The organism is Synechococcus sp. CS-1326 (genome assembly GCF_025128115.1).
Lineage (GTDB): Bacteria > Cyanobacteriota > Cyanobacteriia > PCC-6307 > Cyanobiaceae > Regnicoccus.
In genome coordinates this window covers 56085-109962 of the sequence record NZ_JAHLYV010000015.1, presented here as the reverse complement: position 1 = coordinate 109962, position 53878 = coordinate 56085, and the positions used below count along the sequence as shown (strand labels likewise).

At 66.7% G+C, this 53878-nt stretch carries 58 protein-coding genes, 3 tRNA genes, 1 other RNA gene and 1 pseudogene (1 of these 63 running past the window's edge); 34 read left to right on the top strand and 29 right to left on the bottom strand.

Translation table 11 applies throughout. From position 1 onward, the window contains the following. The 3 genes from KQ307_RS05550 to KQ307_RS05540 all read left to right on the top strand — a co-directional run. Nucleotides 1–45, top strand: partial view of a hypothetical protein gene (locus KQ307_RS05550; RefSeq protein ID WP_259727237.1) — the final stretch only. 702 nt of this gene lie to the left of the window's left edge; 45 of the gene's 747 nt are visible here — the last part of the coding sequence; the start codon falls outside the window, past its left edge; the stop codon is at nt 43–45. 789 nt (nt 46–834) lie between these two features. After that, the gene (locus KQ307_RS05545; RefSeq protein ID WP_259727236.1) at nt 835–1143 is read left to right on the top strand and encodes a nucleotidyltransferase family protein; all 309 of its coding nucleotides are present in this window, start codon (nt 835–837) and stop codon (nt 1141–1143) included. Beyond that, a complete protein-coding gene (locus KQ307_RS05540) occupies nt 1133–1486 on the top strand; it encodes a DUF86 domain-containing protein (protein WP_259727235.1) in 354 nt (117 codons plus the stop codon). The genes KQ307_RS05545 and KQ307_RS05540 overlap by 11 nt, the downstream gene beginning before the upstream one ends. 161 nt (nt 1487–1647) lie before the next feature. Here KQ307_RS05540 and KQ307_RS05535 read toward each other — a convergent pair whose 3' ends face one another. Then, the gene (locus KQ307_RS05535; RefSeq protein WP_259727234.1) at nt 1648–5670 is read right to left on the bottom strand and encodes a magnesium chelatase subunit H; all 4023 of its coding nucleotides are present in this window, start codon (nt 5668–5670) and stop codon (nt 1648–1650) included. Nucleotides 5671–5816: 146 nt separating this feature from the next. On the opposite strand from KQ307_RS05535, the gene dapB reads away from it, so the two are divergent. The 5 genes from dapB to KQ307_RS05510 all read left to right on the top strand — a co-directional run bounded on the left by dapB (nt 5817) and on the right by KQ307_RS05510 (nt 9240). Further along, a complete protein-coding gene (gene dapB, locus KQ307_RS05530; protein WP_259727233.1) occupies nt 5817–6698 on the top strand; it encodes a 4-hydroxy-tetrahydrodipicolinate reductase in 882 nt (293 codons plus the stop codon). A gap of 29 nt (nt 6699–6727) precedes the next feature. After that, a complete protein-coding gene (locus tag KQ307_RS05525) occupies nt 6728–7372 on the top strand; it encodes a hypothetical protein (RefSeq protein WP_259727232.1) in 645 nt (214 codons plus the stop codon). A gap of 70 nt (nt 7373–7442) precedes the next feature. Then, the gene (locus tag KQ307_RS05520) at nt 7443–7709 is read left to right on the top strand and encodes a high light inducible protein (RefSeq protein ID WP_259702996.1); all 267 of its coding nucleotides are present in this window, start codon (nt 7443–7445) and stop codon (nt 7707–7709) included. Nucleotides 7710–7828: 119 nt separating this feature from the next. Next, complete coding sequence (locus KQ307_RS05515) at nt 7829–9001, top strand: FAD-dependent monooxygenase (RefSeq protein ID WP_259727231.1); 1173 nt, start codon at nt 7829–7831, stop codon at nt 8999–9001. A 26-nt stretch (nt 9002–9027) separates the two neighbouring features. Next, nucleotides 9028–9240 carry a DUF2949 domain-containing protein gene (locus KQ307_RS05510; RefSeq protein ID WP_259702995.1) on the top strand — a complete coding sequence of 71 codons (213 nt, stop codon included), beginning with the start codon at nt 9028–9030 and terminating at the stop codon, nt 9238–9240. Between the two features lie 4 nt (nt 9241–9244). Here KQ307_RS05510 and KQ307_RS05505 read toward each other — a convergent pair whose 3' ends face one another. Next, nucleotides 9245–9802: an adenine phosphoribosyltransferase gene (locus tag KQ307_RS05505; RefSeq protein ID WP_259727230.1), complete on the bottom strand. Its 558-nt coding sequence runs from the start codon at nt 9800–9802 to the stop codon at nt 9245–9247. A 51-nt stretch (nt 9803–9853) separates the two neighbouring features. Here KQ307_RS05505 and KQ307_RS05500 point away from each other — a divergent pair, with 51 nt between their 5' ends. The 4 genes from KQ307_RS05500 to KQ307_RS05485 all read left to right on the top strand — a co-directional run bounded on the left by KQ307_RS05500 (nt 9854) and on the right by KQ307_RS05485 (nt 11860). After that, on the top strand, nt 9854–10399 hold the full coding sequence (locus KQ307_RS05500; protein ID WP_259702993.1) for a DUF3038 domain-containing protein: 546 nt from the start codon (nt 9854–9856) through the stop codon (nt 10397–10399). Next, complete coding sequence (locus KQ307_RS05495; RefSeq protein ID WP_259727229.1) at nt 10396–11031, top strand: DUF4335 domain-containing protein; 636 nt, start codon at nt 10396–10398, stop codon at nt 11029–11031. The genes KQ307_RS05500 and KQ307_RS05495 overlap by 4 nt, the downstream gene beginning before the upstream one ends. 94 nt (nt 11032–11125) lie before the next feature. Further along, nucleotides 11126–11371 (top strand): hypothetical protein, encoded by a 246-nt coding sequence (locus KQ307_RS05490; protein WP_259702991.1) that lies wholly within the window; start codon nt 11126–11128, stop codon nt 11369–11371. Between the two features lie 42 nt (nt 11372–11413). Then, nucleotides 11414–11860 carry a hypothetical protein gene (locus tag KQ307_RS05485; protein ID WP_259702990.1) on the top strand — a complete coding sequence of 149 codons (447 nt, stop codon included), beginning with the start codon at nt 11414–11416 and terminating at the stop codon, nt 11858–11860. A 4-nt stretch (nt 11861–11864) separates the two neighbouring features. On the opposite strand, the gene KQ307_RS05480 is transcribed toward KQ307_RS05485, so the two are convergent. Then, entirely contained in the window at nt 11865–12374 is a 510-nt protein-coding gene (locus KQ307_RS05480; protein ID WP_259727228.1) for an EF-hand domain-containing protein, read from the bottom strand. Nucleotides 12375–12573: 199 nt separating this feature from the next. Here KQ307_RS05480 and KQ307_RS05475 point away from each other — a divergent pair, with 199 nt between their 5' ends. The 4 genes from KQ307_RS05475 to KQ307_RS05460 are packed head-to-tail and all read left to right on the top strand — an operon-like array spanning nt 12574 to nt 16027. Further along, nucleotides 12574–13299 carry a response regulator gene (locus KQ307_RS05475; protein WP_259702988.1) on the top strand — a complete coding sequence of 242 codons (726 nt, stop codon included), beginning with the start codon at nt 12574–12576 and terminating at the stop codon, nt 13297–13299. Between the two features lie 3 nt (nt 13300–13302). Further along, nucleotides 13303–14730 carry an ATP-binding protein gene (locus KQ307_RS05470; protein WP_259727227.1) on the top strand — a complete coding sequence of 476 codons (1428 nt, stop codon included), beginning with the start codon at nt 13303–13305 and terminating at the stop codon, nt 14728–14730. Then, nucleotides 14731–15675, top strand: a complete 945-nt coding sequence (gene ppk2 / locus KQ307_RS05465) for a polyphosphate kinase 2 (protein WP_259702986.1) — start codon at nt 14731–14733, stop codon at nt 15673–15675. It begins immediately after the preceding gene. Between the two features lie 22 nt (nt 15676–15697). Further along, nucleotides 15698–16027, top strand: a complete 330-nt coding sequence (locus KQ307_RS05460; protein WP_259702985.1) for a hypothetical protein — start codon at nt 15698–15700, stop codon at nt 16025–16027. A 163-nt stretch (nt 16028–16190) separates the two neighbouring features. Here KQ307_RS05460 and KQ307_RS05455 read toward each other — a convergent pair whose 3' ends face one another. From KQ307_RS05455 to KQ307_RS05440, 4 genes are all read right to left on the bottom strand, one after another. Beyond that, the gene (locus tag KQ307_RS05455; RefSeq protein WP_259727226.1) at nt 16191–16658 is read right to left on the bottom strand and encodes a hypothetical protein; all 468 of its coding nucleotides are present in this window, start codon (nt 16656–16658) and stop codon (nt 16191–16193) included. A gap of 364 nt (nt 16659–17022) precedes the next feature. Then, nucleotides 17023–17244 carry a hypothetical protein gene (locus tag KQ307_RS05450; RefSeq protein WP_259702983.1) on the bottom strand — a complete coding sequence of 74 codons (222 nt, stop codon included), beginning with the start codon at nt 17242–17244 and terminating at the stop codon, nt 17023–17025. A gap of 90 nt (nt 17245–17334) precedes the next feature. Further along, on the bottom strand, nt 17335–17595 hold the full coding sequence (locus KQ307_RS05445; RefSeq protein WP_259702982.1) for a DUF6737 family protein: 261 nt from the start codon (nt 17593–17595) through the stop codon (nt 17335–17337). Between the two features lie 36 nt (nt 17596–17631). Further along, a complete protein-coding gene (locus KQ307_RS05440; RefSeq protein ID WP_259702981.1) occupies nt 17632–17874 on the bottom strand; it encodes a hypothetical protein in 243 nt (80 codons plus the stop codon). Nucleotides 17875–17979: 105 nt separating this feature from the next. On the opposite strand from KQ307_RS05440, the gene KQ307_RS05435 reads away from it, so the two are divergent. Beyond that, complete coding sequence (locus KQ307_RS05435) at nt 17980–19173, top strand: glycosyltransferase (RefSeq protein ID WP_259702980.1); 1194 nt, start codon at nt 17980–17982, stop codon at nt 19171–19173. 284 nt (nt 19174–19457) lie between these two features. Continuing rightward, on the top strand, nt 19458–20126 hold the full coding sequence (locus tag KQ307_RS05430; protein WP_399241883.1) for a sugar transferase: 669 nt from the start codon (nt 19458–19460) through the stop codon (nt 20124–20126). On the opposite strand, the gene cbiB is transcribed toward KQ307_RS05430, so the two are convergent. The 6 genes from cbiB to KQ307_RS05400 form a co-directional block, all read right to left on the bottom strand. Continuing rightward, a complete protein-coding gene (gene cbiB, locus KQ307_RS05425) occupies nt 20120–21121 on the bottom strand; it encodes an adenosylcobinamide-phosphate synthase CbiB (protein ID WP_259727245.1) in 1002 nt (333 codons plus the stop codon). The genes KQ307_RS05430 and cbiB overlap by 7 nt on opposite strands. Before the next feature lie 41 nt (nt 21122–21162). Next, the gene (locus KQ307_RS05420) at nt 21163–22275 is read right to left on the bottom strand and encodes a hypothetical protein (RefSeq protein ID WP_259727225.1); all 1113 of its coding nucleotides are present in this window, start codon (nt 22273–22275) and stop codon (nt 21163–21165) included. A gap of 16 nt (nt 22276–22291) precedes the next feature. After that, a complete protein-coding gene (gene ilvC / locus KQ307_RS05415) occupies nt 22292–23287 on the bottom strand; it encodes a ketol-acid reductoisomerase (RefSeq protein ID WP_259702977.1) in 996 nt (331 codons plus the stop codon). A 91-nt stretch (nt 23288–23378) separates the two neighbouring features. Further along, the gene (locus tag KQ307_RS05410) at nt 23379–23987 is read right to left on the bottom strand and encodes an ATP-dependent Clp protease proteolytic subunit (protein ID WP_259702976.1); all 609 of its coding nucleotides are present in this window, start codon (nt 23985–23987) and stop codon (nt 23379–23381) included. A gap of 47 nt (nt 23988–24034) precedes the next feature. After that, on the bottom strand, nt 24035–24709 hold the full coding sequence (locus tag KQ307_RS05405) for an ATP-dependent Clp protease proteolytic subunit (RefSeq protein ID WP_259702975.1): 675 nt from the start codon (nt 24707–24709) through the stop codon (nt 24035–24037). Nucleotides 24710–24740: 31 nt separating this feature from the next. Next, on the bottom strand, nt 24741–25853 hold the full coding sequence (locus KQ307_RS05400) for a PIN/TRAM domain-containing protein (RefSeq protein ID WP_259702974.1): 1113 nt from the start codon (nt 25851–25853) through the stop codon (nt 24741–24743). A 126-nt stretch (nt 25854–25979) separates the two neighbouring features. Between KQ307_RS05400 and hemW the strand changes: the two genes are divergently transcribed. Then, the gene (hemW, locus tag KQ307_RS05395; RefSeq protein WP_259727224.1) at nt 25980–27236 is read left to right on the top strand and encodes a radical SAM family heme chaperone HemW; all 1257 of its coding nucleotides are present in this window, start codon (nt 25980–25982) and stop codon (nt 27234–27236) included. Here the strand turns inward: hemW and panB are convergent. Then, a complete protein-coding gene (gene panB / locus KQ307_RS05390) occupies nt 27121–27930 on the bottom strand; it encodes a 3-methyl-2-oxobutanoate hydroxymethyltransferase (protein WP_259727244.1) in 810 nt (269 codons plus the stop codon). The two genes, hemW and panB, sit on opposite strands and share 116 nt — an antisense overlap. Before the next feature lie 44 nt (nt 27931–27974). Here panB and ffs point away from each other — a divergent pair. Continuing rightward, nucleotides 27975–28071, top strand: an RNA gene (ffs, locus tag KQ307_RS05385) — signal recognition particle sRNA small type. A 90-nt stretch (nt 28072–28161) separates the two neighbouring features. On the opposite strand, the gene ftsZ is transcribed toward ffs, so the two are convergent. The 5 genes from ftsZ to miaB all read right to left on the bottom strand — a co-directional run bounded on the left by ftsZ (nt 28162) and on the right by miaB (nt 33323). After that, nucleotides 28162–29370 carry a cell division protein FtsZ gene (gene ftsZ, locus KQ307_RS05380; RefSeq protein ID WP_259727223.1) on the bottom strand — a complete coding sequence of 403 codons (1209 nt, stop codon included), beginning with the start codon at nt 29368–29370 and terminating at the stop codon, nt 28162–28164. A 156-nt stretch (nt 29371–29526) separates the two neighbouring features. Further along, nucleotides 29527–30378 (bottom strand): cell division protein FtsQ/DivIB, encoded by an 852-nt coding sequence (locus KQ307_RS05375; protein WP_259727222.1) that lies wholly within the window; start codon nt 30376–30378, stop codon nt 29527–29529. Then, on the bottom strand, nt 30375–30785 hold the full coding sequence (locus tag KQ307_RS05370; RefSeq protein ID WP_259702949.1) for a hypothetical protein: 411 nt from the start codon (nt 30783–30785) through the stop codon (nt 30375–30377). The genes KQ307_RS05375 and KQ307_RS05370 overlap by 4 nt, the downstream gene beginning before the upstream one ends. Further along, nucleotides 30782–31888, bottom strand: a complete 1107-nt coding sequence (locus KQ307_RS05365) for a D-alanine--D-alanine ligase family protein (RefSeq protein WP_259727221.1) — start codon at nt 31886–31888, stop codon at nt 30782–30784. Before KQ307_RS05365 ends, KQ307_RS05370 begins: the two co-directional genes overlap by 4 nt. A gap of 70 nt (nt 31889–31958) precedes the next feature. Beyond that, nucleotides 31959–33323 carry a tRNA (N6-isopentenyl adenosine(37)-C2)-methylthiotransferase MiaB gene (gene miaB, locus KQ307_RS05360; RefSeq protein WP_259727220.1) on the bottom strand — a complete coding sequence of 455 codons (1365 nt, stop codon included), beginning with the start codon at nt 33321–33323 and terminating at the stop codon, nt 31959–31961. 34 nt (nt 33324–33357) lie between these two features. Between miaB and KQ307_RS05355 the strand changes: the two genes are divergently transcribed. Together KQ307_RS05355 and KQ307_RS05350 are read left to right on the top strand one after the other, a co-directional pair. Beyond that, nucleotides 33358–34464, top strand: coding sequence for a dipeptide epimerase (locus KQ307_RS05355; RefSeq protein WP_259702970.1), 1107 nt, complete (start codon nt 33358–33360; stop codon nt 34462–34464). Next, a pseudogene (locus KQ307_RS05350) lies at nt 34458–35423 on the top strand (DUF1611 domain-containing protein); the annotation flags it as partial. The gene KQ307_RS05355 and the pseudogene KQ307_RS05350, both read left to right, overlap by 7 nt. A gap of 89 nt (nt 35424–35512) precedes the next feature. Here KQ307_RS05350 and KQ307_RS05345 read toward each other — a convergent pair. Further along, nucleotides 35513–35585, bottom strand: a tRNA-His gene (locus tag KQ307_RS05345). A gap of 42 nt (nt 35586–35627) precedes the next feature. Between KQ307_RS05345 and KQ307_RS05340 the strand changes: the two genes are divergently transcribed. The 3 genes from KQ307_RS05340 to KQ307_RS05330 are packed head-to-tail and all read left to right on the top strand — an operon-like array spanning nt 35628 to nt 38853. Further along, entirely contained in the window at nt 35628–36080 is a 453-nt protein-coding gene (locus KQ307_RS05340; RefSeq protein ID WP_259702946.1) for a DUF4359 domain-containing protein, read from the top strand. Nucleotides 36081–36082: 2 nt separating this feature from the next. Then, on the top strand, nt 36083–37372 hold the full coding sequence (locus tag KQ307_RS05335) for an amidohydrolase family protein (RefSeq protein WP_259727219.1): 1290 nt from the start codon (nt 36083–36085) through the stop codon (nt 37370–37372). Next, on the top strand, nt 37369–38853 hold the full coding sequence (locus KQ307_RS05330; protein WP_259727218.1) for an FAD-binding oxidoreductase: 1485 nt from the start codon (nt 37369–37371) through the stop codon (nt 38851–38853). Before KQ307_RS05335 ends, KQ307_RS05330 begins: the two co-directional genes overlap by 4 nt. Here KQ307_RS05330 and KQ307_RS05325 read toward each other — a convergent pair. The 5 genes from KQ307_RS05325 to murA form a co-directional block, all read right to left on the bottom strand. Then, nucleotides 38834–39391, bottom strand: coding sequence for a pentapeptide repeat-containing protein (locus KQ307_RS05325; protein WP_259727217.1), 558 nt, complete (start codon nt 39389–39391; stop codon nt 38834–38836). The two genes, KQ307_RS05330 and KQ307_RS05325, sit on opposite strands and share 20 nt — an antisense overlap. A 24-nt stretch (nt 39392–39415) precedes the next feature. Continuing rightward, on the bottom strand, nt 39416–40678 hold the full coding sequence (locus KQ307_RS05320) for a folylpolyglutamate synthase/dihydrofolate synthase family protein (RefSeq protein WP_259727216.1): 1263 nt from the start codon (nt 40676–40678) through the stop codon (nt 39416–39418). 2 nt (nt 40679–40680) lie between these two features. Then, nucleotides 40681–41865 carry an aspartate aminotransferase family protein gene (locus KQ307_RS05315; RefSeq protein WP_259727243.1) on the bottom strand — a complete coding sequence of 395 codons (1185 nt, stop codon included), beginning with the start codon at nt 41863–41865 and terminating at the stop codon, nt 40681–40683. Nucleotides 41866–41930: 65 nt separating this feature from the next. Continuing rightward, a tRNA-Leu gene (locus KQ307_RS05310) sits at nt 41931–42012 on the bottom strand. 28 nt (nt 42013–42040) lie between these two features. Further along, nucleotides 42041–43339 (bottom strand): UDP-N-acetylglucosamine 1-carboxyvinyltransferase, encoded by a 1299-nt coding sequence (gene murA, locus KQ307_RS05305; protein ID WP_259727242.1) that lies wholly within the window; start codon nt 43337–43339, stop codon nt 42041–42043. 200 nt (nt 43340–43539) lie between these two features. Here murA and KQ307_RS05300 point away from each other — a divergent pair. From KQ307_RS05300 to trpC, 5 genes are all read left to right on the top strand, one after another. Next, nucleotides 43540–43623: transfer RNA gene (locus KQ307_RS05300), tRNA-Leu, on the top strand. A 92-nt stretch (nt 43624–43715) separates the two neighbouring features. Further along, nucleotides 43716–43964 carry a hypothetical protein gene (locus KQ307_RS05295; protein ID WP_259702940.1) on the top strand — a complete coding sequence of 83 codons (249 nt, stop codon included), beginning with the start codon at nt 43716–43718 and terminating at the stop codon, nt 43962–43964. Between the two features lie 4 nt (nt 43965–43968). Then, nucleotides 43969–44811, top strand: a complete 843-nt coding sequence (locus KQ307_RS05290; protein ID WP_259727215.1) for an RNA methyltransferase — start codon at nt 43969–43971, stop codon at nt 44809–44811. Beyond that, the gene (locus KQ307_RS05285; protein WP_259702938.1) at nt 44808–46235 is read left to right on the top strand and encodes a dihydrolipoyl dehydrogenase; all 1428 of its coding nucleotides are present in this window, start codon (nt 44808–44810) and stop codon (nt 46233–46235) included. Before KQ307_RS05290 ends, KQ307_RS05285 begins: the two co-directional genes overlap by 4 nt. Nucleotides 46236–46299: 64 nt before the next feature. After that, the gene (gene trpC, locus KQ307_RS05280; protein ID WP_259727214.1) at nt 46300–47184 is read left to right on the top strand and encodes an indole-3-glycerol phosphate synthase TrpC; all 885 of its coding nucleotides are present in this window, start codon (nt 46300–46302) and stop codon (nt 47182–47184) included. A gap of 89 nt (nt 47185–47273) precedes the next feature. Here trpC and rpsD read toward each other — a convergent pair whose 3' ends face one another. Further along, a complete protein-coding gene (rpsD, locus tag KQ307_RS05275; RefSeq protein WP_259702936.1) occupies nt 47274–47882 on the bottom strand; it encodes a 30S ribosomal protein S4 in 609 nt (202 codons plus the stop codon). A gap of 78 nt (nt 47883–47960) precedes the next feature. Here rpsD and yidD point away from each other — a divergent pair, with 78 nt between their 5' ends. The 3 genes from yidD (at nt 47961) to KQ307_RS05260 (ending at nt 50122) form a co-directional block, all read left to right on the top strand. Next, nucleotides 47961–48227: a membrane protein insertion efficiency factor YidD gene (gene yidD / locus KQ307_RS05270; protein ID WP_259702935.1), complete on the top strand. Its 267-nt coding sequence runs from the start codon at nt 47961–47963 to the stop codon at nt 48225–48227. 3 nt (nt 48228–48230) lie between these two features. After that, on the top strand, nt 48231–48518 hold the full coding sequence (locus KQ307_RS05265; protein WP_259727213.1) for a glutaredoxin family protein: 288 nt from the start codon (nt 48231–48233) through the stop codon (nt 48516–48518). Nucleotides 48519–48583: 65 nt separating this feature from the next. Next, nucleotides 48584–50122, top strand: a complete 1539-nt coding sequence (locus KQ307_RS05260) for a UDP-N-acetylmuramoyl-L-alanyl-D-glutamate--2,6-diaminopimelate ligase (RefSeq protein ID WP_259727212.1) — start codon at nt 48584–48586, stop codon at nt 50120–50122. Here KQ307_RS05260 and KQ307_RS05255 read toward each other — a convergent pair. Then, a complete protein-coding gene (locus KQ307_RS05255; RefSeq protein ID WP_259727211.1) occupies nt 50082–50525 on the bottom strand; it encodes a hypothetical protein in 444 nt (147 codons plus the stop codon). The two genes, KQ307_RS05260 and KQ307_RS05255, sit on opposite strands and share 41 nt — an antisense overlap. A 246-nt stretch (nt 50526–50771) precedes the next feature. On the opposite strand from KQ307_RS05255, the gene aqpZ reads away from it, so the two are divergent. Continuing rightward, nucleotides 50772–51515, top strand: a complete 744-nt coding sequence (gene aqpZ, locus KQ307_RS05250; protein WP_259727210.1) for an aquaporin Z — start codon at nt 50772–50774, stop codon at nt 51513–51515. 21 nt (nt 51516–51536) lie between these two features. Here aqpZ and KQ307_RS05245 read toward each other — a convergent pair whose 3' ends face one another. After that, nucleotides 51537–52718 (bottom strand): aminotransferase class V-fold PLP-dependent enzyme, encoded by a 1182-nt coding sequence (locus tag KQ307_RS05245; protein WP_259727209.1) that lies wholly within the window; start codon nt 52716–52718, stop codon nt 51537–51539. Nucleotides 52719–52737: 19 nt separating this feature from the next. Beyond that, on the bottom strand, nt 52738–53751 hold the full coding sequence (locus KQ307_RS05240) for a 2-hydroxyacid dehydrogenase (RefSeq protein WP_311133749.1): 1014 nt from the start codon (nt 53749–53751) through the stop codon (nt 52738–52740). Nucleotides 53752–53878 lie beyond the last annotated feature (127 nt).

Here is a 53878-nt window from a genome sequence, read left to right as displayed (position 1 = left end):
TTTATCGTTGCTTTCCTGGAAAAGGCGTTTAAAGCAGCTGCCTAACAAGCCCCTCGAGTGGACAGGCCACCACCAGCTCTTTGCTGCGCCTCCCTCGACTCCCTGCCTGCCACTCAAGGGCAGCGTTGGATGGACTGAAAAGCTTGGTATCAAGGACAACTAGCAAAACAAATCGAACGGTGTATGATTTGAGAGAAAATTCTAAACTGTTTTCAAATATGGCGGATATTAGTTGCCCAAATTGTAATCGAATGTTTGACAATAATAATCCAGAAAGCATGGTCACGCGTGGAGTGGCAGCTGCAGCTGGAGCCGTAGGTGGCGCTTGGTTTGGTGGAGGAGTTGGTATTGTTGCGGGTCCATTGGGTGGAATAGCCGGAACTGTTCCTGGCGCCGTAATAGGAGGCCTACTAGCCAACTTTGCTGTTGATCAGTTTCGCCGATGCATCCACTGTGGCAATGTATTTAAGACCTAACTTATTCCTGGCAAGCTAATAGCTTGGCTCTGCCTCAAAAGATATCATGACAGTTCCTGCGTATAATCATAGATTATTTCAAGCTTGTCCTCCAAATGCACCACGGCAAGCGACCACTGCCATAGGTATACCTTGGCCACATTGCTTCTCTCGCAAATATCAACTCACTGAACTAGTTTGCTGCACGAAAGCCATCCAACATCAGACTGTACCTGACTCGCCACCATTCAAGGGCTGTTTCTCCATTCAGAATAAGCTCGCAGGTGAGTGTGAGCGTTAGACGTTGCTAAGCCCTCAGTGCAGGGTCTCTTGGTGGACTCCCTGGGTTTCTGGGTACAATGGATCATGGAGGTGAGTCATGTCAGTCCAAATTGACGAGAAGCTAGAGGAGATCGCCGCTGCTTGCCAGCGATACGGGATTGAGCGTCTGTTTGTCTTTGGCTCAGCCTTGAGAGAGGACTTCAGACCTGGAGAAAGTGATATTGACCTTCTGGTTGAGTTTGGCCCATTAGAAATAACCAAGCGCTTCCATGTCTTTCTTGACGCTCGCGAGGCGTTTAGGAACATCTTCCAATCCGACGTTGACTTGGTGATGAAGGGAGCGGTGAAGAACAAAATTATTGCTGGCGAGATTGATCGAACAAAGAAGCTGGTTTATGGCGCGTGATCTATCTGCATATTTGCAGGATATCCTTGATGCATGCAACTCTATTGAAGACGTAATGAGCGGCATCTCGCTGGATGAGTACCGAAGTAAGCGTGCCGTAAGATCCGCTGTCGAGCGAGAGTTCATCATCATTGGTGAGGCACTTAGAAGGGTCAGCGCCCTCGACGAAAGGCTGTTTTGTTCAATATCTAATTCTCGTGCGATCGTTGATTTCCGAAATCTGCTTGCTCATGATTATGGAGCAGTTGATGACGATGCGGTTTTCGGACTTGTCTACTCGGACCTGATCGTTCTAAAGGCAGAGGTTGGCGAGCTTTTGGGTGTCTGCCATGACGCAAACTAACAATGCCATTCATCTGAGCCGCGATCGGGATGTTTCTGGTTTCCGCCTGAGCTCATTGGGCCAGGTGATGGCAAGCGTTCAGGCCACTGAAGTTCACCAGATCCGGAGTAATCTGCTCACAGCGCGAACTGCTCTTCTCCTGCCCCAGGGGGCTAAGGCCATCAGCCTTGCGTCACCCCTTCAATCCGGTCTTCGATCTCCTGGTAGATCTGCTGCAGCTGGGCGATGTTCTCCTCGCTGGTTTCCCAGTAGCCGCGGCCATTCACTTCCAGCAGGGTGCCCACGATGCGGCGGAAACTGTGGGGGTTGAGCTCCATCAGCCGCTTGCGCATCTCCTCGTCGTTGATGAAGGTGTCGTTGGCCTCCTCATACACGAAGTTATCCACGGCGCCGCTGGTGGCGCTCCAGCCCAGGGTGAAGTTGAGCCGTTTGGCCACCTCGCGCACTCCCTCGTAGCCGGAATTGAGCATGCCCTCATACCACTTGGGGTTGAGCAGCTTGGTGCGCGAATCGAGCCGGATCGTTTCACTCAGGCTGCGCACCTGGGCATTGGCGGTGGTGGTGTCGGCGATGTAACTGGTTGGGGCTTTGCCGTCGTCGCGCAGGCCGGCAATCAGCTTGGTGGGATCGGAATCGAAGTAGTGGCTCACATCGGTAAGCGAAATCTCAGCGGAATCCAGGTTCTGGAAGGTGACATCGGCGGTTTTCATCGCTGATTCGAACACTTCCCGGTTCTGGTTCATCTCACCGGGGTTGTCGGCGTTGAAGGCGAAGGTTTTGCGCGAGAGGTACATCTCCTGCAGCTCGCCCTCCTCTTCCCAGGTGCTGTTCTCCACCGCCAGGTTCACGTTCGAGCTGTAGCTGCCGCTGGCATTGGAGAACACCCGGGTGGCCGCCTCCCGCAAGCTGATGCCCTGGGCCGCCGCCTGCTCCTGGGAGTGCTTGCGCACGAAGTTGAGCTCCAGGGGCTCCTCGGCCTCAGCCGCCATCTTCACGCCCTGGTCGATCAGGCCCATCTGGTTGATGAACAGATCGCGGAACACCCCGGAGCAGTTCACCACCACGTCGATGCGGGGACGGCCCAGCTCTTCGAGCGAGATCAGCTCCAGCTTGTTCACCCGCCCGAGCGAATCGGGCACGGGCCGCACGCCGATGAACCAGAGAATCTGGGCCAGCGATTCGCCGTAGGTCTTGATGTTGTCGGTGCCCCAGAGCACGCAGGCGATCGTTTCCGGCCAGGTGCCCTGCTCGGCCTTCTGGCGTTCGATCAACCGATCCACCACCACCTTGGCCGCCGCGATCGCGGCGCGGGTGGGGATCGCCTGGGGGTCGAGGGCGTGGATGTTCTTGCCGCTGGGCAGCACGCCCGGGTTGCGGATCGGATCGCCACCGGGGCCGGGAATCACGTATTCGCCATCAAGCGCCCGCAGCAGGCTCTCCATCTCCATGTCGGCGCAGATCTGCTCCAGGCAGAAGCGCAGGTAGCCGAACAGGTTGTCGAGCTCGGCGACATCCACGGCAGGAAAACCCGCTGCCCGACAGGCGCTCAGCCAGGGGCTGGGCAGACGCATCCCGAAGCGCTCCAGCAGGGCGAAGAACCAGCCGAAGTTGCCGCGCAGATTGACGCGGCCATCGGTGCCGGTGACGGAGCGCACCATCGAGGCCACGGCCTTGCGGCAGGCCTCGGTGATCGTCTGGTTGAGCTCCACATCCGCCAGCACGCCGGCGTCGTTGCTCTTGTAGACATCGGTGATGGTGCGGCCGATGCTCTCGGCCAGCAGGGCCGGCAGGCTGCGGTAGCCCTCCTCCTGGCGCTCCAGCGCCGCGATGCTCACCAGGGTGGCGATCGCCTCCTCGGCGGTGGGGGGTTTGCCGATCGTGTGCAGGCCGCAGGGCAGCAGCCGGCTCTCGATCTCCATCAGCTGGCGGTACACCGCCCCCACCACGCCGTCGCGGCCGTCAAGGTCGAGCTGGGCAGCCTCGCCCTCCGGCAGGGTAACGTCCTTGTCGAGATTGCACTGGCGGGCCGTTTCCACGATCGCATTCACGATCTGCACCCCCCGGCTGCTCTCACGCAGCTGCTGGTAGGAGCCCACCAGCTCACCCAGCTCCTTGAGGCCCTTGTAGAGGCCGGCGTTCTCGGCCGGAGGTGTGAGGTAGCTGATCGTGGCGGCATAACCCCGCCGCTTGGCGATCGTGGCCTCCGAAGGGTTGTTGGCCGCGTAGTAATAGAGGTTCGGCAGGGCGCCGATCAACGAATCGGGATAGCAGGTGTCGCTCATGCCCATCTGCTTGCCGGGCATGAACTCCAGCGAGCCGTGGGTGCCGAAGTGCAGCACCGCGTCGGCGCCCCACACCTTCTCCAGATAGGTGTAATAGGCGGCGAAGCCGTGGTGGGGGCTGGCGCTGCGTGAATAGAGCAGCCGCATCGGATCGCCCTCGTAGCCGAAGGTGGGCTGCACCCCCACGAACACGTTGCCGAAGTGGCGGCCGTAGATCAGCAGGTTGGTGCCATCACTGTTGAGGTTGCCGGGGGGCTTGCCCCAGTTCTCCTCCAGCCGCTCGGAATAGGGGGTGAGCCGCTCGTATTCCTCCACGCTCATGCGGTGGGCGATCGCCAGCTCCGGTGCACCTTCCAGCGCCTCAGGATCGTTGATCACCGCCTCCATCAGCGCCTTGGAATCACGCGGCAGGTTCTGAACGTCGTAGCCCTTCTGCTTCATCTCCTGCAGCACCCGGTGGATCGAGCCGAACACATCGAGGTAGGCGGCGGTGCCCACATTGCCCTTGTCGGGCGGGAAGCTGAACACCGTGATCGCCAGCTTCTTGGCGAGGCGGGGCTTGGTGCGCAGCGAAGCCCAGCGGATCACCCGCTCGGCGATCGCCTCCACCCGGTCCTGCAGGGTGTGGGCCTTGCCGGTGGCATCGTCGCGGCCGCTGAGCACGATCGGCTCGATGGCGCCATCCAGCTCGGGGATGGCGATCTGCAGCGCCACCTGCACCGGGTGCAGGCCCAGATCGCTCTCCTCCCATTCCTGGGTGGTCTGGAACACCAGCGGCAGGGCCACCATGTAGGGCCGGTTGAGCCTGGAGAGCGCCTCGATGGCGCGGGGATGGTCCTGACGGGCCGGGCCGCCGATCAGGGCGAAGCCGGTGAGACTCACCACCCCATCCACAATCGGCTGCTCAGGGTTGAGCGGGTCGTAGAAGAAGGCGGCAACCGGCTTGCTGAAATCCAGCCCGCCGCAGAACACCGGAATCACGGTGGCGCCGCGGTATTCCAGTTCCTGAATCACCGCCACGTAGTGGGCCTCATCGCCAGTGACGATGTGGCTGCGCTGCAGCACTAGGCCGATCACCGGGCCGCCCCTGGCCTTCTCGCTCAGGTCGGCGCGGCTGGCACTCCAGTTCAGATATTCCCTGAGGTCTTCGAACATCCCCGGCGCCATCGGGTGCCAGATGCCCAGATCCGGGAACACCACCGGTTCAGCCACCTCCAGCAGCGGCCGGCCGCTGTCGCTGCGGGGGAAAACATATTTGTCGGCCAGCATCAACAGAAAGTTGCGCAGGTTGTCCGGCGTTCCCCCCAACCAATACTGAAAACTGAGCATGAAGGAGCGGGCATCCTGCGCCTTCTCCACCGGCAGATACTTGAGAACGGTGGGCAGGGTGTTGAGCAGCTTCAACATCGCGTCCTGGAAGCCGGCCCCATTGGCCTCCTTCCGCTTCTTCATGAAGCTGGCGATGGCGCTCTTGCTCTGGCCCAGCTGAGCCATCGAGAAGGTGCCCAGCTTGTTGAGCCGCATCACCTCCGGCATCGAGGGGAACACCACCACCGCTTTGAGCCGGTCGCGGTGGGGCGCCACCGCCTCAACCACCTTCTGGGCCAGATCCTCAATGAAGATCAACGAGGCGATGAACACATCAGCGGCCGCCACATCGGCGCAGAAGGCGGCGTAGTTCTCCGGATTGCGCAGCTCCTCGATCAGGTAGCCGCTCAGCTCCACCGCCAGGGCGGGATTGTGCTCATTCAGGCTGACAGCCGCCGTTGTGAGGGCGTTCTGGTACTGGGGTTCCAGCACCACATACACCGCTTTCATCACGGCGCGGCCGTCGCTGCCGGCAGGGAGGGCGCAATCGGCAGGGTTGACCCGGCGGCTGGCGGAGCGGACCTGCGTGAACATCGGCGCGGAGGTGGAGGGCAGTGCAGAGCAGCTTACGAAGGTTGCTGTGGGGGCGCGGCTTCTGGGGCCCAGCCTGCAGGCCGCGAAAGGTGCCGTGGCAGTCGGCGGCCATAGGCTCAGCTCACCTGTGTTGATCGAGAACCACCATGGCCGCCACGTTGGAGGACCCCGCCACGCCGGCTGCCCCGGGGCAAGCGGCCGCCCCGATCGCCGTGGTGGTGGCCGGCGCCCTGGGCCGCATGGGGGCGGAGGTGGTGAAGGCCGTGGTTGCCGCGCCGGATTGCGCCCTGGTGGGGGCGATCGACACCACGGCGGAGAAGCAGGGCGCTGATGTGGGGCTTGAGCTCGGGCTGGGGGAGCTGGAGGTGGCGATCAGCGCCGATCTGGAGGGAACGCTCTGCCAGGCCAGCCAGGCGGTTCGCAGCCAGCCCCATGGCGCGGTGCTGGTGGATTTCACCCACCCGAAGGTGGTCTACGAGCACACCCGCGCCGCGATCGCCTACGGCGTGCATCCGGTGATCGGCACCACCGGGCTCAGCCCCAGCCAGCTGGCCGATCTGGCTGCCTTTGCCGAGAAAGCCGGCATCGGCGGTGCCGTGATCCCCAATTTCTCGGTGGGGATGGTGCTGCTCCAGCAGGCTGCAGCTGCCGCCGCCCGCTTCTACGACTTCGCCGAACTCACCGAACTGCACCACAACCGCAAGGCCGATGCCCCCAGTGGCACCTGCCTGAAAACCGCCGAGCTGATCGAGGAGCTCGGCAAGACGTTCAACGCCCCCCAGGTGGAGGAGCACGAGAGCCTGGCCGGTTGTCGCGGCGGCCTGCGGAGCAGCGGCCTGCGGCTGCATTCCGTGCGGCTGCCTGGGCTGGTGGCCCATCAGGAAGTGATGTTCGGCGGGCCGGGCGAAACCTATACCCTGCGGCACGACACGATCGAGCGCTCGGCCTACATGCCGGGGGTGCTGCTCACGGTGCGCCGGGTTCGGCAGTTGCAGAACCTGGTCTACGGCCTCGAACGCCTGCTCTGAAACGCCTGCTCTGAATCGATGCTGTTGCGATGCTGATTCCCCTCAAGCCCGGCGAGTTGCAGCGCCTGATTCCGGCGGTGGCCACCGGCCCCCAGTTCAATGCCTGCAGCGGTGATCCGGGCAAGATCCTCCAGCGGGTGCTGATCTCCGTGATCGGCGGGGTGCTGGCCCTGCTGGTGGCCCAGAGCCAGTTCTCCTATCGCTTCGGCCCGGTCTGGCTGGTGGCGGGCTTCGTTTTTCTGCTTTACATCCTCTGGGGCCCGATCCTCGAAGCCGGCCGACGCAATTCCACCCTGCGCCGTTTTCCAGCCGGGGCGATCTTCGAGGGGGAAGTGGCTGATCTGTTCACGCGGGAGCGGATCGAGCAACGCAACGAACAGGCCGACAAGAGCGGCCGCCTTGAACTGGTGGAGAACCGGCGTACCTGGCTCTGCCTGGAGCTGGAAGACGACGAGGGTTACCTGGGCCAGGTGCGGTTCCCGATGGACAAGAAGCACAAGCTGATCCGCCGGGGGATGACGATCCGCTGCCTTGTGCTGAGCGAGCGCCCTGATTTCTCCAGGATCGGAGCCCTCAGTGATGCCTGGATTCCGGCCCTGAAACTCTGGGTGGGTGAGTATCCCTACTTACTGAGGCCAGCCTTCGAGGAGCTCTGCCTGCGCCGGCTGCGCTGAATCTGCCAGACTTGCGTTACGAAGCGAAACAATGTGTTACATTTCTGTCATCCCACCCCACGAAGCTCCCATGGCCCAAGCCACCACCTTCGCTCCAGCCGCTGATCGCGCCGCCATCCGTGGAGCCACCGTCACAACCGAAGACGGCGGCCGTCTCAATGCCTTCGCCACCGAGCCACGGATGGAAGTGGTGGCCGCTGACCAGGGCTGGGGCTTCCACGAGCGTGCCGAAAAGCTGAATGGCCGCATGGCCATGCTCGGATTCATTGCCCTGCTGGCCACCGAATTCGCCCTCGGCGGTGAAGCCTTCACCCGCGGACTGCTCGGCATCGGCTGAGGTCGGCCGGTTTTCCCGACCCTTCACGGCGCTGTCCCTGTCTCGGTCAACCTCTCCGCCGCAACAGAATTCTGTTGCGGCTTTTTGATGGCGTGCCTGATGGCCGGGATCGGTTGCTGATGCGTTCACCCCTGGTGGCCAGGGTTCGGGGTGCGGGCCCGACCGGTGCCCTCGCCGCCCTCGCCCTCGCCAGCGTGGGCTGGGAGGTGGAACTGGACGACCCCCTGCCCCCTGAGCAGTTGCTGGCCCGCGGCCGCGCCTACGCGCTCAGCCATTCCAGCCGGCTGCTGCTCTCCGAGCTGCAGCTCTGGAATCCGCTGGCCGCGGACCTGGTGCCGTTCCGCTTCCTGCAGCTCTGCGATCTGGAGCTGGCCGAGCGGGTCCCGTTTGATGGCTCCGATCTCGGCAGGGCCGCTCAAGGCCTCCAGGGCGGCGAAGCGGTGGGCTGGGTGCTCCAGCACAGGCCGCTGATGGAACTGCTGCTGGAGCGGCTGAAAGCCGATCCAGCGATCCGGCTGAACCTGGGCAACCCGCAGGCCATCGTCCCCGACGCAACACCTGTCGACCTGATCGTGGCCGCCGACGGAAGCGCCTCCCCCAGCCGTACCGCCCTGGGCATCGGCCAGTGGCGGCTTCCCTACCACCAGGCCTGCCTGAGCGTGCAGGTGCGGTTGCGCGGCTCAGCGGCCGACCAGGCCTGGGAACTGTTCCGCGCCGAGGGGCCGTTCGCCGTTCTTCCCCTGGGTGGCGACCACCACCAGCTGGTCTGGAGTGCCCCCGCCGGGCGTCTGCGGCTGCTCGAAAGCCTGGATCCGGCCGCCTTCCTCGACAGCCTGGCCGGGGCCCTGCCTGACCGGTTCCAGGTGGATGCCCTACTCGATGCCCCCCGCGCCTTTCCGGTTGCCCTGGAGCTGGCCCGTGGCTTCCAGCGCGGCAACACCGTCCTGGTGGGTGAAACCATGCATCGCTGCCACCCCGTCGGCGGCCAGGGCCTGAACCTCTGCTGGCGGGATGTGCGCGTGCTGCGGCGGCAGGCTGAGCGGGTGGCCAGGGGACGGCTGGGCCTGGCCGCGATCGGCCGGGCCTATGCGATCCGGCGCTGGGGAGATGTGTTGCTCACCCTGCTGATCACCGATCTGATGGTGCGCTTGTTCTCGAACCGTCAGCCCCTGCCGCTCGGCTTGAGGCGCCTGGTCCTGGCCCTGCTGCGCCGGCTGCCCCCCCTGCGCCGGCTGAGTCTGAAAGCGATGAGCCTGGGCCCTTGCCAGCTGCTCAGCCGCTGGTCAGAGTGAGGCCCCCTTTGCCTGGTCCCGGCGTCATGGTGATCAGCAGCTCACCCCAGCCGGAGCCGCCATCGGCGCTCGTGGCCTACCTGCAGCGCGAGCTGGGCCTCACCCAGAGAGCCCTCGAACTCGGCATCAGGCAGGCACGGCTGGAGCAGGCCCCCCTGCCGGTGATCCTGTGGCGTTTCGGGCTGATCAGCCTGGAGCAACTGGATCTTGTCCTGGCCTGGCAAGAATCACAGCCCTGAAGGATCAGGCGTAGACGATCAGGGATTCAACCGGATGGTCCCCAGGCAGCCGCTGACGCCCCCCCAGGCCGGCCAACTCAGCCACGAAGCCATAGCCGCAAAGCTGGCCGCCGGCCAGTTCCACCAGGTGAGCACAGGCCGCAGCGGTGCCTCCGGTGGCCAGCAGATCGTCGACGATCAGCACCCGTGGCTCTCCGGCCAGGGCATCGTGCTGGATCTCGAGGCGATCGCTGCCGTACTCCAGGTCGTAATCGACCCCACACAGTTCCCCGGGAAGCTTGCCCGGCTTGCGCACCGGCACAAAACCCAGCCCCACCACCGTGGCCAGGGCCGTGCCGACGATGAACCCCCGCGACTCGATGCCGACGATCAGGTCGGGTTCGACCCGCTCGCAGACCAGGGCAAGCTGCCGCATCACCTCGCGCCAGCCGTGGGGATCACGCATCAGCGGCGTCAGGTCGCGGAAGAGGATGCCGGGCTTGGGAAAATCTGGAATGTCACGCACCAGCTGGCGCAGATCGGGTGCCCTGGATGGATCAACCGGGGAGGAGCTGGGGGGCATGGCAAGCGGAAGAGGTGACGGATCGGCTCCGGCGCTGGCATCATCGCAGCCATGGCCCAAGACCGATTGACCAAGCCTGATCGCCATTCCGGAATCTCCCGCCGGGGTCTTGAGCGGCTGGATCTGATGCTGCTCACCGTCGAGGCCCTCGATCTCAACGGCGGCGAAGCGATGCTGTCGATGGCAGGGCAACTCGGCTTCAACGATCTCTTCCCCAACCGGGTCGAGCTCTGGAAACGGCGCTGCTACAACCCCCTGAGGCTCGCCTGCCGGCGTGGTGAACTGAGCGAACCCGAAACCGATGCCCTGATCTCCCTGCTCTGCGCCCTTGCCGACCGCCTCTATCCGATGCTGCGTCAGCTGCTCTCTTCCGCCGAACCCGCCCAGGTCACGGCCGAGCGCTGGGGGTTGTTCCAGAAGCGGCTGGATGAACTGATCCGGGAGCGGCTCAATCCCCGCCGCGGTGGGGTTCAGAAGCTGCTCGACCCGAAGGAGGGTCCGGCGTTGCGGCTCCAGTTGATCCACGGCCTCGCCTTCGGGGCCGGCAGGGGCGGCTTCGATCGCCTCAAAGCCAGCCTGATGGACGCCTCGGCATGAAAGTGAGCCACCGCTTCGAGCAGACCAGCTGCCGACTCAGACTCGACGGCCTGCCGGACCTTTCAGCCGGCCAGGCCGAGAACGTGATCGGCATCCTCTCCGGCTGGCAGCTGGCCCTGGCGGGCCACACCGAGCTGGAGGGAAAACGGGAGCACCTCCTGGCCCTGCTGGATGTGGTGCTTCCCTATGCCCGCCACCTGCTCAGCGGCGTCCCACGCCGCTTCGGAGCCGATGCGGGTCCGGTTCAGATCGAACCGGTGCGGGAGAGCGGCGCTGGGCGCTGCCATCGCCTGCGCCTGTTCAGCAGCCAGCCCGACACACACCCCCTGGAACTCAGCCTCGATGACGCCGAGCTCTCCGATCTCGTTCGCTGCCTGGATCAGCTGCGGCTCGATCCACGGGTTCAGCTCGGTTTCAAGCTGCCTGCGGAGCGACCGCTGCCAAAACGGGAGATTCTGGAGCGCATCCCCCTGCGCCAACGGTTGTTCTCCCCCCTGGCGGCTGCGACGGCCCTGGCCGTCACCGCTTCGATCAGCCTGATGGTTCCGCTGCCACGGCGGCCGACGGCCCCATCGCCCAGTCCAGCCGCCGTCCCCACGGTCCCGCTCAGCCCAGCGGAACCCAATCCTTGAGACAGGCCTTCAGCACTGCGCCGTTGACGCGGGTTCCACCGGGGCCAGACTCCTGCATGGGGGCCTCGGGCTCCGGGCCCACTGCAGACGGACGATGACGAAAAGCTGGTCGGAACTGCGACGCCGCGTCAGTCGCCTAGGAGCCTGCCTGGATGTCGTCGTGCGCAGCGATCCGGAGGTGTGCGGCCTGAGCGGCAGGAACTTTCACCTGTCGCTTCACCATGGCGGCCAGGGGGATTGCACGGTAGAAGGGCTCAGCCTGGTGGACTGCCCCAATGAACTGGTGCTGATCGAGTTCGAACGCTGGATGCGGGGCGCCGGCTACAGCCTCGATGTCTGATCCGGAACCGATGGACAGCAGCCGGGGTCTGGGGATCACGCCATGAATCGCCTCAGCGAGCCGGCCTTCAAACCACTCCCCGCCCGGAAGGTGTTTCGCAAGCGTCGCAGCCGCTCGCCCTGGCGGGAAGCCCTCTTCTCCCTGCTCAACATCGCGGTCGGCAGCGGTGTGCTGGTGGCCTTGCTGCAGTTGCCCGCCCGGATCGACTCACTGCTGGTGGTGAGCAAGGTGATCAGCACCCTGATCAAGGCCATCTCGAGGATCGGCGAGGGGATCCTGCTGCTGGCCGCCGGCCTGGCCCAGACCTTTGCCATCCTGCTGGTGGTGAGCCTGGCGATCGCCGCCTTGCTGCTGCTGGCCAATGGCGTCTTCCGGATCCTGAGGCTGGGCATGCCCGGCCTGGGCAGCGTGCTGGGCGTGCCGCTGGAACTGGCCCGGATGCTCTGGGCTTTTGTCCAGATCCGCCGCCCGGATCGCCATGAGCCGTGAAGTCCTAAGGGCGGGGGGAAAGCGAACGGCGAAAGTCCCAGAACTCCTCCAGGCTGACGTTGCCGTTCCGGTCACGGTCCATCTCGCTGAAGCGCTTTGCCAGCCAGGGGAAGGAGGCCGCTTCCGCCTGGCTCAACTGACCATTGCCATCCCGGTCGGCCCGCTGGAAGCTCTTGCGAAGCCGTTCGCCGAGGAAGTGGTTGTTGGCCGGAGCCAGATCCTGGGGCAGCAGATATCCCCGACCCGTGGAGTCGAGCCTCTCGAAGTTCATCTCCAGAAAGGGATAGCCCTTGCTCTCGAATGGGCTGAGCCGGCCATCGCCGTTGCGATCGATCCGGTGAAACCAGTTTTCCAGGCGCTTCTCGTAGCGCTCCAGCAGCCGGGAGTCCTGGGCCTGGGCGGGGCCTGGCGTCAGGCTGCCGCCGATCAGCAGCTGCATGGCCAGCGCCAGCAGACCGCCGGCCACGGCAGGGCCGCTGCCGAACAGGTGGGGCGACGGGGAGACAGGGGGCATGGGCTCACCCTATGGAGAGGAGGCCAGCGGGTTGCGGCATCGATGCGTGTGCTGGGTGGCAGAACCATGACCGGATCCGACTGGTGAGGCTGCCAGTCATGGCTGGACAGTTCCAGGCGCTCGCCAGGGCAGGATCAATCCTGGGCCATCGAGCCTCCCTCCATACAGTTCAAGCAGCGATGATCCACGCCTCTTTGCCATGAGCCGATCTCACACCATCTGGGTCGTGGATGACGACCCGGAGCTGCGGCAGCTGCTCGGCACCCACCTCACCGAGCAGGGCTACGAGGTGCGTTGCCTCACCGATGGCCGCCAGCTGGTGGCCCGCCTGGAGTTCCAGCGCCCCGATCTGCTCGTGCTGGATCTGATGCTGCCGGGCGACGATGGCCTCACCCTGCTGCGCCGTCTGCGGGATGGCGGCGATGACCTGCCGGTGGTGATGCTCACCGCCAGGGCCGAGGCCGTCGACCGGATCATCGGCCTGGAGCAGGGCGCCGACGACTACCTGGCCAAGCCGTTCCTGCCCAGGGAGCTCACCGCCCGGATCGAAGCGGTGCTGCGTCGGCGCGGCAGCCTTCCGGCCGGCACCCCGCTGGCGGACGGGGAAGTGGTGCGCTTCGGTGTGAACAGCCTGGATCTCTCCGCCCGCACCCTGGAGCGGGATGGGGAGGCCGTGACGATCACCAGCGGCGAATTCAGCCTGTTGGCCGCCTTCGTGCAGCATCCCCACCGCCCGCTCTCGCGGGAGCGCCTGATCGAACTGGCCCGGGGCCCCTCCAGCGAGACCGACAGCCGCAGCATGGATGTGCAGGTCTCGAGGGTGCGGCGCCTGATCGAACCCGACCCCAGCCGTCCCCGCTACCTGCAGACCGTCTGGGGCTATGGCTACGTGTTCGTTCCCGACGGCGCCCCACGGAGCCGTTGAGCGATGGTCGGCTCCTTTCGCTCGGCTGCCCTCCTGCTGCGGCTGGGGGGCTTCGCGCTGGGCGGCTGGGGGATCAGCCTCGTGTTGCTTCAGGCTTTGCTCGGAACCCGGATCGGCCAGGCCCAGGTGGCCCAGATGGGTCCCCAGGTTGCCCTCAACCTGCGATTGGCGGAACTGGCGCTGGAGCGTTTTCCACCGGCCGCGGTGTCGGTGTTGAGCGGGCTGCAGCTGGGGGTGGGTGAACCGCCCGCACCGGATCCAGCCAACGGATTCCTCGGCCTCGGCCATGACGGCCGACTGGAGGTTCAGGCGAAGCAGTTGCGATACGAACTCTGTCGCCGACTGCCGCGCTGTCCCCAGGTCGTTCCCACCCCGGGGGAGGCCCGCGGCGTCTGGATCGAACTGGCTTCGCCCCTGGAGCCCGTCTGGCTCTACGCCGGAATCAGGCCCCAGCTGGGCTGGCCGCCGGATCCGCTGCTGGTCAGCCTCTCCCTGGTCAGCGGCAGCGTGGTGGCCGCCGCCCTGTTCCTGCTGCTGGAGGTGCAACGGCCCCTGCAGCAGCTGGAGAAAGCGCTCGGCGGCGTCGGTCGGGTCAGCGAGCCCAACCCCCTGCCCCAGCGGGGCGCTCCGGAAGTGCGTCGCCTCACCCGCCATTTCAACGCGATGCTGGAGAGGCTCTCGATCAGCGAGCAGGAGCGGGCCACGATGCTGGCCGGCATCGCCCACGACATCAAGACCCCCCTGACCCGCCTGCGTCTGCGCTTGTCCCTGGGTGGGCTCGGTGCCGAGGCACGGGAGAAGGCTGAAGCCGACCTCGATGACCTCGAGCAGATCACCGGCCAGTTTCTGCTGTTCGCCGGCGGCGGCGGCACCGAGCTGGCGGTGGAGGTGCCCCTGCAGGATTTTCTGGCCGAACTGGCCGCCCGCTACGACGGTCAGCCGGTGGAACTCGAGCTCACGCCGCTGACCGCCTCGATCCAGCCGATTGCCCTGGGCCGGGCCGTGGCCAACCTGATCGACAACGCCCTCAGCTATGGCCAGCCACCGGTTCTGCTGCGGCTGCTGCCCTGGCAGGACGATGGCTTCGAGCTGCAGATCTGGGACAGGGGGGAGGGGATCGCTGAAGGGCAGCGTTCCGAGGCGCTGATGCCGTTCCAGCGGCTCGACTCAGCCCGCGGCGGCCACGGGCACTGTGGCCTTGGCCTGGCGATCGCCCAGCGGGTCGCCCGGGCCCACGGTGGTGACCTGCGGCTGGGCTCGCCTCAGCCGGCGACCCAATCCAGCGGCTTCTGCGTCAGCCTCACCGGCCACTCCATCGAGATGCGCCCGGAGGCCCGGCAGCAAGGGGTCTCGAAATCTGTATCAATCGAGCCGTCAATCGGCCCGAATCCCACTAAGGGTGGGACAACCAAGTCGAGCAGGGTTGAGTGAATGGGCAAGGGAAAAGATGGCAAGAAGGCCAAGGAGGCCAAGAAATCCAAGGCTGAGAGTGCCCTTGGCACCAATGGGCTGAACGATCGCTATCACCCCACCGCCCTGCTCGACGACCTGGAGGAGGGCCCGGCCGGAGCCCCGCCTCATGGCGGCCAGAAACGGCTGAGCAAGAAGTTCTACGAAACAGAGCTCGAGCGTCTGCAGATCGAGCTGGTCAAGATGCAGTACTGGATCAAGCACACCGGATTCCGGATGATCCTGCTGTTCGAAGGCCGTGATGCGGCCGGCAAAGGGGGAACGATCAAGCGAATCACCGAGCCGATGAATCCCCGTGGCTGCAAGGTCGTGGCACTGGGTACCCCTTCCGACCAGCAGAAAACCCAGTGGTATTTCCAGCGATACGTGGAGAATTTCCCCTCCGCCGGTGAGTTGGTTCTGTTCGACCGCAGCTGGTACAACCGGGCCGGCGTTGAGCGGGTGATGGGCTTCTGCACTGATGAGCAGGTTGATCAGTTCATGAAGTCCTGCCCAGAGTTCGAGCGGATGCTGGTGAATTCAGGCATCGTTCTGCTCAAGTATTGGTTTTCGGTGAGTGATGAAGAGCAGGAACTTCGCTTTCAATCGCGCATTGACGATCCTGCCCGCCGCTGGAAACTGAGCCCCATGGATCTCGAATCAAGGGATCGCTGGCTGGAGTTCTCCAAAGCCAAGGACCAGATGTTCGCCCACACCAACATCCCCGAAGCCCCCTGGTTCACCGTCGAAGCCGACGACAAGCGACGGGCAAGGCTGAACTGCATCCGCCATCTGCTCAGCAAGGTGCCTTACGAAGACATGACCCCGGCTGCGATTGAGCTGCCTCCACGCAAGAGTGGTGGCGATTACCAGCGGCCGCCGATGAACGAGCAGTTCTACGTTCCGAACGCCTACCCCTACGGCTGAACCACCGCCCATCGATTCGGCCATGTCCGAGCCCACCCCCGATCCTGCCTGCCTGCCGGCCACGGCCCCCCTGCGGGGTCCCCGCGGCTCCCTGCTCTATTCCGGCAGCGATGGCAACCAGTACATCGTGGCCGGTGGCCCCGCCCATCCTGGCGATGCCCCCCTGGCCCAGGCTTTCCAGGCGCTGAGGGCCGGAGCACCGGAGTTGGACCTGCTCAGCCATCGGTGCCGGCAATGGGTCGAGGCCGCAGGCAGCCATGGCCTCACCCAACCCCAGGCCGCCGCCGTGCTGCTGGGCCAACTGGCACTGGCCCTTGATCTGGGCGAGGAAGGCAGGCCCCTGCTTCCCTAGGACCCGGGCCAGCTCAGTGGAGTTGCTGGAACCAGAACCCGGCCAGCTGCCAGCTGCTCCAGAGAAAAATCAACAGGAAAAGCCAGTTCAGCCAGGGCGGACGGGTGTTGTTCTCTGACATGGCGCCTCGGTGTCGCAGGAGCAAACCTATCGGGCCCGGTCATCAGGGCTGGCAGGGCACAAGCTGGCCTGCTCCATCTGGCTGGCAAAGTCCCCACAGCCGGCCGTCGGTTTCGTCGCTCCAGCGAACCACCCTGGCGCCAGGGTCGTACCCAGGCCAGTCGTTCGTCGTGATCACCGAGAGGCTGTACGGGGCCTGGCTGTAGTCATAACGGCAGTAGCCCAGGCCCGCACCGGAGCAGGCGCTCAGACTGGCCAGGCGATTGCCGGCCCGCTGTCGATCCAGGTCATCAGGCTGCCGCTGGGGTGACGGGCGCCAGCCGCTGGCCTGGAGGCGTTGATCGGCCGTGCCGATCGGTTCACCGACGCGAAGCAGGCTGGAGAACTCCAGCCTGCCGGCACCCGCCAGCAGGACGAGGGGGCTCAGCAAAGCGAGCGCTCGCAACAGGGAGTTGTTGATGGGCAGGGCTCTGATACGCCGCGGGAACTGACCGGATGGATCTTCCTTCACTTGCCGCAGGCCATGGCCACCCGCGCTGTTTTCTCTTTCCTCGGCTTTCCTGGCTGGGCTCCGTTGCACCTGGTTCTGCCTGAGAACGGATACCCGGCCGGAGCAGCCCTGCGCCTGGCGGCGGCAACGCCCGGAGGGGGTTCGGGAGGCCACGAAGCGGCGGGATTGCTGAATCGGTTTCTGCGCAGCACGGATCAGGGGGAGCCGGTCGCTTCCCCGGTTCTCTGCGGAGATTGTGACTACCGGTATCTGATCATCTATCGCCAGGGAGGCGTGTGGCCGCTGCGGATCTCAGCCTGGCGGCGGGAGCTGGATGGCCCGGGCTGGAGTCGCCGTTGCCAGCCGATGCCCCTGGAGACGTTCCTCAGCCGGTTTCATCCCTGCCGGCCCCGGCCGGTTCGGGGGTGCTCTGGCGCTGGGCCCGTCTCAGATCATGGAGGCCTTCCAGTTGGTTGTAGACCGCCAGGAGTTGCATCCTGATGTGGTCGGTGTTCTCCAACCGAATGAGATTGGCCAGGGCGGCTTCGATCTGTTCCTTGCTGTCGATCAGCAACCGGCACTCACTGGTACCGGGCTCGTAGCTCATGGTGAATGGCTCTGAATGGTGGGCTGGAGGCCCTTGTTCACATTACTCAAGCCAACCGGGCTGAAGCGTGCTGTTGGATTGACCACCATCTCAATCAGCGGAGCCAGGCTCCGGGGAACCAGCCGCCGCCGCGAAACTGCCTGGCACCAGCACCAGGAACAGCCACCACCAGAGCAGAACGGCAGCCACGACGGGCGTGGTGATCCACCAGCGCTGCAGCAGGAGCCAGCTGGCCAGGCTGACCCCCGTACCGGTGGCCACGATCGTCCAGGGCTGACACCAGAGGGGTTTGGTCTGCCAGAAGGAAACCGGCCGATCCTGAGGCTGGCTGATATCGGTCGGCTCGACCATCACGTTCCCGGGCGGCAGACGGGAAGTCTGCCGTCTTCAGGAGTGAAACAGCAGCACCAACCCCTTGGGGATCTGGTGAAACTCACGATCCTCGCGGCTGAGATCCAGTCCCACCAGCAGCCCCTCCTTGAGGGCATCGGCGTAGGGGGGCTGGCTTGGGGCCTGCCCGGCCAGCCAGAGCGCCGCGATTCCAACCGGCGTGGCATGCCAGCTGAACGAACGGGTCAGGCCGATCGAGGGTTCGTCAAGGGCGTCTTCCAGAAGTTCGCGAATCGCCATGGTGGGCAGGAACTGCGTTCAGCATCCGGATCAGCGCCCAAGAGCGCAATCAGCTGAGAGCATTCGTGACGTGCACGGTCCGTCGGTGCGACGTACGGTGCCGCGATGCCTTCCCTTCCAAGCCGGATCGCGCTCGTCCATGAATGGTTCACCCCACGCTCGGTGGGAGGGTCCGAGCAGGTGGTGCGGGAAGTGGACCGCCTGCTCAGCCCGGAGCTGTTCGCTCTGGTGGATGGGGAAAGCGGGAGCTCAGAGAGCTGGTTGGCAGGCCGCCGCATCCAGACCTCCTTCATCCAGGGACTGCCCTGGGGCAGCAGCCATGTTCAGCAATACCTGCCCCTGCTGCCCCTGGCGATCGAACTGCTGGATCTTTCCAGCTATCCGCTGGTGATCAGCAGCAGCCACCTGGTGGCCAAAGGGGTGCTCACCGCACCCGACCAGCTCCATGTCAGCTATGTGCACACGCCGGTGCGCTACGCCTGGGACCAGATGCCCGCCTATCTGGCCGGCTCCAGGCTGGCCAGGGGACCGCTTGGCCCGCTGGTGCGCTGGCAACTGCACCAGCTGCGTCAGTGGGACGTGATCAGCAGCCAGCGGGTGGACCATCTGATCGCCAACTCACGCTTCACGGCCCGGCGGATCCAGCGCTGCTGGGGCCGATCCAGTGAGGTGCTGCATCCACCGGTGGAGGTGGAGCGGTTCCGCTGGGATCTGCCTCGCGACGACTTCTACCTCTCGCTCGGCCGCCTGGTCCCCTACAAGCGGGTCGATCGGGTGATTGAAGCCTTCAACCGCACCGGCCTGCCATTGCTGGTGGTGGGGGATGGTCCGGAGCGGCGGCGGCTCGAAGCGATGGCCGGCTCCGGCGTGCGTTTTCTGGGTCGCTGCGATCCCGCCAGGGTCAGCGAGCTGATGGGCCGCTGCCGCGCCTTCGTCTACGGGGGGCTGGAGGACTTCGGCATCGCCGCCGTGGAGGCGATGGCGGCCGGAGCGCCGGTGATCGCCCTGGGCAAAGGCGGGCTGCTCGACAGTGTGCGCTGCCTGGCAAGCGGCGCCTCCCGGCCCACCGGCCTGCTGTTTCCCGACCAGAGCACCGCCTCCCTGGTGGCGGCGCTGGAGCACTTCGAGCAGGGACAGCTCTGGAAGCGTCTGCCGGCGGAGAGCCAGCGGGAATGGGCCGAGCAATTCGCTCCGGAACGGTTCAGACGCCGGTTGCTTGCCCTGCTCGAGCGTTACTGGCAGGGCCATCTGGCCGATCTGGAGCAGGCTCGGGAGCCCCTGCCTGATCCCTTGCCCTGAACCCTCTGTGCCTCTGGCCTGAGTGACCTTCCGAACTGGCCGAAGGGTGAATGGATTTTTACAGTCTCGACATCAAGGGGACCGTGATGGCCTTCTGTCACCCCAATTCGTTCATCCCGGAATCACTGATCCCGGAATCACTGATCCCGAAAACGTTGATGCCGGAATCACTGATGCAGGAACCGTTGGGCACCCTCTCTGCGGTCAGCACCGTGCCTGGTTCATCCAGTTTTCGCCAGCCGCTTCGATCCGAGCGGGCTGAGCCGGTGGCCACGGCTCTCAGCCTGGCGGCACCGGTTCTCTCCGCCCAGCAACTGATCGCCGCCCAGACCAAACTCTCGAGAACCCTCAAACGCAGCGGTGATCTGGCCTTCTCCCTGGCGGTGCTGGGCCTGGGCAGCCCCCTGTTCCTGCTGCTGGCCGCCCTGGTGCGGATCAGTTCACCGGGGCCCGTCTTTTATGTTCAGCGACGAATCGGTCGGGGCTACAGGGAGTTTGGCTGCATCAAATTCCGCACGATGCGGCCGGATGCCGATCGCCTCCTGGGCAAACTGCTTGCCCAGTCTCCTGAACTGAAGGCTGAGTTCAACAAGGATTTCAAGCTGAAATCCGATCCCCGCATCACGCCGATCGGCAGGTTTCTGCGTCGCTCCAGCCTCGACGAACTGCCCCAGTTTCTCAATGTTCTCAAGGGAGACATGAGCCTGGTCGGTCCCCGCCCGATCGTTCGGGCCGAACTCAGCCGTTATGGCCGTCGGATGGATGAGGTGCTGGCGGTACGCCCCGGCCTCAGCGGCCTCTGGCAGGTTTCCGGTCGCAACAACCTGTCCTATTCCACCCGCGTGAAGCTGGATGTGAGTTACGCACGCCATCGCAGCGTGTGGCTGGATCTGGCCATCATCGTGCGCACGGTGAGTGTGATTCTCTTCCCGAGGGATCGCGGCGCCTACTGAGCCAGCAGGGAGGCGGCAGCGACCATCAGCGGCAAGCTGACCGCCAGCCAGAACAGCTCGAGGCGATTGCTCAAGGCGAGGATCCGCTCGACAGCCGGGCGATCGGCCGGCGGATAGGAGGCTCCCAGGATCGGTTTGGCCCGCGCCACCCCGCCATAGCGGTTGACGCCTCCCAATCGCACGCCGGCCGCCTGGGCGTAGGCAGCCTGGGAGAGCCCGGCGTTGGGGGAGGGATCAGGGCGGCCCTCCTGCCTCGCCAGGGCCACTTGGCCGAGCAGCCGGTGGGGACGGCGGCTGACCAGGGGAAGGCTGAGCGCCACCAACCGGCAGGGCAGCCAGGTCAGGAGATCGTCGAGACGGGCACCGGCCGTGCCGAGCCATTCCAGCCGGCCGCGGCGATAGCCGAGCATCGAATCGAGCGTGCTGGCGGCTTTGTAGGCCAGGGCCAGGCTGAGCGGCCCTGGGGGCTGAAGCTGTCCCCCGGGCTGCCAGCTCAGCAACGCCACCCCCACCAGCATCCAGAACAGGGGGCCGAACAGACCGTCCACCCCGTTTTCGGCGGCCGTTTCCGCCACCGCCCGCAGCATCTCCGCTTCACCGAGACCCTCCACATCGCGGCCCACGATCCTGGCCAGCCGGCTGCGGGCCCTCTCAATACCGTCGTTGCCGCCGGAGAGAGCGTCGAGAACACCACGCACAGCCCGCTCCAGGCTTCCAGCCGCCAGGCAGCTGGCCAGACACAGCCACAACAGCGGATACCCCAGCGGTGGCCATCGCCAGGCCAGCATCTCCACGCCCCAGCCCACTGCCCCGCTGACGCCCACCAGCAGCAGGGTGATTGCCCCGCCGCCCAGCCTCAGCTTCCAGGGTCGATCGCCCGCCCAGGTCTCCACCTGCCCTCGCAGGAGCGCAATCGACCAGCCCATCACCTGGACCGGGTGCAAGCAGCCGGCGGGATCGCCGACCACACGGTCGAGGCCACACGCCAAGGCCACAGCCAGCCAACCGATCGCCGCTGGGGACCCGCTCAGATTGATCAAGAAGCTGGACGGGCAGCCCCCCGGATCGCCAGGGGCAGCGCGGCGGCCAGAAAGGCCACCACCTGAAGCGGCAGCGCCAGGGGCAGTCCGAGCCACTGGGCCAGGCTGCCCATCACCAGACTGCCGACCAGGGCACCCACGACGCTGGAGCGCTCCAGGGTCTGCCAGCGCAGCGGCTCGTCAGCCAGATGGGCCAGGGAGGCCGCCAGCCGGGCATCACTGGAGCCGGCCAGGGCCCCCATCGGCAGGAACAGGGCCAGCGAGCTCCAGCCGGGCAGCCACTGGGTGGCCGCCAGCAGGCCGGAGAGCAACAGGTAGCGCCCTACCCCGGCACCGGGGAAAGGCAGGGACAGAACTGGCCAGGAGGCCGACAGCAGCCTGCCCAGCCCATAGGCGGTGAGCAGCATGCCGAAATCGAAGCAGTTGCCGGCCCCCTGCTGGCGCACCCAGAGCGGCAGCAGGCTGAACAGGCTGCCGAACAGAACGCCCTGCAGACAGCAGCGCCAGTTCAACCCCTGCTCAGGGGAGGCCAGGGCCAGATCAGGCGCCGAGGGCTCCGCTCTGGCTGGCCTGGCCTGGCCGGATTGCAGCGCCGCGGGCAGCAGCGGCAGCAGCAGCACAAGGGCCTGGGAGAACTGCAGAACCGCCTTGCCGATCGGGAACAGCAGGCCGGTTAGCAGATGACCCAACAGGGCTCCCAGATCGGAGCCGGAGCGAAGCCGCCGCATCGAAACCCCCTGGTGGCCCACCAGATAGCGCTGCAGAGGAAACTGGGCGATCTGCAGCCCCAGGCCGAACAGCAGCACGGCCAGCAGGGCCAGGATCAGCAGCCAGAGGTTGGCGCTGCCGCCCCCATCCAGCCCGGCAGGGACAGGGGCCGCCAGCCCGACTCCCACCAGCACAAGGGTGGCCGCCATCTGCACCAGGCTGCCGAGCAGGGGGTGCTGGGGCAGGGGCAGCAGGCTGGCCGCCGTGCCGAAGACGGGAAGCAGGCTGTTGACCAGGGGTGACGGACTGAGGCCGCTGACCAGCCAGGCGCTGGAGGCCAGGGTGAGGCTGGCGCCAGCCTGGGCGCTGCCCCAGGCCAGAGAAAGCAGGCCCCTGCGCACCGCTACCGCCTCGCGATCAGGAGGTCTTCAGCCAACTGAACATGGAGCGCAGGCCCTTGCCGACCTGCTCGATCGGATGCTGGGAATCCCGCTGACGGGCCTCGGCCATCGCCGGCTTGCCGGCCTCGCACTCCGCAACGAAGTTACGGGCGAAGGTGCCGTCCTGAATGTCGGCGAGGATGCGCTTCATCTCCGCCTTGGTGTCGGCGGTGATCAGGCGCGGGCCGCTCACATAGTCGCCGTATTCGGCGGTGTTGGAGATAGAATCGCGCATGGCGGTGAGGCCACCCTTCACCATCAGATCCACGATCAGCTTCACCTCGTGCAGGCACTCGAAGTAGGCCAGCTCGGGTTGATAACCCGCCTCCACGAGGGTTTCGAAGCCCGCTTTCACCAGCTCGCTCAGGCCACCGCAGAGCACGGCCTGTTCACCGAACAGGTCGGTTTCGGCCTCTTCCTTGAAGTTGGTTTCAAGAATGCCGGCCCGGGTGCCGCCGATCGCCTTGGCGTAGGCCATCGCCAGGCCGCGGGCGTTGCCGCTGGCATCCTGCTCGATCGCGAACAGGGCGGGCACTCCCTGGCCGTTCTGGTACTCCCAGCGCACCGTGTGTCCTGGGCCCTTCGGCGCGATCATCACCACGTCCACATCGGCCGGGGGCACGATCAGGCCGAAACGGATGTTGAAGCCATGGGCAAAACTCAGCACCTTGCCGGCGCTCAGATGGGGCGCGATCTCAGCTTCGTAGACCGACTTCTGGGTTTCATCGGGAAGCAGCACCATGATCCAGTCGGCCTTGGCACAGGCCTCGGCCACGCTCAGCACCTCCACGCCATCCACCCTGGCCTTCTCGGCGGATCGGCTGCCTTCGTAGAGGCCCACCACCACGTTGACGCCGCTGTCCTTGAGGTTGAGGGCGTGGGCATGGCCCTGGCTGCCGTAGCCGATGATGGCCACCGTCTTGCCGTTCAGAAGGCTGAGGTCGGCGTCGGAGTCGTAGAAGAGCTGGGCCATCCGGGCTGGGGCTGGGGCAAGGAGCAGGGCCCGAGCTTACGCAAGCGGCAGCCGATACCCGGCGGAAGCGGAGCGCCGGGCCGGGAGCCTCTCAGGCCGTGGCTTCACTGGGATGGGCGATGACCCGGTCGATCAGGCCGTACTCCTTGGCCTCGGCAGCACTGAGGAAATAATCACGATCCGTGTCCTTGGTCACCTTCTCCAGGCTTTGCCCGCACATGTCGGCCAGGGACTGATTGAGCATGTCCTTCATGCGCAGGATCTCCCGCGCTTCGATCTCGATATCGCTGGCCTGGCGCTGGCTGGTTCCCCCCAGGGGTTGGTGGATCATGATCCGACTGTGGGGCAGGGCCACGCGCTTGCCTTTGGTGCCGGCCGCCAGCAGAAAAGCGCCCATGCTGGCCGCCAGGCCCACACAGATCGTCACCACCTCCGACTTGACGTACTGGATCGTGTCGAAGATCGCCAGGCCCGCCGTGACCGAGCCGCCCGGGGAGTTGATGTACAGGTAGATCGGCTTGCTGCTGTCGTCAGAGTCGAGGTAGAGCATCTGGGCCACCAGACTGTTGGCGATCCCATCGTTGACCTCCTGGCCAAGGAAGAGAATCCGCTCCACGCCCAGCCGGGTGTAGATGTCCACCCAGCGCTCGTACTGGCTGCCAGGCAAGCGGTAGGGAACGCTGGGGGTGCCGATGGGCATGGTGCGGAAGTGGTGGTTTGGGAAGAGTGGAAGGCTGAGTCAGGCGGTCAGGCCGCCCCGGCCAGGGCCAGGGGGGGCACCTTCTGGCTGGTGAGGATTCTGTCGATCAATCCGTATTCAAGGGCTTCCGGTGGGGTGAGATAGGTCATCCGATCGGAGTCTTTGCTGAGCTGGGCAACACTGCGACCGGTGTTCTCAGACAGCATCTCCAGCATGGTGCGCTTGTTCTGAAGCACCTCCTGGGCCCGGATCTGGATGTCGCTGGCCTGGCCGCGGGCACCGGAGCGGGGCTGGTGCAGCACGATCGAGGCGTGGGGCAGGGCGGCCCGATGGCCCTTGGCACCGGCCGAGAGAATCATCGCGGCGGTGCCCATCGCCTGGCCGATGCAGATCGTGTGCACCGGTGGCTTCACATAACGGATCGTGTCGCAGATGGCGAAGGCTTCAGTTTCGAAGCCGATCGCATCGCCGGTGTACCAGCTGGTGCCGGTGGAATTGATATAAAAAAAGATTGGCTTCTCCGGATTGTCGAACTCCAGGTAGAGCATCTGGGCGACGATCAGCTCGGTCACGTCAACGCCCATCTGGCGCTTGGCGTCGTCGTCGGAGAAGAGAGGCAGGCCGAGGTAGACGATCCGCTCCTTCAACAGCAGCGACGGCAGATCCGGCGGCGGGGTACGCATCACGGCGGAATCGCCGTAGTAAGGGGCCGACACCGACATCCGTTCACCTGCTCCACTGCCAGGGATCAGCCTAGCGGGGGTCTGGAGTGGGCTGGATGGCGGCTTCCCGCTTCGGGCCGTCGTGGTCGCAACGGGCGAAGACCATGCGGCCGGTCGGGGTCTGCAGGGCACCGGTCACGGTGACCGGCAGCCGCTGACCGATCCGCCGGCGGGCCGCCTCCACCACCACCATCGTGCCGTCCTCCAGATAGCCGACTCCCTGATCGGCCTCCTTCCCCTCGCGCACGATCTTGAGTTGCAGAGCATCGCCCGGCTGCACCTCCGGCCGCAGGGCGACCACCAGGGCACTCAGGTTCATCACCTTGAGGTCCTGGACCTCCGCCACCTTGGCCAGGTTGTAGTCGGCGGTCAGCAGGGTGCCACCGGTATCCGCAGTGAGCTTGAGCAGCTTGTCGTCAGCCCCGTTGCCCTCGTAGCGGGTGCTGTTGACCACAAGACGACGGCCGTAGCGCTCCCGCAGCGCCGCCAGGAGATTGAGGCCACGGCGCCCCTTGCCCCGCTTCTCGTTGTTGCCCGAATCGGCCAGCTGCTGGAGTTCATCGATCACCGCCTGGGCCACGATCACCTGCCCCTCCAGCAGCCCTGATTCCAGCAGGCCGCGGATGCGGCCATCGATGATCACGCTGGTGTCGAGGATCTTGGCGGTGGCGGGCTGAAGCACCCCTTCCGCCACCAGCAGGGCATCGGTGCTGGATGGGTTGAACAGCCGCAGCAGGGTGCGTCCATGCACCTCAGCCAGGTTGTAGCCCAATACCCCGAAGAACACATTGCTGAGCACCGCGGCCAGTGGTTTGACGAAGACCACCTCCAGGGGCAGGGAGAGCAGCAGGATCGGCGCCAGCAGCAGGTTCGCCACCAGCAGGCCGAGAATCAGGCCCACCGCCCTCGAGAGCAGCAGGTCGGTGGGCATCGAGCGCACCTGCCGCATCAGCCGACGGCGCAGCAGCTGAAAGAAGAAGCCGGCCAGCAGCCCGAAAAACGCCCCGAAGCCAGCCAGAACCCAGCGCAGTCCCTCCAGATTGGTGACCTCGGCGAGCACCCGCGCCGGAAGCAGGTCCACCCCCAGCCAGCCGGTGGCGGCACCGGAGATCAGGAACAGCAGCAGGATCAGCGGGTCCACCATCGGTTGGTCGGGGGCTGACCATGGCTCGAACCATGCAGCATGGTCGATTCCAGCCGATTTGCCTGGATCTGGTATCCACACCTCTGAGCCCCACATCTGGCCACCCCCCTGAGCCAGCCACCAGGAATGCCCCTGCCCCCTCCGCGCAGCGCCTATCTCCACATCCCCTTCTGCCAGCGGCGCTGCTTCTACTGCGACTTCGCGGTGGTGCCGCTCGGCGACAGGGCCGATGGCGCCCACTCCGGCTCGATCCAGGCCTACCTGAAGCTGCTGCAGAGGGAAATCACCTCCGCCCCGGCCGGTCCGCCCCTCTCCACGGTGTATCTCGGCGGCGGTACACCCTCCCTGCTCACACCTGACCAGATCGGCGGCCTGCTGGAGGCGCTCGCCGTGCGATTCGGCCTGGCGGCAGGGGCGGAGATCAGCCTGGAGATGGATCCGGCCAGCTTCGACCAGGCGCGCCTGGAGCAGGTGCTCGCCACCGGTGTGAACCGGGTGAGCCTGGGTGGCCAGAGTTTCGATGACCCGGTGCTCGAGCGGCTTGGGCGGCGCCACCGGCTGGAGGATCTGCTGGAGGCGGCCGCCTGGCTGGCCGAAGCGCGGCGCGGGGGCAGGCTGCGCAGCTGGAGCCTCGACCTGCTGCAGGGCCTGCCTGGGCAAACCCTGGAGCACTGGAGCGACCAGCTCGGCCAGGCCCTGGCCCTCGATGCCCCCCACCTGTCGATCTATGACCTGATCGTGGAGCCCGGCACCGTGTTCGCCTGGCGCCAGCGACGGGGCGAACTTCCCCTGCCAGACCCCGACCTGGGAGCCGACCTGATGGCACACACCTCAGAACGCCTGCGGGAGGCGGGGTACGGCCACTATGAGATCTCCAACTACGCCTGGCCGGGCCACGTGTCGCGCCACAACCGCGTCTACTGGAGCGGCGCCGGTTGGTGGGGATTCGGAATGGGGGCCACCGCAGCGCCCTACGGAAGCCGGCAGGCCCGCCCCCGCACCCGGGCCGCCTATGCGGAATGGCTGACAACCGCAGGGGAGGCCGGGGACCTGGGCGGCCCCAGGTCGGCCATGCCCTTCGACGAACGCGTGATGGTGGGGCTGCGCCGCCGCGAAGGGGTGGCCATGGGCCAGCTAGCGGGCGAGCACGGCATCCGGCCGGCCGAGCTCGAACAGCTCAGGCAACGGCTGGATTCCTTTCTGGATCGCCGGCTGCTGTTGATCGAAGGCTCCCGTTGGCGCCTGAGCGACCCGGCCGGCCTCGCCCTCAGCAATGCGGTGCTGCGGGAGCTGCTGGCCTGGTGGGATGGGCGGCCTGGTCCTGCAGCCAGCCCCGCAGGGCCTCGACGGCAAGACCACGGCCCTGCAGCAGCGGCGGACTGAACGGGGGTTGGCGCGGGCTGAACCCGAGCAGGTCGGCGGTGACCCGCACCTGGCCGTCACAATCGTCGCCGGCACCGATGCCGATGACGGGGATCGCCAGCTGTTGGCGCAGACTGCCTGCCACGCCATTGGGCACGTGCTCCAGCACCAGGGCGAAGCAGCCGGCCGCTTCCAGATCGAGGGCCTGGCGCCGCAGCCGTTCCTGACTGATCGGATCCTTGGCCTGGCGGCGCAGGCCGAGCCGATGCACCGACTGGGGGGTCAGGCCCAGGTGACCCATCACGGGGATACCACTGCGAACCAGCCGATCGACCACCAGGAGTGTTTCCGGCTCACCACCTTCGAGCTTCACGGCGGCGGCGGCCGTTTCCTTCAGCACCCGGCCGGCCGCGGCCACGGCCGCCTCGGCGCCGCATTGATAGCTGAGGAAGGGCAGATCACAGATCAGCAGTGGTTGCTGATCGCGAGGGCGACTCAGACCCCTGGCCACGGCCCGGGTGTGGTGAATCATCTCGTCGAGGCTGACAGGCAGGGTGGTGGGATGGCCCAGGACGACCATGGCCAGGGAGTCACCGACCAGCACCGCCTCGACGCCCGCCTCCTCGACCCAGGCTGCCGAAAGGGCGTCCCAGGCGGTCAGCATCCGGATCGGCAGGCCCGAGCTCTTGCGATCGATGAGATCACCGGGACGCAGGGGCACAGCAGGGAGGAGCGGTGGATGATTGCTACTATCGACCCGACTCGGACCGATGCGGCCGGGACGCCCAAATCTGGTCAGAACCGGAAGGGGGCAGCCACACGGGATGCTCCAGGCAGGCGTCGACTCCGGGTCACCCCCTTGATCGCAACCGCTCCACTCACAGGACACGCTCAGAGTGGAGACTGTGAGTGGAAACCCTGAGTTCCAGTCAACAGGTCAGGTCGTTCAGCTGTCGCTGGCAGGACGATTCTGACGGTTGAGCAGGAACGGTGGAATCTTGGCGCCACGATGGTCGTCGCCAGGCTGGCTTGGCGGGGTCTGGGGACTGGTGAAGCTGGGGACCTGCTGATCGTGGCGGTAAGCGATGCCGCTCTCGAAGCCGGTGGCGATCACGGTGACGTGGATCTCGCCCTCCAGCTTTTCGTCCACCACAGCCCCGACGATGATGTTGGCGTCGGGATCAACCATGTCGTAGATCACGTCGGCGGCGTTGCCCACGTCTTCAAGGGTCATGTCCTTGCCGCCGCAGACGTTGATCACGCAACCCTTGGCGCCGTCGATCCGGCCCGACTCCAGCAACGGGCTGCTCATGGCGGCCTGGGCCGCTTCGGTGGCACGGGAGCGGCCGGAGCCCACGCCGATGCCGAGCAGGGCCGTGCCGGCCATGGTCATCACCGAGCGCACATCGGCGAAGTCGACGTTGACCAGACCAGGCTTGGTGATGATGTCGCTGATGCCCTTCACCCCCTGGCGAAGCACGTCGTCGGCGGCACGGAAGGCCTCCTGCAGGGGAGCACCGGCGATTGCGTCGCGGAGCCGGTCGTTGGGAATCACGATCAAGGTGTCCACGTGCTCGGCCAGGCGGGCGATTCCCTCCTCGGCCTGCTTCTGCCGCTTGCGGCCCTCGAAGCTGAAGGGCTTGGTGACAATTCCTACCGTGAGGGCACCACATTCCTTGGCCACCTCGGCAAGGATCGGAGCCGCTCCGGTGCCGGTGCCGCCCCCCATGCCGGCAGCGATGAAAACGAGGTCGGCGCCCTCAAGGGCAGCGAGCAGCTCAGGGCGGGATTCTTCCGCCGCTTTCTGGCCGATCATCGGATTGCCGCCGGCACCGAGACCCCGGGTGAGCTTCTGACCGAGCTGCACCCGCTTCTGGGACGCCGACTGGAGCAGCGCCTGGGCATCGGTGTTGAGAACCCTGTAGCCCACACCCTCGAGGTCGGAGGCGATCATGCGGTTGACCGCATTGCTGCCTCCCCCGCCGACGCCGATCACCTCGATCCGGGCGGACTGGCTGGGGACGATTCCGTTGCTGCTTGGGGAAGGGAGGGGGGTGGTCACGGAGAGGGGGTTGGAATCAGCGGGGGGAATGGTCGCGGTGGCGTGAGATGCAGTCTCCACGAAGAACCCTCTTCCGTTCACGATGGGCTGCATTATGTCGGTGATTGGCTGGCACCAATCTGTTCAGAGGACACTTTTGTCCAGATGATTGTTTCATGATTACGAGCGTTCGCTGGCCTTGTGTTTCCGCATCAACGCTCCCTGTTGACCAGCAGGAGCCATGAAACCCGGCCATTTTTTCAAATGACTTTAATCCGCACCGTCGCCTGATGCCGAGCTTGTCTGGGCTGTGGCGCCTGGAGCCTGCCCCAGCTCCGGCTGGTCGGGATCGCTCAGATCAACGGACCGGAATGAACGCCCCTTGAGCTGGGCGGGAAGCTGGCTGGAAAGGTGCTGAAGCACATCCAGTCGTCGAGCCAGCAGAGCGTCCGGCGGGCCCAGCCGAACCTGACCCAGGGATTGGGTGATCAGCAGGAGATTGCCGTTCGGCTCGAAGCGAATCTCCCGCAGCGGACTGCCCAGCCGGCCGCGGCGCTCCAGGATCTCCACCAACGTCTGGCGGTGCCGTTCCTGCCAGCCCACCACCCGCACCTCCAGGGCTGGCTTGTCCCGGGGCCTGGCCACCTGCTGCTGCCCCAGGCTCATCCAGTTGCCGAGTCGATCCACGTAGCCCTGTTCAAGACCGGTGGCCGTGCGTCGTTCGGCCCGGGCGACCGCCTGGCGGTCCACCAGGGCGATCCGCAGCCGTGGCGGCAGCATCAGCCGCTCCACCCGGACCTGCTCGACCGGCAAGGTTGCGGACAGTCCGTCCTGCAGTTGCCTGGGCTGGAGGCTGAGCAGCAGCACCGGAAACCGCAGCCCGGCGGCGCGGATCACCTGGTCCCGGCTGACCTGCTGGCTGCCTAGCACCTCCACCTGGGCCGGGCTGCGCAGGCTCCAGCCCTGACGCAGCAGGCCATAGCCAAGCGCGGCGGCACAGGCCGAAAACACCAGCAGCCGCCAGGCATTGCGCAGGCGTTCCTTGCGTCGCTGATCCCGCAGCTGACGCCGCCGCTCAACGCCGGGAGGTTGAAGATTGGGTGCCCTGGAGCGCGAACTCACAGCTCACAGCGAGATCGTGCCATCAGATCGTGCATCCAGCGGCGGGCCCGTTCGGCATCGGAGAAGGCCAGATCCACCTGTTCGCCCTTGCCGACCAACCTGATGCGGCAATGGCCCTGACTTTCCTCGGTGAGGGGGGCATCGCCGGAGCCTAGAGCCATCAGCTCGAGCAACTCGAGCTTGCTGATCACGAAGCTCCCCTGGGGCTTGAGCTGGCCCGCCTCGAAGCTGCTCCAGGTCAGCACCCCGTCCTGCAGGCGCGCCGCGCCGCAGCCATCCAGCTTGGCCAGTTCGGAACCCTCCGCCCAGCTCCGGAACAAGCGCTGTCGCCGGCGCTCCAGCCAGCCGAGGGCCGTGAGCAGCACGAACACCACGAGCAGCGGCAACCAGAGCAGACCGTGACTCATGGCACCAGCCTCAGCCCGTGCCTCTGCTCGGGAGCCTCTCCCGCCGCCACGATCAGTTGATGCACCAGATCCTCAAGCGATACACCACTGGCCTGCCAGAGCATGGGAAACATGCTCTGACGGGTGAAACCCGGCAGGGTGTTGATTTCGTTCAACCAGATTGTCCCATTGGTTTCATCGTAAAAAAAGTCCACCCGCGCCAGGCCGGAAGCGGCCACGGCCTGGCAGGCCAGGATCGCCAGTCGCCGCAGCTCCGCGCTGACAGGCTCCGGAAGGCGGGCCGGGATTTCGGTGCTGCTGAGCCCCTCGGTGTACTTCGTTTCGTAGTCGTACCAATCCGCCTCAAATCGGATCTCACCCACCACCGACGCCTGCAACGGGCCTGAGGGCACCGAACCCAGCGTTCGCACGGCGCATTCCAGCTCCCGTGCCTTCACCCCCTGTTCGACAACCAGGCGGGGATCAAAGGCGGCAGCCTGGCCCAACCCGGCCAACAGCGTGGCTCGGTCAGTGGCCTTGCTGATCCCCACCGAGGAGCCCAGGTTGGCGGGCTTCACGAAGCAGGGGTAACCGAGCTGCTGCTCAAGCCGATCCAACAGGGATTCCGGATCGGCGTCCAGTTCGGCGGACTGCACGGCGGCGTAGGGCACCTGGGGCAGACCGGCGGCGGCAAAGGCCGCCTTCATCGCCTGCTTGTCCATGCCCACCGCAGAGCCCAGCACACCCGACCCGACGAACGGCACCTGCATCAGCGAGAACAGGCCCTGGATGGTGCCGTCCTCCCCGTTCGGGCCGTGCAGCACTGGAAACCAGACCTCCACCTCGCTGGCCCCCTCCGGCAGGGCCTGGAATCCCGCCCGCCCCGGCAGGCCGGGCAGCTCAGCCGCCGTGGCGGGCAGCCCCTTGAGCAGCACCGCCTCAGCCACGGCGGGGGGCCACCAGTGCCCCTGTTCGTCGATGTAGAAGCAGCGAAGCCGATACCGCTCAAGATTCGCCCCACGGCGCAAGGCGCCCGCCACAGTCATCGCCGAGCGGATCGAAACCGCATGCTCCCCTGAGGCCCCCCCGAACACGAGGCCAAGACAGCGGGGAGCGATGGGCATGGAACGGATGCTGGGCCGGATCGGGCCCAAACGTATCAGCGATCGGTTCTTCGACCAGGGGGCGCAGGGATCAGCCGGACACTCGACCGCTCAGGGAGAAAGGCCGCACCTGCTCGATCGTCACGGTCACCAGGTCCCCTGGCCGATGGACCACACCATCGGAGCCGGCGGCGGCGAAGAAGGTGAGCCGGTTGGTGCGGGTGCGCCCCATCAGCTGGGCAGGATCCCTGGAGTTGACGCCCTCTGCCAGCACCTCCTCGTGGCGACCGAGATAGCGGGCGCTGCGGCTGTGGGCGATGCGCTCCACCAGGGCGTTGATTTCCTGTAAACGCTCCACCTTCACCGCCTCGCTCAGCTGATCGCCCCAGGTGGCGGCAGGCGTGTTCGGACGGGGCGAGTAGGCAGCGGTGTTGACCAGATCGAAGCCGATCTCCTCGATCAGATCGCAGGTGGCCCGGAACTGGGCGTCGGTTTCGCCGGGGAACCCCACGATCACATCGGCGCTGATCGAGGCATCCGGCATGCGCTCACGGATGCGGGAGAGAATCCGCCGATAACGCTCCACCGTGTAGCCCCGCGCCATCGCCTTGAGCACGGCGTCGTCGCCGCTCTGAAACGGAATGTGAAAGTGCTCGCACACCTTCGGAAGCGCGGCGCAGGCGTCGATCAGGCGCTCGGTGAAGTAGCGGGGATGGCTGGTGGCGAAACGGATCCGCTCGATCCCCTCCACATCGTGAACATGGTGGAGAAGGTCGGTGAGGGTGTGCTCACGGCGGCCCGCCGGGGTGATGCCGGGCAGATCGCGGCCATAGGCGTCGATGTTCTGGCCCAGCAGAGTGATCTCCTTGAAGCCCCGTGCCGCCAGCCCTTCGATCTCCAGCCGGATCGCCTGCGGGGTGCGGCTCTGCTCGGCGCCCCGCACCGCCGGCACCACGCAGTAGGTGCAGCGCTCGTTGCAGCCGTAGATCACGTTGACCCAGCCACACACGGCACTGTCGCGGCGGGCGGTGGTGATGTCTTCGAGGATGTGGTGGTCGTCGGTGGCCACCACCTGCTGGCCGCTCTCCACCTGCTCCAGCAGGGTGCCCAGCCGGTTGGCGTGCTGGGGACCCATCACCAGATCCAGCTCGGGCACCCGGCGAAGCAGGCTCGCCCCTTCCTGCTGAGCCACGCACCCCGCCACCACCAGGGTGAGCTGGGGATTGAGCCGCTTGCGCTGGGCCTGACGGCCCAGGTAGCTGTACACCTTCTGCTCGGCGTTGTCGCGGATCGTGCAGGTGTTGTAGAGCACCAGATCGGCCGTGTGCTCATCGCTGCCCTGGGCGTAGCCCATGCCTTCGAGGATTCCGGCCATGCGCTCGGAATCGGCCTTGTTCATCTGGCAGCCGAAGGTGGTGATCCAGTAGCTGCCCCGGCTTGCCAGGGTGGATGTCATCCCTCCAGTGTCATTCATGGCTGAAACTGGGGGAATGCAAGGGCGCCTGCGTCGATTTTCGCTCACCAAGCTGGTGCCCCTGGCAATCAGCCGTGGCACCACCACGAGCGTGGAGCGACTGCTGGTGGAGGTGGAACATGAAGGTGTGGTGGGCCAGGGCGAAACCGGCGGCTTCGATACCGGCCACCGCCGCTTCAGCACCGACAGGCTGGAGCGAGAACTGGAAGCCGTGTTCCCCCTGCTTGATCAGGGCACCGATTCCGATCCAACCACCTGGAACCCTTCCAATCTCCAGGCCCTTGAACCTGTGCTGGCCTTGCTTTCACCGCCGGCCCGCTGCGGCCTTGATCTGGCGCTCAGCGATTGGTGGGGCAAGCGGCTCGGCCTGCCGCTCTGGCAGCTCTGGGGGCTTGATCCCCAGGCCTGCAGCGCCACCAGTGTCACCCTCGGGCTGGGTTCGGCGGAGCAGGTGCTGGCCAGGCTGGAGCGGTGGAGCCAGCAGCTGGGCCTGCGCCCCAGCCGGGTGAAGCTCAAGCTGGGCAGTCCCGACGGCCCCGACCATGACCGGGCACTCGTGCGGGCCGTGGCGACGGCCCTGGCGGCTGAACCCGCGGCGGGGCAGGCGGAACTCCAGGTGGATGCCAACGGGGGCTGGGATCTGGCCACCGCCCAGGGGCTGATTCCCTGGCTGGCCGATCAGGGGGTGGTGCTGGTGGAGCAGCCCCTGCCGGCCCTGGCCGATGCCGAGGCCGACACCGCCGGGTTCGCCGCCCTCGATCTGCACTGCCCGATCGCCCTGGTGGCCGACGAGAGCTGCTGGGACCTGGCCGACCTGCTGCGGCTGGCGCCGCATGTCGATGGTGTGAACCTCAAGTTGCTCAAGAGTGGCGGGCTCAGCGAAGCCCTGGTGATGGCCCGTACGGCCCGTCGGCTGGGACTGGATCTGATGCTGGGCTGCTACTCCGACAGCGCGCTGCTCAACGGTGCCGCGGCCCAGTTGCTGCCGCTGGTGCGCTGGCCGGATCTCGACAGCCACCTCAATCTGCGCGACGACCCGTTCGAGGGTCCGGTTCGCTCCGGGGACCTGTTGCACCCCTCGCCTCGCCCCGGTCTGGGGGTGGTGGCGGCGAAACCATGCTGAGCGCCAGCGCCCCGGTGGTGCTGCTGCTGCACGGCGGACTCGACAGCCTCTCCGGCAAGACCGGTCTGGCGATGCTGCGCTACCGGTCCGGTCCGATCGTGGCGGTGGTGGATCCGGCCTGGGCCGGCTCCGACCTGGAGGCGGTCACCGGGATCAGACGTGCGGTCCCCGTCGTGGCTGATCTGCAGGCAGCCCTGCCCTATGCACCACAGGTGGCCGTGGTTGGACTGGCTCCATCCGGCGGGCGCCTGCCGGCGGGGTTGCGCGCCGATCTCGTGGCCGCCCTGGCAGCGGGGCTTGATCTGGCCAGTGGCCTGCACACCCGGCTGGGCCACGACCCGGAGCTGGCAGCGCTGCTCAGGCCTGGCCAGTGGATCTGGGATCTGCGTCAGGAGCCCGCCGGCCTGGTGGTCGCAGCCGCCCGGGCGGCGACCCTGCCAGGCGAACGGTTCCTGGCGGTGGGCACCGACATGGCGGTGGGCAAGATGAGCGCCTGCCTGGAGTTGACCGCGGCGGCGCAGCGACAGGGCCTCGATGCCCGCTTTGTCGGCACCGGACAGGCGGGCATCCTGATCAGCGGCGGCGGTGTGCCCCTCGATGCGGTGCGGCTCGACTTCGCCGCCGGCGCCGTAGAAGCCGCGGTGCTGGCTGCCTCCAGAAGTGCTGGGGCTGGCACCCTGCTGTTCGTGGAGGGCCAGGGTTCCCTCTGCCACCCGGGCTCCAGCGCGACCCTTCCGCTGATCCGGGGAAGCCAGCCCACCGGCCTCCTGCTGGTCCACCGGGCGGGACAGACCGCCCTCACCAATCAGCCGGCGATTCCGTTGCCGCCCCTGGTCCAGTTGATCAGCGCGATCGAGCAGCTCGCAGCCCTCGGCCGGGCCGTCAACGCGCCTCTGCCCCGGATCCGCGCCGTGGCCCTGAACACGGCAAAGCTGGGCGCGACGGAAGCCGAATCAGCCTGCGAGGCGATCAACAGAGAAACCGGACTGGCCTGCGCCGATCCGGTCAGGAGCCCTGCCGCCGCCGATTGGCTGCTGGATGAATTGAGGGCGAGCGAGGGGATTCGAACCCCCGGATGGCGGCACCACAAGCCGCTGCCTTAACCACTTGGCGACGCCCGCCGTGATCTTTGCCAATGTATCAAGCAGACCAACCCTCCTGTCTTGCCGACCGTCCCGCCCACCCCCCGTCGTCGCTGGAGGACATTGCTCCTGGCCGCTGCCGGGCTGGGCGGAGCCAGCCTGGCCCTGGCGGCGAACAACCCCGGCCCGGCCGACTTCGAGGCATTCGCGGCCGGGCAACTGGTGGAGCGGGCAACCGCGGAGCTCTGCGGGCCTGACGGACTGCCGATGGCCCTGCGGCTGGTGATCCAGAACTGCCCGGAGCTGATCCGGAGCCAGCGCGACCTGCTCGGATCCCTGGCGGCGCAAGGCAGTGAACGCCAGAACTTCGTGGTGTTCAGCCTGTACAGAACCGCGATCGGCGGCCGCAAGGTGCTCCCCTTCCTGGGGCTGCCGACCTACCGAGCCCTCACCCTGGCGGGAGCAGGTCAGTTCGTGATCCTCACGACCTCCAGTGATCGCAGCGAGCCCGCCAGCCGCCAGCAGGGCCCCTAGCCGTGGAATCCACCACCCTGCCGCCCCTGCTGCTGCCCCGCAGCCTGATTGACCCCCTGCGAAGCGACCTGCCCGCCCCGAACCCCGATGGCCTGGTGGCCGTGCGCCTGGAGCATCGAGACGGGCTGATCACCGGGATCCGCCCCCATCAGGGCCGGCCCGATCAGCCGCTCCCCCTGGCCCTGACCCCGCTTGTCGAGCCCCATGCGCACCTTGACAAAGCCTTCAGCTGGGAGTCGCACCCGAATCGGGGCGGCAGCATGGCCGGCGCACTCGCCGCCAACCAGCGGGAGCACCTCTCACGCACCCAGGAGGAGGTGAGCCATCGGGGGGAGCGGGCCCTGCAGTGCGCCTGGCGCCAGGGAACAAGAGCGATCCGAAGCCACGTCGACAGCCTTGGCCCCGGCGCCCAGCCGAGCTGGGAGGCTCTGCTGGGAGTGCAAGCCCAGTGGAAGGAACGGCTCAGCCTCCAGCTGGTGGCCCTGGTGCCCGTCGGCCACTGGGCGACGGAGGAGGGAGCCCGACTGGCCAGGCGGTTGAGCAGCCAGTCCGGTTCGGTGCTGCTTGGCGGTGTGCTCGGTGCCCCCTTCCCTCCCGGCGGGGCGGACCGGGAGGGGCTGCTGGCCTTGCTGCGACTTGCCGATGGCCTGGGCTGTGGCGTCGACCTCCATGTGGATGAGAGCGCCGCCGGTGGCGGGGCGGGTGTGGACCTGGTGGCCGAGCTGGTGCGGCATCAGCGGATCGCCATTCCCGTCACCTGCAGCCACAGCTGCAGCATGTCCCTGTTGCCGGCGCGCCGCTGCCAGCAGCTCGCTGAGCGGCTCGCAGTGGCTGGGCTGGCGGTGGTGGCCCTGCCCACCACCAACCTCTGGCTGCTCGGTCATCGGGAGGAGGACACGCCGATGGCCCGGCCGATGGCCCCGATCCGCCAGCTGCAGCGTGCGGGCGTCACAGTGGCGGTCGGCGGGGACAATGTGCAGGATCCCTGGTTCCCCGGTGGCGACTTCGACCCCCTCGAGCTGCTGCGGCTATCGGTGCCGGCGGCCCATCTGGCCCCCTGGCAGCGTCAGGGGCTGATGCCCTTCACCACCGCCGCCGCCAGGTTGATGGGACTCCAATGGGATGGGGTGCTGCGGGAAGGCGCGCCAGCCGATCTCGTGGTGCTGGCAGCCGGCAGCTGGAGCGACCTGCTGGCGCGCAGTCCCCAGCGGCGGATCCTGCGCAGGGGCACCTGGCTGCCGCGCCTCGATCCACCGGTGCTGGCCCCCCTGCTGGAGGCCCTGCCGCTGTGAGCGATCAACCCGGAGCGGATCTCTTGCCGATCAGCCTGCCAACGGGGCTGACGCCCCGGGCCAGTGCCCAGCAGCTGGCGGCGATCACCGCGGAGCTCCGGGATGGCAGCCTAGCCCTGGGATCTCCACTGCGCCTGTTGAGCAGCGGCGCGGAGCTGGAGCGATTCTCCCGTGATCGCTCCGACTTCTCCCCTGTGCTCGCACCGCTGCTGAGTGCACAGAGGGCCCAGCTCGTGGTGCAGGCAGCCACCACAGAGCAGGTGCTCCTGGTGGCGAGGGCCTGCGCCGGGCAGGGTGTCGCCCTCACTGTCCGAGGAGCCGGCACGGGCAATTACGGCCAGTGCGTGCCCCTGGCCGGTGGGGTGGTGCTCGACCTCAGCAGCCTCAATCGGCTGCGCCAGTTCGATGCCGCCAGCGGCATCGTCACGGTGGAAGCAGGCTGCCTGCTGGCGGACCTGGACCGGCAACTGAGTGCTTCAGGCCGGGCGGTTCGTCTGGCACCCAGCACCTGGCGGAGCGCCACCGTGGGCGGCTTCATCGCCGGCGGCTCTGGGGGGATCGGCTCGCTGCGCTGGGGATTTCTGCGGGACCCAGGCAACCTGGTCGGCCTCGAGGTGGTCACGATGGAGAGCGAACCGCGCCTGCTCCAGCTCGACGCCCCCGCCAGTCGCGGCCTCAACCATGCCTACGGCACCAATGGCATCATCACCGCCGTGAGCCTGCCGACAGCGGCCGCGGTGGCCTGGCAGCAGGTGGTGGTGGATTTCGAGAGCTGGGACTCCGCCCTTGAAGCGGCGAGCCAGTTGCCGGCAACGGCCCTGCTGCTGAACAGCCTCTGCCTGCTGGAGGCGGCTGTAGCGCGCCTCCTTCCCGCCCCCGGCGGCAACGGGCCAGGCGGCTGCCCGCCGGCCCGGGGGCATCGGCTGTTGCTGCTGGCCGCAGCCGACGCGCTGAGCACCCTGGAGCCGCTGCTGCGGGAACTGGGCGGTGAGCTGGTCTGGCAGGCGGCGGAGCGGCGGGAGCTGGGCTTGCCCCTGCGGGAACTGGGCCTGCCCCTGCGGGAACTGGGCTGGAACCACACCACGCTGCACCTGCGGGCCCACGACCCCGGCTGGACCTATCTGCAGTTGCTGCTGCCCCAACCCGCCGCCACCGCCCTGACGGCGCTGAAGCGGCGCTGGGGTGATGAGCTGCTCTGGCACCTGGAGGGGGTCCGCCACCAGGGGAGCCAGCGACTGGTGGCTCTGCCGCTGGTGCGCTGGCGGGGGCGGGCCGCCCTGGCCGATCTGATCGGCCAGGCCCAGGCCCTCGGGGCGGTGCTGTTCAATCCCCATTCCCTCACCGTGGAAGAGGGGGGACTCGGTGTGATCGATGCCGATCAGGTGGCGGCCAAGGCCGCCCACGATCCAGCTGGCCTGCTCAACCCCGGCAAGCTGCGCGGCTGGCTCGACCGGTCAACCCTCAGCGGCAGTCAAGGCTGAGCCTGGTGCTGACCCCGGTGATCGGGTGGGTGCCATGGGCCCGCTGACACAGCTGCCGCTGATCGGCGCGATCGAGCAGGGCATCGGTGAAATCAGCGTTTTCGATCAGGCTCTCGCTGAAGCTGCTGCCTGAGGCGATCGCCCCCTGCAGCAGGGCGCCGCGGAGATCGGCCGCCGTCAGGTCGACCCGATCCATCAGGACATCGGAGAGATCGGCGCCGTTGAAACTGGCGCGGGTGAAGGTGGCCTGGGTGAGGATCGCTCCGCGCAGATCAGCACCGGCGAAGTTGGCATCCTGGGCCTTCACCCCAGCGAAGGAGGTGTTGCGAAGCTGCTGGCCGCTGAAATCCTGCCCGCTCTGGTCGGTGAGGGTGTACTCGACGTGATCCTGAAACAGGGCCCGCTCCTGCAGGCCCACGCCGGCCGCGGTGTCGAGGGCGTCAAGGGGCAGAACCGCCGTGCTCAGCAGCAGCAGCAGCAGGGCGGGGATGGGAAGCAGATCACGCAGCGCTCGGCTGAGCTGTCTGGTCAGGCGCATGGCTTGAGCTGGCGAATCCTGCTCTCACTCTCCCTCGGCGATCGACAGGAAACTGCCCAGCAGATACAGGGATCCCGCCACCACCACCGGCTGATCGCCGGGTGAGGCGGCGATCGCGGCCGCCAGGGCGGTGCTGGGATCGCCGGCGGCATCGAGCTGGTCGCCCAGGCTGGGCGAGGCGGCAAGGAGGTCGTCCCGGCTCCAGCAGGCGTGGCCGGGCACCGGCACCAGCCAGGCCCGATCGCCGGGAGCGAGCAGAGCTGCGAGCAGTTCAGGCCCCTGCTTGTTGGCCAGCATCCCCACCACAAAGCACCAGGGCCGCCGATCTGCCTGCTGTCCTGCCGAGCGGTGATCCAGCTCAGAGCGCAGGGCCTTCGCCGCCGGCACGTTGTGGGCCCCATCAAGCAGCAGGGGGTGCCCCCGCCAGCTGGACGGCTGCAGCCGGGCGGGCCACCTGGCGGCGGCGAACCCAGCCGTGATCGCCTGATCGGGAATGGTCCAGCCGCCCTGGCGCAGGAGTCGGAGCATGCCGAGGGCCACGGCACTGTTGCAGCGCTGCACCTGGCCCGGCAGTCCGCTGCGCCAACGCAGCGCACCGGCCACAAACGCCTCGCCGCAGGTTTCGAGCGGGTCAACCCAGTGCAGGCGGCAGCCGAGGGCCACGGCCCGCCGCTCCAGGGCAAGTGCCACCTCCGGATGCTGGGGTCCACTCACGGCGGTGCCGCCCTTGATCAGCACTCCGGCCTTCTCGGCGGCGATCAGCCCCAGGCTGGAGCCGAGATACTCGGCATGGTCCATGCCGATGGGGGTGAAGCCCACCACCTGTCGACCGGGATGAACGGTGGTGGCGTCGAGTCGTCCGCCCAGCCCCACCTCCAGCACGACGATCTCCAGATTGGCCGCCGCGAAGGCCTGAAAAGCGGCCGCAGTGATCAGCTCGAAGGGGGTGAGGTCATGACGGCGAGCCAGTGGCTGAAGCTCGCTCAACAGGGCACGGAGCCGGGCCGGGCTGATCAGGTCAGGGCCCAGTCGGATCCGTTCACACCAGCTGACCAGATGGGGCGAGGTGTAGAGGCCGCAGCGGAGCCCAGCGGCCGAAAGGGCCGCATGCAGCAGGGTACAGACCGATCCCTTGCCATTGGTGCCCGCCACCTGAACAGCGGCGAACCGGCGCTCCGGATGTCCCAGCTCGGCCAGGGCGGCACTGAGCCGCTCCAGGCCCAGGTCGATGCCCCGCCGGCTGAAGGGTTCGATCAGGTCGGCAAACGAATCCGCCGGGGGGGCCACGCTCAGGCGGAGGCGATCGCCTGAAGGGCCAGCTCCAGCCGCGACACCGCCAGCCTGAGCTGACGGGGCTTGATCACAAGGGGCGGCACCAGTCGCACCACCCTTGGTCCCGCTGCCACCACCAGCAGGCCGGCCTCGATGGAGCGGAGCACCACGTCGGCCGCGGCCGGGCCATCAGCCCGCAGCACCAGGCCCTGAAGCAGGCCCCAACCCCTGACGCCTTCGAGCTGCTGGGGGCGGCGACTGACCAGATCAGCGAGCAACTGCTGGAGGAGTTCACCCATCCGCTGCACATGGGGCACCAGCAGGCGCCGCTCCAGCTCCTCGGCCACCGTGAGCGCGGCGCGACAGGCGAACGGGTTGCCGCCGAAGGTGCTGGCGTGGTCACCGGGTCGGAAATGGTCAGCGGCATGCTTCACGGCGAGGGCCCCGATCGGAATCCCTCCCCCCAGCCCCTTGGCCAGGCTGATCGCGTCGGGCTCCACACCGAGCTTCTCGTAGCCCCAGAGCGAACCGCTGCGGCCCATGCCGATCTGCACCTCATCAAAGATCAGCAGGATGCGGTTCTGATCGCAGAGCTCCCTGACGCGACGGAAGAAGGCGGGATCGCCGGGATTCACCCCGCCCTCCCCCTGCAATGGCTCCAGGAGCACCGCAGCCACCTTCGGACCGTCGGCCTCCGCCGCCGCGAGCAGGGCCTCGAACGCCACCGTGTCGTTGTAGGGGAAGAAGCGGAACCCTTCCACCATCGGCTCGAAACCCTGGTGGTAACGCGGCTGGCCCGTGGCGCTCACCGCCGCCAGGGTGCGGCCGTGGAAACTTGCCTGGGCGGTGAGGATCAGCGGCCGCTCAATGCCCCGCACGATGTGGCCATGCTTGCGGGCCAGCTTGATCGCGGCTTCGTTGGCCTCCGCACCGGAATTGCAGAAGAACACGCGGTCGAGGCAGCTGCGGCTGGTGATCCAGGTGGCGAGCAGCTCCTGTTCGGGGATCCGGTAGAGATTGGAGACATGCTGCAGCCGACCGAGCTGGCGGCTCAGGGCACGACGCATCGCCGGGTCGCTGTGGCCGAGGGTGCAGGTGGCGATGCCGGCGACACAATCGAGATAGCGGCGGCCCCGGGTGTCCCTCACCCAGACGCCGCGCCCCCTGACCAGTTCCAGGGGCAGGCGGGCATAGGTGTCCATCACCGCGCTGAGCGGCTGAGGCGGCGGGCCCAGGCTGCGGATTTCGGGCTCAGGACCCGATGGGATGGGAGCGGTGGGACTCGAACCCACAAACCCGAAGGCGCTCGATTTTGAGTCGAGTCCGTCTACCAATTCCGGCACGCTCCCTTGAAAACGACCTTAACCCTGGCTGGCTTCAGGCTTCCACACGACGGATCCTGGCACCAACGGAATTGAGCTTGCCTTCCAGATCGGCATAGCCGCGATCGAGGTAGGAGAGGCCCTGCATGGTGGTGGTGCCCTGAGCTGCGAGTCCGGCGAGCACCATGGCCGCCGAAGCACGCAGATCGGTGCCCTTGACCGGGGCGGCGCTCAGTTGCGGGACCCCTTCGATCACGGCGGTGTTGCCCTGGAGGCGGATATCAGCCCCCATCCGCTGCAGTTCAGCCACGTGCTGAAGACGGTTCTCGAACATCGTTTCAACGATGAAGCTGGTGCCGGGAACCGTGGCCAGCAGGCTCATGAACGGGGCCTGGAGATCGGTCGGGAATCCTGGGAACGGCTGGGTGCGGAGATCGACGGGACCAAGGGTGCCGGGGCGGATCGTGAGGCCATCGCCGGAGGATTCGAAAGAACAGCCGATGTCTTCGAGCTTGGTGATCACAGCGCCGAGATGCTCGGGAATGATCGGCCCGACGGTGAGCACGGAACGGGTGATCGCCGCCGCCAGTAACAGGGTGCCCGCCTCGATCCGATCGGGGATCACGGCGAAATCGGCGCCATGGAGGCTTTCGACCCCAACGATGGTGATTGTGGGGGTGCCGGCTCCACGGACCTCACCACCCATGGCGACCAGCAGGTTGGCCAGGTCGACGACTTCCGGCTCCAGGGCCGCGTTCTCGATCACTGTTTCGCCGTCGGCCAGGGCGGCCGCCATCATCAGGGTTTCCGTGGCTCCGACACTGGGGCAATCCAGGTGAATGCGCCCACCGACCAGGCGCTGGCTGCGCCCGGGCATGGCCGCCGAGACCACCCCATGCTCGATGGTGACCTGGGCCCCGAGCGACTTCAGGCCCTTGACATGCTCGACGACCGGCCGGGTGCCGATCTGGCAGCCACCGGGCAGGGGCACGTTGGCCATGCCGAGCCTGGCCAGCAAGGGGCCGATGCAGAAGAAACTGGCCCGCAGGCTGCTGACCAGCTCGTAGGGAGGCATCGACCTGTTGAGCTGACTGGCATCGAGCTCCACCCATCCGGCACCGCTGCGAACCTTGACGCCCATCGCCGAGAGAATCTCCCCCATGGCGCCGATGTCGGTGAGGGATGGGACGTTGCTGAGACGCAGGGGTTCAGTGGTCAGCAGGCAGGCCGCCATCAGAACCAGGGCGGAGTTCTTCGCTCCTCCCACCCGGACCTCACCGGCCAGACGGCAACCGCCCTGGATTTCCAGCTGGGGCACCGTCTGCAGCTGGGAAGGGGGAGGGGCGATAAGGATCACGGTATTGACTGTTGTTGCGTCTGGGCATCTTGACAACCAAGCCGGTCGCCGTCTAGGCGTCCGCCCGAGGAAGTGTCTTAATCGGTCACAACTTTGACATCAGGCGACTCTGGTGTTAGCCGCCTGAGTCAAAGGATCAAGCCAAGGGGCGGGCCTTCGATGTTTTAAGGTTGGATTTCCACTTCGGTGGTGAGCCAGCGGATGTGGCGGAATTGGTAGACGCGCTAGTTTCAGGTACTAGTGGCAGCAATGTCGTGGGAGTTCAAGTCTCCCCATCCGCACTTTTTTCTCCCCTCACTGGTGGCCGCCTCTCAATCAGCCGCTAACCTCTGAAAACCTTGTTCCAGCTACCTCTCGCGGTTCTGGCTGCCCGATGATCGTTCTCAAGATCACCAATGCATCCGAGGTGGTCGCGGGCAAAATCGGCAAGTTTCTGGAAAGCCTCACCCCCGACAGCTTCGATCAGGCCACCATCGAAGACATCGTGCTCAAGAAGCTTGTCGAAAATCTCCAGTCGGAGGGCCTGAAGGGCGAAGTGGCCTCGATCAATGGCCTCGACATGGTCGACTCCAGCCTCGTTATCAACGATCCCACCGTTGTCAGGCGTCATCAGTCCTTCTGAGCGCGTGGACGATGCCCCCCCGGATCGCAGCCCTCCCGCGGGGCTGATCAGCAGCCGTCGCAACCCCCTAGTCGCCAGGTTCCGTGCTCTTCACGGGGCCGAAGCCCGGCGGGAGCAACGCCTGCTGCTGCTGGAGGGCACCCATCTGCTGGAAGAGGCGCTCGGACTCGGCTTGCGGCCCGCCGAGATCCTGGCCACCCCGGCCTGGCTGGAGCGCCATGGGGCCAGGAGATCCCTGGCCGGTGTGCAGCTCGTTTCCGAATCGGTTCTCGAGGCGATCGCCACCACCCGCCATCCCGATGGGGTGGTGCTCAGCCTGCCCTGGCCGGATCCGGCCAGCCCATCGCGGTGCGGATTCGTTCTGGCGCTCGACCACCTCCAGGATCCGGGCAACCTCGGCACCCTGATGCGCACCGCCCTGGCCGCCGGCGTGGAGGCCCTCTGGCTGGCAGGCGGCGCCGATCCCTGGCAACCCAAGGTGCTGCGGGCCTCCTCCGGTGCAGCCCTGGCCCTGCCGCACTGGCGCTCTGACGACCTGGCCCCACGCCTCCTGCAGGCCCGCCGCGAGGGGGCCCAGGTGGTTGCCGCCGTTGTGCCCGGCAGCGGGGCGGCAACCCAGCCCTACTGGCAGCTCGACTGGACCCTGCCAACCGTGCTGCTGCTCGGCAACGAAGCGGCCGGGCTGGGGGCGGAACTGCTCGCCTGCTGCAGCCACCGGGTGACCATTCCCCACAGCCCCACGGTCGAATCCCTCAATGTGGCCGTGGCAGCCGCGCCGCTGCTCCTGGAGCGCTGGCGTCAGCAGCAGGAGAGAATGCCGGGCATTCCCAGCAGCGCACCGCCGTGAGTTTCGACTTCGATGTGATCGTGATCGGGGCCGGCTACGGCGGTTTCGATGCGGCGAAACACGCCGCCGAGCATGGCCTGCGCACGGCGATCATCGAATCCCGTGACATGGGGGGCACCTGCGTGAACAGGGGTTGTGTTCCCTCCAAGGCCCTGCTGGCCGCCAGCGGCCGGGTGCGGGAACTGGCCGATGCCGAGCACCTCGAGGGCTTCGGCATCCATGCCGGGCCGGTGCGCTTCGAGCGCCAGAAGATCGCCGACCATGCCAACCAGCTGGTGGAAGCGATTCGAGCCAACCTGACCAGAACAGTGGAACGCGCCGGCGCCAGGATCCTGCGCGGCAAGGGGCGACTCGACGGCCCCCAGCGGGTGGCCGTTCGTGAACCGAACGGTGTCGAGAAGGTCCACACCGCCCGCGACGTGATCATCGCCACCGGTTCCAACCCCTTCGTGCCGCCCGGCATCGAAACCGATGGCCGCACCGTGTTCACCAGCGATGAGGCGATCAGCCTGGAGTGGCTGCCCCGCTGGATCGCGATCATCGGCAGCGGCTACATCGGGCTCGAGTTCGCCGACGTCTACACCGCCCTGGGCTGTGAAGTCACGATGATCGAGGCGCTGGATCGGATCATGCCCACCTTCGATCCCGACATCGCCAGGATCGCCGCCAAGCGGCTGATCGAGGGCCGCGAGATCGACACCCGCGCCGGACTGCTGGCCCGCAAGGTGAGCCCGGGCAGCCCCGTGCGGATCGAGCTGGCCTCGATGGCCAGCAAGGAGCTGGTCGAGGTTCTGGAGGTGGATGCGGTGCTGGTGGCCACCGGCCGGGCTCCGGCGAGCGGCGATCTCAATCTGGCCAGCGTCGGGGTGGAAACCAGCCGTGGATTCATTCCGGTCGACGACGCCCTGCGGGTGCTGGTCAACGACCAGCCCGTGCCCCATCTCTGGGCCGTGGGTGATGTGACCGGCAAGCTGATGCTGGCCCACACCGCCGCCGCCCAGGGAACCGTGGCGGTGGACAACATCCTCGGGCACAGCCGTCTGATCGATTACCGCTCGATTCCGGCCGCCACCTTCACCCACCCGGAGATCAGCTCGGTGGGGCTCTCAGAGGCGGAGGCCAAGGCGCTGGCGGCAGCCGAGGGATTCAGCCTCGGCACCGTGCGCAGCTACTTCAAGGCCAACACCAAGGCCCTGGCCGAACTGGAGAGCGATGGGCTGATGAAGCTGCTGTTCCGCAAGGACACGGGCGAGGTGCTGGGCGCCCACATCTACGGCCTGCACGCCGCCGACCTGATCCAGGAGATCGCCAATGCGGTGGCCCGACGCCAGGGTGTGCGGGAACTGGCCAGCGAGGTCCACACCCACCCCACCCTCAGCGAGCTGGTGGAGGTGGCCTACAAGCAGGCGGCGGCCCAGCTCTGAGCAGCGGCCCAGCCGACCGATTCCTACGATCCAGTCGTTCGATCCAGTCCTTCGCCTTCGGCTCTTGGAGATTCGCCGCCGTCCCCCCAACCCGCCCGTCAAGGTGGCCCATCTGCAGTACGGCATCCCCCACTCCGAGGCGGAGCCCCGTCACATCCTCGAGCAGATCGTCTGGGAGAAAGACAGGGAAATCTCAGCCGCCAAGGAGCAGCTCAGCCTGGCCCAGCTCCAGGAGCAGGTGGCCAAGCTGCCTCCGCCCCACGACTTCATCGCGGCGCTGCGGGCCAGCTGCCGCAAGCCGGCGGTGATCGCCGAGATCAAGAAAGCGAGCCCCAGCAAAGGCGTGATCCGCGAGGATTTCGATCCGGCGGCCCTGGCCCGGGGCTATGGGGCCGGTGGGGCGAGCTGCCTCTCGGTGCTCACTGACAAGTCCTTCTTCCAGGGGGGCTTCGACGTGTTGGTGGACGTGCGCCAGGCGGTGAGCCTGCCGCTGCTCTGCAAAGACTTCATCCTCTCCCCCTACCAGCTGTACCAGGCCAGGGCGGCAGGTGCCGATGCGGCTCTGCTGATCGCCGCGATCCTCACCGATCAGGATCTCACCTATCTGCTCAAGGTGGCGGCCAGCCTCTCCCTCGCGGTGCTGGTGGAGGTGCACGACGCCGTCGAGCTGGAGCGGGTGCTGGCCGTTGAAGGGGTGAAGATGATCGGCATCAACAACCGCGACCTGACCACGTTCGCGACGGATCTGGCCACCACCGAGCAGCTGATGGCCAGCCATGGCGAGCAGGTGCGCCGCCTTGGCGCGCTGCTGGTGAGTGAATCGGGGCTCCTCAACCGCGACGACCTCGACCGGATGCAGAGCGCCGGCGCCGATGCGGTGCTGGTGGGCGAAGCCCTGATGCGGCAGCCGGATGTGACGACCGCTCTGGAGTTTTTGATCGGGATCTGAGCCTGGCCGGCACCACCGGGCTGCCGGCTTGAGCCCATCAAAAAGCCCCTGCCAATCGCAGGGGCAGACGACGGTGCAGAAGGGCTGGTTCAGACCTTGCGGCTGTAGAACTCCACCACCAGCAGTTCGTTGATCTCGAGCGCCACCCATTCCCGCTCGATGCGGGCATTGACCTTGGCTGTGAGCTTGTTCTTGTCGAGCTCAAGATTGGGCGGAATGTTGGCCAGGCCGGGAAACTCCAGGTTGCCCTCGGCCAGTTGCTTGCTGGCCTTGCGTTCCCGCACCACGATCAGGTCGCCAGGGCGGCACTGATAACTGGGGATATCAACCACGCGGCCGTTGACGGTGATGTGGCCATGGTTGACAAGCTGCCTGGCACCGGGGACCGTCGGTCCGAACCCGAGCCGGAAGCAGATGTTATCGAGACGATTCTCCAGGAGCTTGAGCAGGTTGGTTCCGGTGGAACCCTCCTGGGCCCGGGCTTTCTTCACGTAGCGCACAAGCTGACGTTCGGAAATGCCGTAGTTGAACCTGAGCTTCTGCTTTTCTTCGAGGCGGATGGCGTATTCGGAGCGCTTGCGACGGGCTTGGCCGTGCTGACCGGGGGGATAAGCCCGCTTGGCGGACTTACGGGTGAGACCGGGAAGGTCCCCCAAGCGCCGCGTCACCCTCAGGCGAGGACCGCGGTAGCGAGACATGGATGAATCAACAAAGGGCAGGCGTTCAGGTGGGCCAGGCAGGAGGCAGGATGGGATAAGTCCCGCCTGCCACCGGCTGTGGAGCACCAACGGTCGATCCTATCGGTTGGACCTGCTGCCCTCAGCGGGCTGCTCAGGTCGTTCCTGCTGGCCTTGATCAGCGGCTACCGCCGCTGGCTTTCACCCCTTCTGGGTCCGCGCTGCCGCTTCATCCCCTCCTGCAGCGCCTATGGAATCGAAGCGATCGAACGTCACGGGCCCTGGCGTGGTGGCTGGCTGACCCTGCTCCGGCTGCTGCGCTGCCATCCCTTCACTCCCTGTGGCTGCGATCCGGTGCCGGACTGAGCCATGCAAAGCCGGCCTTCCCTGATCCTCTACAGCCGGGCCAACTGCTGCCTCTGCCAGGGCCTTGCCGAACGGCTGGGTGCCATTCGTCCCGCCCTTGATCTCCGCGTGATGGATGTGGATGGCGATCCCGCCCTGCAGGCCCGCTACGGCCTGCAGGTGCCGGTTCTGGCCGTGCAACGCCAGGGAACATGGCACGACCTCCCCCGGGTCTCGCCCCGGCTGACCGGCGAGCGGCTGGCCCGGTGGCTGCAGGAGAGCCTCGCGGCCCTGCCGCCCACGGCCCCCTGATCAGCGGCGCACAGGAGCCGACCGCCTAAAAAGGCCCGAATCCAATCCCAGACCATCCCCCCGTCATGCCCGTTCTGCTCCATTCCCTCCTGCAACAGATCGGAGCGGAGATTCCCGTCGGCCTCGCCGATGGCGAGGTCACCGGAATCAGCTGTGATTCCAGGCGGATCGGCTGCGGCGACCTGTTCATCGGCCTGCCGGGCCACAACGTCGACGGCGGACTGTTCTGGCCGGCGGCCGTCGCAGCCGGGGCGGTGGCGGCCGTGATCACGCCGGAAGCCGCGGTGGCCCGGCCGCCGGCGGGGGGTGATCCGGTCCTGGTGGTCGGGGAGCCCCTGGCCGACTGGGCCGGCCAGCTGGCCGCCACCTTCTGGCGGGAGCCCAGCCAGCGGCTGGGCCTGATCGGCGTGACAGGCACCAACGGCAAGACCACCACCACCCATCTGATCGAACACCTGGCAACCTGCTGCGGGCGTCCCACCGCCCTGTTCGGCACCCTGGTGAACCGCTGGCCGGGCCACCACGCCCCCGCGACCCACACCACCGCCTTTGCCGATGTGCTGCAGGGCCAGCTGGCAGCCGCAGCCGAGGCCGGCAGTGAACTGGCGGCCATGGAGGTGAGTTCCCACGCCCTCGACCAGGGTCGGGTGGCGGGCTGCCGCTTCGCCGGAGCCGTGTTCACCAACCTCAGCCAGGACCACCTCGATTACCACCCTTCAATGCAGGCCTATTTCGAGGCCAAGGCCCGGCTGTTCAGCACACCGCTGCTGGAGGGAGCGGTGGTGGTGAACATCGATGACCCCTGGGGCCGCCAGCTGGCCGATCAACTGACAGGGAGCCTTGGCGAGCGACTCTGGCGCAGCTCCCTGTCTGCCCCCAGCGCCGAGCTGCGGATGGAGAATCTCTCATTCGGCGCCGAGGGAGTGAGCGGCACTCTTTGCACCCCGCTCGGCAGCGGTGCCTTCCGATCGCCCCTGGTGGGGCGCTTCAACCTGATGAATCTGCTGCAGGCGGTGGGGGTGCTGAACCAACAGGGCCTGGCCCTGGATCCCTTGCTGGAGGCCATCCCCAGTTTTCAGGGTGTGCCCGGGCGCATGGAGCGCGTGGCACTGGGGGAAACCGTTGGCGAGGCCCTGCCCGCCGTGCTGGTGGACTACGCCCACACCCCCGATGGGCTCGAGAACGCCCTGGCTGCCTGCCGGCCCTTCTGCCCAGGCAAGCTGATCTGCGTGTTCGGCTGCGGCGGCGACCGCGACCGCGGCAAGCGTCCCCAGATGGCGGCGATCGCCGCCCGGCTGGCGGATCGGGTGGTGGTCACCTCCGACAACCCGCGCACCGAAGATGCCCAGCGGATCCTCGACGACGTGGTGGCCGGCATCCCGGCCGGCACCGCTCTGGTGGTGGAGGGTGATCGGGCCAGGGCGATCGCCCTGGCCATCGCGGCAGCGGTGGCCGGGGATCTGGTGCTGATCGCCGGCAAGGGCCACGAGGATTACCAGATCCTCAGCACCGGCAGGATCCACTTCGACGACCGGGAAGAGGCCGAGCAGGCCCTGGCTCTGCTCAGGCGGCGCCTTCGCGACTCCTCAGCAGATTCCAACTGATCACAGCCAGGCCGATCGGCAGCAGCAGCCACCAGATCCGGCCACGGTTCAATTCATCGGCCGCGCTGACCGTGGTGGCCATCGACTTGGCGAAGTTGTCACCGAACTTTCCCACCCCCTGACTGAGGCTGTAGGGGCAGGTGAGCCGGGCTGTGTTGGTGCCGTCCTTGGTGAGATCAAGAACCACCTGCACCTTGTCTGCGTCAAGAGCCTTGCTTGAAATCACCTTGGCCAGATCGGCGCGCCAACCCTCCTTGGCGGCAGTCTCAAGGCAGCCCGCCTCGGCAGCCTTGAGCATCTCCTGGGGCGACATCGCCCGTCCAGGCGCGGCCGTGGCGAGCAGGCCGGCGATCAGGGCCGAAGGAATCAGGAGCCTCGAGAGAGGAAAAGGAGGAACGCGCATCGAGGAAGATTGCATTTTTCGTCTGTTGCAGGGGAGCAAGAAGCCCCAGGCTGGATCGAATCCGCAGAAAACCTAATCGGCTCCCTGGCCGAAACAACTGTTTCGTTGAATGAATCCACCGTTTCAGGAGCGGAAAACGGGAATGTGCCCTCCAGCCATACCGGCCCGTGTGTCCCTTCTCACCAGCACCGGCAAGGGGCTGCCCCCGTTATGTGACAATCTGCCCTGGTTATTTCCGCTTTCTCCATGGCCGCTGGTGTTCCACTTTCGAAGAAATTCCTTGCTGAGTTGATCGGCACCTTCTGGCTGGTGCTGGGTGGCTGCGGAAGTGCTGTGCTGGCGGCTGTCTTTCCCTACGACAGCGCCGCGGCCAATCCGCTGGGTCTTGGCTTCCTGGGCGTTTCCCTTGCCTTCGGCCTCACCCTGCTGACGATGGTCTACACCTTCGGCCATGTCTCCGGCTGTCACATCAACCCGGCCGTGAGCTTCGGCCTCTGGGCAGCCGGGAAATTCCCCGGCTCGCAACTGCTCTCCTATGTGGTGGCCCAGGTGCTCGGCGGGATCATCGCCGGTGGGGTGATCATGATCGTGGCCAGCGGCAGGGACGGCTTCGCCCTCACCGGCAGCAACCCCCTGGCCACCAATGGCTGGGGTACCCATTCGCCCGGTGGCTATGGCTTCTGGTCGGCACTGCTGATCGAGCTGATCCTCACCTTCGTGTTTCTGCTTGTGATCATGGGTGCCACCGACCGTCTGGCGCCCGGAGGATTTGCCGGCGTGCCGATCGGCCTGACCCTCACCCTGATCCACCTGATCAGCATCCCCGTCACCAACACCTCCGTGAATCCGGCCCGCAGCACCGCCGTGGCGGCCTGGGTGGGAGGAGATGCGATGGCCCAGCTCTGGCTGTTCTGGGTGGCGCCGATCGCCGGTGCCCTGCTGGCGGGCTGGGTGCACCGCAACCTGATGGCCTCCGACACGGTCGGCTGATCGCCCCCACCCTGCGGCGGCTCAGGCCAGCTCCCGCAGGGCGTCCAGCAGCTGATCCACCTCGGCGGCGCTGGTGGTCACATGGGTGCAGGCCCTCAGGCAGGCGGGATCATCGAGGCTGCGCAGCCAGATCCGCTGCTGCCCGAGGGCCTGCACCACCGCCTCCGGGCTGCGCCCCTCCAGCTGAAAGCTCACCAGACCGGCAGGTGGTGGCCCGCTCAGCAGGGGGGAGATTCCATCGATTGCCTGCAATCCGAGCCAGAGCCGGTTGCTGCCTGCCTGAATCGTGGCCAGCCGCTCCGCACAGCTCCCCAGGGATCCGAGCAGCGCCAGCGAGGTGCTGAGCCCGGCCAGCAGGGGGGTGCAGGAGGTGGCCACCTCGAAGCGGCGGGCATCCCTGTGCCATTGGCTGGCCCCGTCGCTTTCACTGGCCAGGCTGCGCCAGCCACCCAGCGTGGGCTGCGATTCCAGCAGCAGCCGCTCGGAGAGGGCGACACCGCCCAACCCTTCAGGGCCGCAGCACCACTTGTGGCCCGTGAAGGCGTAGATGTCGGCGCAGCTGGCCGCTTCGGCCACCGGCAGACTTCCCACCGACTGGGCCGCATCCACCAGCAACCAGGGATGGCGAGGCTGTTGCTGCAGCCGCGCCGCCACCGCCGCGATCGGCATCACCAGGCCGGTGTTCCAGAGCAGATGGGAGAGCACCACCAGGTGGGTGCGGGGCGTGAGGGCGGCTTCGAGGGCCGTCAGCACGGCGCCAGCCACTGCGGCGGCGGAATCACCGCGAACCTTCTTCACCGCCAGGCTGGTGAGAGTGAGCCCTTCGCGGCGCGCCAGCTCACGGCAGGCGGCCACGATGCCGGGGTGCTCGCAGTCGCTGATCAGCAGTTCATCACCGGGCTGCCAGGGAAGCCCCCAGAGCGGCAGCACGCAACCGCTGGAGACGTTTTCGGTGAGGGCCAGCCGTGCTGGTGCAACGCCGCAGAGCGCCGCCAGTGAACCGCGCAAGCCACTGACCTGCTGGGAGACCCACGGCCAGATGTCGGAGCTGAAGGGGCCCAGCTCCTGGATCCGCTCCCAGCTCGCCGTGATCGCCGCCAGAGCCGGGGTGGGCAGCGGTCCCTGACCGCCGTAGTTGAAGTAGGTCTTGTTGGCCAGGGCGGGCATGAGCTCGCGCAGCTGGGCCGGGGTGTGGATCTCCATGGATGGCACCGCAGTGGCCTCAGGTGAGCACGGAGCCTTCCACAAAGGGCTCAGCCGCCGCCAGGGCCCGGAGATTGGCTCCCGTGATCTGGGCGATGTCGCCGAGGGCCTCATGGGTGAGGAATGCCTGATGAGCCGTGATCAGCACGTTCGGGAAGGTGAGCAAGCGGGCCAGCAGGTCGTCCTGCAGCACATGGCCGGAGAGATCCTCGAAGAACACCCCCTCCTCCTCCTCGTAGACATCCAGCGCCACCCCGCCGAGGCGCCCCGACTTGAGAGCCGTGATCAACTCCGTGGTGTTGATCAGCCCACCCCGGCTCACATTGACCAGAATCACCCCAGGTTTCATCCGCTCAATGGTTTCGCGACAAATGATGTGGTGGGTTTCGGGCGTGAGTGGAACGTGGAGGGAAATCACATCACAGATCGAAGCCAGGGTGATCGGATCCAGATAGGTGATGCCCTCCCGCGCTGCCCAGGCGGCATCCGGGTAGGGGTCATAGGCCACCACGACCATCCCGAATCCATGCAGGATGCGAGCCACGATCTTGCCGATCTTGCCCGTTCCGACGATCCCCACCGTTTTCTGATTGAGATCGGTTCCGACCAGACCCTGCAGAGAGAAATTCATCTCCCGTACCCGGTTGTAGGCCCGGTGAATCTTGCGATTCAGGCTGAGCAACAGGGCCACGGCATGCTCCGCCACGGCATAGGGGGAATAGGCGGGAACGTGGGTGACCGCGATTCCACAGTCGCGAGCGGCAGCCAGATCAATGTTGTTGTGGCCCGTGCACCGCAGGGCCACGAGTTCGGTGCCCTGGGCGGCAAGCTGCTGAAGGCAGGCCCGGTCGACAAGATCATTGACGAAGACACAGACACCCCTGGCACCATGGGCGGCAGCGGCGGTTTCAGCCGTGAGGCGAAAAGCCAGGAAGCGGAGCTCCACATCGGCACCTGTGGCCGCCGGGAGGTGCAGACGGTCGTAGGGCTTGGTGTCAAAGACGGCAACAGCCAGCCTCGGATCACCGCTCATGGTGATCTCCGCTGCGCCCGCTGGGGCCCTGTCCTGAGGGTCTGCCGGAGGACAGGCGCGACCATCGGCAACTCCGGTGCGGGGCGATCGTGATCAAAGATAAGGATGGAAACGACAAGGCCTCCGC

What these genes read in the sequence shown, in the direction of transcription:
- KQ307_RS05410 (WP_259702976.1), bottom strand. Translation starts at nt 23,987, where the DNA reads ATGCCCATCGGCACCCCCAGCGTTCCCTACCGCTTGCCTGGCAGCCAG.
- KQ307_RS05540 (WP_259727235.1), top strand. Translation starts at nt 1,133, where the DNA reads ATGGCGCGTGATCTATCTGCATATTTGCAGGATATCCTTGATGCATGC.
- KQ307_RS05490 (WP_259702991.1), top strand. Translation starts at nt 11,126, where the DNA reads ATGACGAAAAGCTGGTCGGAACTGCGACGCCGCGTCAGTCGCCTAGGA.
- KQ307_RS05365 (WP_259727221.1), bottom strand. Translation starts at nt 31,888, where the DNA reads ATGCCCATCGCTCCCCGCTGTCTTGGCCTCGTGTTCGGGGGGGCCTCA.
- KQ307_RS05510 (WP_259702995.1), top strand. Translation starts at nt 9,028, where the DNA reads ATGGTGATCAGCAGCTCACCCCAGCCGGAGCCGCCATCGGCGCTCGTG.
- KQ307_RS05400 (WP_259702974.1), bottom strand. Translation starts at nt 25,853, where the DNA reads ATGGTGGACCCGCTGATCCTGCTGCTGTTCCTGATCTCCGGTGCCGCC.
- hemW (WP_259727224.1), top strand. Translation starts at nt 25,980, where the DNA reads ATGCCCCTGCCCCCTCCGCGCAGCGCCTATCTCCACATCCCCTTCTGC.
- KQ307_RS05405 (WP_259702975.1), bottom strand. Translation starts at nt 24,709, where the DNA reads ATGTCGGTGTCGGCCCCTTACTACGGCGATTCCGCCGTGATGCGTACC.
- KQ307_RS05440 (WP_259702981.1), bottom strand. Translation starts at nt 17,874, where the DNA reads ATGGCGATTCGCGAACTTCTGGAAGACGCCCTTGACGAACCCTCGATC.
- KQ307_RS05470 (WP_259727227.1), top strand. Translation starts at nt 13,303, where the DNA reads ATGGTCGGCTCCTTTCGCTCGGCTGCCCTCCTGCTGCGGCTGGGGGGC.
- rpsD (WP_259702936.1), bottom strand. Translation starts at nt 47,882, where the DNA reads ATGTCTCGCTACCGCGGTCCTCGCCTGAGGGTGACGCGGCGCTTGGGG.
- KQ307_RS05500 (WP_259702993.1), top strand. Translation starts at nt 9,854, where the DNA reads ATGGCCCAAGACCGATTGACCAAGCCTGATCGCCATTCCGGAATCTCC.
- KQ307_RS05485 (WP_259702990.1), top strand. Translation starts at nt 11,414, where the DNA reads ATGAATCGCCTCAGCGAGCCGGCCTTCAAACCACTCCCCGCCCGGAAG.
- KQ307_RS05475 (WP_259702988.1), top strand. Translation starts at nt 12,574, where the DNA reads ATGAGCCGATCTCACACCATCTGGGTCGTGGATGACGACCCGGAGCTG.
- KQ307_RS05245 (WP_259727209.1), bottom strand. Translation starts at nt 52,718, where the DNA reads ATGGAGATCCACACCCCGGCCCAGCTGCGCGAGCTCATGCCCGCCCTG.
- aqpZ (WP_259727210.1), top strand. Translation starts at nt 50,772, where the DNA reads ATGGCCGCTGGTGTTCCACTTTCGAAGAAATTCCTTGCTGAGTTGATC.
- KQ307_RS05505 (WP_259727230.1), bottom strand. Translation starts at nt 9,802, where the DNA reads ATGCCCCCCAGCTCCTCCCCGGTTGATCCATCCAGGGCACCCGATCTG.
- KQ307_RS05325 (WP_259727217.1), bottom strand. Translation starts at nt 39,391, where the DNA reads ATGCGCCTGACCAGACAGCTCAGCCGAGCGCTGCGTGATCTGCTTCCC.
- KQ307_RS05240 (WP_311133749.1), bottom strand. Translation starts at nt 53,751, where the DNA reads ATGAGCGGTGATCCGAGGCTGGCTGTTGCCGTCTTTGACACCAAGCCC.
- KQ307_RS05520 (WP_259702996.1), top strand. Translation starts at nt 7,443, where the DNA reads ATGGCCCAAGCCACCACCTTCGCTCCAGCCGCTGATCGCGCCGCCATC.
- KQ307_RS05480 (WP_259727228.1), bottom strand. Translation starts at nt 12,374, where the DNA reads ATGCCCCCTGTCTCCCCGTCGCCCCACCTGTTCGGCAGCGGCCCTGCC.
- KQ307_RS05295 (WP_259702940.1), top strand. Translation starts at nt 43,716, where the DNA reads ATGATCGTTCTCAAGATCACCAATGCATCCGAGGTGGTCGCGGGCAAA.
- KQ307_RS05515 (WP_259727231.1), top strand. Translation starts at nt 7,829, where the DNA reads ATGCGTTCACCCCTGGTGGCCAGGGTTCGGGGTGCGGGCCCGACCGGT.
- KQ307_RS05255 (WP_259727211.1), bottom strand. Translation starts at nt 50,525, where the DNA reads ATGCGCGTTCCTCCTTTTCCTCTCTCGAGGCTCCTGATTCCTTCGGCC.
- miaB (WP_259727220.1), bottom strand. Translation starts at nt 33,323, where the DNA reads ATGACATCCACCCTGGCAAGCCGGGGCAGCTACTGGATCACCACCTTC.
- KQ307_RS05535 (WP_259727234.1), bottom strand. Translation starts at nt 5,670, where the DNA reads ATGTTCACGCAGGTCCGCTCCGCCAGCCGCCGGGTCAACCCTGCCGAT.
- KQ307_RS05450 (WP_259702983.1), bottom strand. Translation starts at nt 17,244, where the DNA reads ATGAGCTACGAGCCCGGTACCAGTGAGTGCCGGTTGCTGATCGACAGC.
- KQ307_RS05435 (WP_259702980.1), top strand. Translation starts at nt 17,980, where the DNA reads ATGCCTTCCCTTCCAAGCCGGATCGCGCTCGTCCATGAATGGTTCACC.
- ftsZ (WP_259727223.1), bottom strand. Translation starts at nt 29,370, where the DNA reads ATGCAGCCCATCGTGAACGGAAGAGGGTTCTTCGTGGAGACTGCATCT.
- KQ307_RS05355 (WP_259702970.1), top strand. Translation starts at nt 33,358, where the DNA reads ATGCAAGGGCGCCTGCGTCGATTTTCGCTCACCAAGCTGGTGCCCCTG.
- KQ307_RS05370 (WP_259702949.1), bottom strand. Translation starts at nt 30,785, where the DNA reads ATGAGTCACGGTCTGCTCTGGTTGCCGCTGCTCGTGGTGTTCGTGCTG.
- dapB (WP_259727233.1), top strand. Translation starts at nt 5,817, where the DNA reads ATGGCCGCCACGTTGGAGGACCCCGCCACGCCGGCTGCCCCGGGGCAA.
- ppk2 (WP_259702986.1), top strand. Translation starts at nt 14,731, where the DNA reads ATGGGCAAGGGAAAAGATGGCAAGAAGGCCAAGGAGGCCAAGAAATCC.
- KQ307_RS05525 (WP_259727232.1), top strand. Translation starts at nt 6,728, where the DNA reads ATGCTGATTCCCCTCAAGCCCGGCGAGTTGCAGCGCCTGATTCCGGCG.
- KQ307_RS05315 (WP_259727243.1), bottom strand. Translation starts at nt 41,865, where the DNA reads ATGGACACCTATGCCCGCCTGCCCCTGGAACTGGTCAGGGGGCGCGGC.
- KQ307_RS05260 (WP_259727212.1), top strand. Translation starts at nt 48,584, where the DNA reads ATGCCCGTTCTGCTCCATTCCCTCCTGCAACAGATCGGAGCGGAGATT.
- KQ307_RS05460 (WP_259702985.1), top strand. Translation starts at nt 15,698, where the DNA reads ATGTCCGAGCCCACCCCCGATCCTGCCTGCCTGCCGGCCACGGCCCCC.
- KQ307_RS05495 (WP_259727229.1), top strand. Translation starts at nt 10,396, where the DNA reads ATGAAAGTGAGCCACCGCTTCGAGCAGACCAGCTGCCGACTCAGACTC.
- KQ307_RS05265 (WP_259727213.1), top strand. Translation starts at nt 48,231, where the DNA reads ATGCAAAGCCGGCCTTCCCTGATCCTCTACAGCCGGGCCAACTGCTGC.
- KQ307_RS05545 (WP_259727236.1), top strand. Translation starts at nt 835, where the DNA reads ATGTCAGTCCAAATTGACGAGAAGCTAGAGGAGATCGCCGCTGCTTGC.
- KQ307_RS05445 (WP_259702982.1), bottom strand. Translation starts at nt 17,595, where the DNA reads ATGGTCGAGCCGACCGATATCAGCCAGCCTCAGGATCGGCCGGTTTCC.
- ilvC (WP_259702977.1), bottom strand. Translation starts at nt 23,287, where the DNA reads ATGGCCCAGCTCTTCTACGACTCCGACGCCGACCTCAGCCTTCTGAAC.